General features: G+C 52.6%; 46 protein-coding genes and 1 tRNA gene (2 of these 47 only partly in view). 18 read left to right on the top strand and 29 right to left on the bottom strand.

The features are described from left to right. From ACO6S1_RS11925 to ACO6S1_RS11900, 6 genes are all read right to left on the bottom strand, one after another. A protein-coding gene (locus tag ACO6S1_RS11925; RefSeq protein ID WP_422342918.1) for a DUF6607 family protein crosses the window boundary here: on the bottom strand, positions 1 to 830 show its 5' portion. The gene continues 181 nt to the left of window position 1, outside the view; the window shows 830 of its 1,011 coding nt (coding positions 1–830); its start codon is at positions 828 to 830; the stop codon falls past the left edge of the window. Between the two features lie 26 nt (positions 831 to 856). After that, positions 857 to 3,109 carry a TonB-dependent hemoglobin/transferrin/lactoferrin family receptor gene (locus tag ACO6S1_RS11920; protein ID WP_422342917.1) on the bottom strand — a complete coding sequence of 751 codons (2,253 nt, stop codon included), beginning with the start codon at positions 3,107 to 3,109 and terminating at the stop codon, positions 857 to 859. A 336-nt stretch (positions 3,110 to 3,445) separates the two neighbouring features. Then, positions 3,446 to 6,346, bottom strand: coding sequence for a M16 family metallopeptidase (locus ACO6S1_RS11915; protein WP_422342916.1), 2,901 nt, complete (start codon positions 6,344 to 6,346; stop codon positions 3,446 to 3,448). 207 nt (positions 6,347 to 6,553) lie between these two features. Beyond that, positions 6,554 to 10,138 (bottom strand): TonB-dependent receptor, encoded by a 3,585-nt coding sequence (locus ACO6S1_RS11910; protein WP_422342915.1) that lies wholly within the window; start codon positions 10,136 to 10,138, stop codon positions 6,554 to 6,556. A gap of 177 nt (positions 10,139 to 10,315) precedes the next feature. Beyond that, positions 10,316 to 11,383, bottom strand: a complete 1,068-nt coding sequence (locus ACO6S1_RS11905; protein ID WP_422342914.1) for a FecR family protein — start codon at positions 11,381 to 11,383, stop codon at positions 10,316 to 10,318. Continuing rightward, positions 11,380 to 11,955: an RNA polymerase sigma factor gene (locus ACO6S1_RS11900; RefSeq protein ID WP_422342913.1), complete on the bottom strand. Its 576-nt coding sequence runs from the start codon at positions 11,953 to 11,955 to the stop codon at positions 11,380 to 11,382. The genes ACO6S1_RS11905 and ACO6S1_RS11900 overlap by 4 nt, the downstream gene beginning before the upstream one ends. 164 nt (positions 11,956 to 12,119) lie before the next feature. Here ACO6S1_RS11900 and ACO6S1_RS11895 point away from each other — a divergent pair, with 164 nt between their 5' ends. The 4 genes from ACO6S1_RS11895 (at position 12,120) to ACO6S1_RS11880 (ending at position 17,887) form a co-directional block, all read left to right on the top strand. After that, positions 12,120 to 14,144, top strand: a complete 2,025-nt coding sequence (locus ACO6S1_RS11895; RefSeq protein ID WP_422342912.1) for an FAD-dependent oxidoreductase — start codon at positions 12,120 to 12,122, stop codon at positions 14,142 to 14,144. Between the two features lie 127 nt (positions 14,145 to 14,271). Beyond that, entirely contained in the window at positions 14,272 to 15,237 is a 966-nt protein-coding gene (cysD, locus tag ACO6S1_RS11890) for a sulfate adenylyltransferase subunit CysD (protein WP_422342911.1), read from the top strand. After that, positions 15,237 to 17,162, top strand: a complete 1,926-nt coding sequence (cysN, locus tag ACO6S1_RS11885; protein ID WP_422342910.1) for a sulfate adenylyltransferase subunit CysN — start codon at positions 15,237 to 15,239, stop codon at positions 17,160 to 17,162. The genes cysD and cysN overlap by 1 nt, the downstream gene beginning before the upstream one ends. After that, a complete protein-coding gene (locus ACO6S1_RS11880) occupies positions 17,159 to 17,887 on the top strand; it encodes a 3'(2'),5'-bisphosphate nucleotidase CysQ (RefSeq protein ID WP_422342909.1) in 729 nt (242 codons plus the stop codon). The genes cysN and ACO6S1_RS11880 overlap by 4 nt, the downstream gene beginning before the upstream one ends. A 25-nt stretch (positions 17,888 to 17,912) precedes the next feature. Here ACO6S1_RS11880 and ACO6S1_RS11875 read toward each other — a convergent pair whose 3' ends face one another. Further along, positions 17,913 to 19,835 (bottom strand): polysaccharide biosynthesis protein, encoded by a 1,923-nt coding sequence (locus ACO6S1_RS11875; RefSeq protein ID WP_422342908.1) that lies wholly within the window; start codon positions 19,833 to 19,835, stop codon positions 17,913 to 17,915. A 311-nt stretch (positions 19,836 to 20,146) separates the two neighbouring features. Between ACO6S1_RS11875 and ACO6S1_RS11870 the strand changes: the two genes are divergently transcribed. Genes ACO6S1_RS11870 through ACO6S1_RS11860 form a run of 3 tightly spaced genes read left to right on the top strand, consistent with a single transcriptional unit; the run spans position 20,147 to position 23,349 of the window. Continuing rightward, positions 20,147 to 21,451: a UDP-glucose dehydrogenase family protein gene (locus ACO6S1_RS11870; RefSeq protein WP_422342907.1), complete on the top strand. Its 1,305-nt coding sequence runs from the start codon at positions 20,147 to 20,149 to the stop codon at positions 21,449 to 21,451. A gap of 16 nt (positions 21,452 to 21,467) precedes the next feature. Then, positions 21,468 to 22,271, top strand: a complete 804-nt coding sequence (locus tag ACO6S1_RS11865) for a class I mannose-6-phosphate isomerase (RefSeq protein ID WP_422342906.1) — start codon at positions 21,468 to 21,470, stop codon at positions 22,269 to 22,271. 10 nt (positions 22,272 to 22,281) lie between these two features. Continuing rightward, on the top strand, positions 22,282 to 23,349 hold the full coding sequence (locus ACO6S1_RS11860) for a mannose-1-phosphate guanylyltransferase/mannose-6-phosphate isomerase (protein ID WP_422342905.1): 1,068 nt from the start codon (positions 22,282 to 22,284) through the stop codon (positions 23,347 to 23,349). On the opposite strand, the gene ACO6S1_RS11855 is transcribed toward ACO6S1_RS11860, so the two are convergent. After that, a complete protein-coding gene (locus ACO6S1_RS11855) occupies positions 23,346 to 23,723 on the bottom strand; it encodes a hypothetical protein (protein WP_422342904.1) in 378 nt (125 codons plus the stop codon). The genes ACO6S1_RS11860 and ACO6S1_RS11855 overlap by 4 nt on opposite strands. Before the next feature lie 321 nt (positions 23,724 to 24,044). Between ACO6S1_RS11855 and ACO6S1_RS11850 the strand changes: the two genes are divergently transcribed. Continuing rightward, positions 24,045 to 25,601, top strand: coding sequence for a hypothetical protein (locus ACO6S1_RS11850; RefSeq protein ID WP_422342903.1), 1,557 nt, complete (start codon positions 24,045 to 24,047; stop codon positions 25,599 to 25,601). Further along, complete coding sequence (locus tag ACO6S1_RS11845) at positions 25,585 to 27,066, top strand: GNAT family N-acetyltransferase (RefSeq protein WP_422342902.1); 1,482 nt, start codon at positions 25,585 to 25,587, stop codon at positions 27,064 to 27,066. The genes ACO6S1_RS11850 and ACO6S1_RS11845 overlap by 17 nt, the downstream gene beginning before the upstream one ends. Positions 27,067 to 27,079: 13 nt before the next feature. On the opposite strand, the gene ACO6S1_RS11840 is transcribed toward ACO6S1_RS11845, so the two are convergent. The 4 genes from ACO6S1_RS11840 to ACO6S1_RS11825 are packed head-to-tail and all read right to left on the bottom strand — an operon-like array spanning position 27,080 to position 31,314. Then, positions 27,080 to 27,784: a cytidylyltransferase domain-containing protein gene (locus ACO6S1_RS11840; protein ID WP_422342901.1), complete on the bottom strand. Its 705-nt coding sequence runs from the start codon at positions 27,782 to 27,784 to the stop codon at positions 27,080 to 27,082. After that, positions 27,777 to 28,958, bottom strand: coding sequence for a UDP-4-amino-4,6-dideoxy-N-acetyl-beta-L-altrosamine transaminase (pseC, locus tag ACO6S1_RS11835; protein WP_422342900.1), 1,182 nt, complete (start codon positions 28,956 to 28,958; stop codon positions 27,777 to 27,779). Before pseC ends, ACO6S1_RS11840 begins: the two co-directional genes overlap by 8 nt. Positions 28,959 to 28,979: 21 nt before the next feature. Beyond that, the gene (gene pseB, locus ACO6S1_RS11830) at positions 28,980 to 29,990 is read right to left on the bottom strand and encodes a UDP-N-acetylglucosamine 4,6-dehydratase (inverting) (protein ID WP_422342899.1); all 1,011 of its coding nucleotides are present in this window, start codon (positions 29,988 to 29,990) and stop codon (positions 28,980 to 28,982) included. Then, positions 29,983 to 31,314 carry a lipopolysaccharide biosynthesis protein gene (locus tag ACO6S1_RS11825; RefSeq protein ID WP_422342898.1) on the bottom strand — a complete coding sequence of 444 codons (1,332 nt, stop codon included), beginning with the start codon at positions 31,312 to 31,314 and terminating at the stop codon, positions 29,983 to 29,985. The genes pseB and ACO6S1_RS11825 overlap by 8 nt, the downstream gene beginning before the upstream one ends. Positions 31,315 to 31,395: 81 nt before the next feature. On the opposite strand from ACO6S1_RS11825, the gene ACO6S1_RS11820 reads away from it, so the two are divergent. Beyond that, on the top strand, positions 31,396 to 32,865 hold the full coding sequence (locus ACO6S1_RS11820) for a hypothetical protein (protein ID WP_422342897.1): 1,470 nt from the start codon (positions 31,396 to 31,398) through the stop codon (positions 32,863 to 32,865). Here the strand turns inward: ACO6S1_RS11820 and pseI are convergent. Next, positions 32,840 to 33,892, bottom strand: a complete 1,053-nt coding sequence (pseI, locus tag ACO6S1_RS11815) for a pseudaminic acid synthase (RefSeq protein WP_422342896.1) — start codon at positions 33,890 to 33,892, stop codon at positions 32,840 to 32,842. The genes ACO6S1_RS11820 and pseI overlap by 26 nt on opposite strands. A 166-nt stretch (positions 33,893 to 34,058) precedes the next feature. Between pseI and ACO6S1_RS11810 the strand changes: the two genes are divergently transcribed. The 3 genes from ACO6S1_RS11810 to ACO6S1_RS11800 all read left to right on the top strand — a co-directional run bounded on the left by ACO6S1_RS11810 (position 34,059) and on the right by ACO6S1_RS11800 (position 37,670). Beyond that, positions 34,059 to 34,937, top strand: a complete 879-nt coding sequence (locus ACO6S1_RS11810) for an HpcH/HpaI aldolase/citrate lyase family protein (protein ID WP_422342895.1) — start codon at positions 34,059 to 34,061, stop codon at positions 34,935 to 34,937. A gap of 96 nt (positions 34,938 to 35,033) precedes the next feature. Beyond that, on the top strand, positions 35,034 to 36,488 hold the full coding sequence (locus tag ACO6S1_RS11805) for a coniferyl aldehyde dehydrogenase (RefSeq protein ID WP_422342894.1): 1,455 nt from the start codon (positions 35,034 to 35,036) through the stop codon (positions 36,486 to 36,488). 12 nt (positions 36,489 to 36,500) lie between these two features. Further along, entirely contained in the window at positions 36,501 to 37,670 is a 1,170-nt protein-coding gene (locus ACO6S1_RS11800) for a CaiB/BaiF CoA transferase family protein (protein ID WP_422342893.1), read from the top strand. Here the strand turns inward: ACO6S1_RS11800 and ACO6S1_RS11795 are convergent. Next, on the bottom strand, positions 37,667 to 39,043 hold the full coding sequence (locus ACO6S1_RS11795; protein ID WP_422342892.1) for a DEAD/DEAH box helicase: 1,377 nt from the start codon (positions 39,041 to 39,043) through the stop codon (positions 37,667 to 37,669). The genes ACO6S1_RS11800 and ACO6S1_RS11795 overlap by 4 nt on opposite strands. Positions 39,044 to 39,535: 492 nt before the next feature. On the opposite strand from ACO6S1_RS11795, the gene ggt reads away from it, so the two are divergent. Beyond that, positions 39,536 to 41,332 carry a gamma-glutamyltransferase gene (gene ggt / locus ACO6S1_RS11790; protein ID WP_422346184.1) on the top strand — a complete coding sequence of 599 codons (1,797 nt, stop codon included), beginning with the start codon at positions 39,536 to 39,538 and terminating at the stop codon, positions 41,330 to 41,332. A 3-nt stretch (positions 41,333 to 41,335) separates the two neighbouring features. On the opposite strand, the gene ACO6S1_RS11785 is transcribed toward ggt, so the two are convergent. The 7 genes from ACO6S1_RS11785 to ACO6S1_RS11755 form a co-directional block, all read right to left on the bottom strand. After that, positions 41,336 to 41,998: a cytochrome b/b6 domain-containing protein gene (locus ACO6S1_RS11785; RefSeq protein ID WP_422342891.1), complete on the bottom strand. Its 663-nt coding sequence runs from the start codon at positions 41,996 to 41,998 to the stop codon at positions 41,336 to 41,338. Positions 41,999 to 42,004: 6 nt separating this feature from the next. Beyond that, positions 42,005 to 42,532 (bottom strand): c-type cytochrome, encoded by a 528-nt coding sequence (locus ACO6S1_RS11780; RefSeq protein WP_422342890.1) that lies wholly within the window; start codon positions 42,530 to 42,532, stop codon positions 42,005 to 42,007. A 96-nt stretch (positions 42,533 to 42,628) separates the two neighbouring features. Then, positions 42,629 to 43,789 (bottom strand): acyl-CoA dehydrogenase family protein, encoded by a 1,161-nt coding sequence (locus tag ACO6S1_RS11775; RefSeq protein WP_422342889.1) that lies wholly within the window; start codon positions 43,787 to 43,789, stop codon positions 42,629 to 42,631. Further along, complete coding sequence (fghA, locus tag ACO6S1_RS11770; RefSeq protein ID WP_422342888.1) at positions 43,789 to 44,625, bottom strand: S-formylglutathione hydrolase; 837 nt, start codon at positions 44,623 to 44,625, stop codon at positions 43,789 to 43,791. Before fghA ends, ACO6S1_RS11775 begins: the two co-directional genes overlap by 1 nt. Beyond that, on the bottom strand, positions 44,622 to 45,014 hold the full coding sequence (locus ACO6S1_RS11765) for a VOC family protein (RefSeq protein WP_422342887.1): 393 nt from the start codon (positions 45,012 to 45,014) through the stop codon (positions 44,622 to 44,624). Before ACO6S1_RS11765 ends, fghA begins: the two co-directional genes overlap by 4 nt. A gap of 21 nt (positions 45,015 to 45,035) precedes the next feature. Then, on the bottom strand, positions 45,036 to 46,145 hold the full coding sequence (locus ACO6S1_RS11760) for an S-(hydroxymethyl)glutathione dehydrogenase/class III alcohol dehydrogenase (protein ID WP_422342886.1): 1,110 nt from the start codon (positions 46,143 to 46,145) through the stop codon (positions 45,036 to 45,038). A gap of 107 nt (positions 46,146 to 46,252) precedes the next feature. Then, positions 46,253 to 46,771, bottom strand: coding sequence for a DUF6456 domain-containing protein (locus ACO6S1_RS11755; protein WP_422342885.1), 519 nt, complete (start codon positions 46,769 to 46,771; stop codon positions 46,253 to 46,255). Positions 46,772 to 46,859: 88 nt separating this feature from the next. Here ACO6S1_RS11755 and ACO6S1_RS11750 point away from each other — a divergent pair, with 88 nt between their 5' ends. Next, complete coding sequence (locus tag ACO6S1_RS11750) at positions 46,860 to 47,423, top strand: helix-turn-helix domain-containing protein (protein WP_422342884.1); 564 nt, start codon at positions 46,860 to 46,862, stop codon at positions 47,421 to 47,423. A 23-nt stretch (positions 47,424 to 47,446) separates the two neighbouring features. Beyond that, complete coding sequence (locus tag ACO6S1_RS11745) at positions 47,447 to 48,622, top strand: glycosyltransferase (protein ID WP_422342883.1); 1,176 nt, start codon at positions 47,447 to 47,449, stop codon at positions 48,620 to 48,622. On the opposite strand, the gene ACO6S1_RS11740 is transcribed toward ACO6S1_RS11745, so the two are convergent. From ACO6S1_RS11740 to yajC, 4 genes are read right to left on the bottom strand one after another with little or no spacing between them, the layout of a single operon-like run. Next, entirely contained in the window at positions 48,623 to 49,003 is a 381-nt protein-coding gene (locus ACO6S1_RS11740) for an MTH938/NDUFAF3 family protein (RefSeq protein WP_422342882.1), read from the bottom strand. Between the two features lie 13 nt (positions 49,004 to 49,016). After that, positions 49,017 to 50,000 (bottom strand): protein translocase subunit SecF, encoded by a 984-nt coding sequence (gene secF / locus ACO6S1_RS11735; protein ID WP_422342881.1) that lies wholly within the window; start codon positions 49,998 to 50,000, stop codon positions 49,017 to 49,019. A 12-nt stretch (positions 50,001 to 50,012) separates the two neighbouring features. Next, complete coding sequence (gene secD / locus ACO6S1_RS11730; RefSeq protein WP_422342880.1) at positions 50,013 to 51,617, bottom strand: protein translocase subunit SecD; 1,605 nt, start codon at positions 51,615 to 51,617, stop codon at positions 50,013 to 50,015. Positions 51,618 to 51,645: 28 nt separating this feature from the next. Then, the gene (gene yajC, locus ACO6S1_RS11725) at positions 51,646 to 51,975 is read right to left on the bottom strand and encodes a preprotein translocase subunit YajC (RefSeq protein ID WP_422342879.1); all 330 of its coding nucleotides are present in this window, start codon (positions 51,973 to 51,975) and stop codon (positions 51,646 to 51,648) included. Positions 51,976 to 52,263: 288 nt separating this feature from the next. Here yajC and ACO6S1_RS11720 point away from each other — a divergent pair. Next, positions 52,264 to 52,340 (top strand) — tRNA-Pro (locus ACO6S1_RS11720). Positions 52,341 to 52,971: 631 nt separating this feature from the next. On the opposite strand, the gene ACO6S1_RS11715 is transcribed toward ACO6S1_RS11720, so the two are convergent. From ACO6S1_RS11715 to ACO6S1_RS11705, 3 genes are read right to left on the bottom strand one after another with little or no spacing between them, the layout of a single operon-like run. Beyond that, positions 52,972 to 53,451 carry a DUF4396 domain-containing protein gene (locus ACO6S1_RS11715; RefSeq protein ID WP_422342878.1) on the bottom strand — a complete coding sequence of 160 codons (480 nt, stop codon included), beginning with the start codon at positions 53,449 to 53,451 and terminating at the stop codon, positions 52,972 to 52,974. A 4-nt stretch (positions 53,452 to 53,455) separates the two neighbouring features. After that, complete coding sequence (locus ACO6S1_RS11710; protein ID WP_422342877.1) at positions 53,456 to 54,307, bottom strand: copper resistance protein B; 852 nt, start codon at positions 54,305 to 54,307, stop codon at positions 53,456 to 53,458. Then, positions 54,304 to 56,112, bottom strand: a complete 1,809-nt coding sequence (locus tag ACO6S1_RS11705; RefSeq protein ID WP_422346183.1) for a copper resistance system multicopper oxidase — start codon at positions 56,110 to 56,112, stop codon at positions 54,304 to 54,306. The genes ACO6S1_RS11710 and ACO6S1_RS11705 overlap by 4 nt, the downstream gene beginning before the upstream one ends. An 84-nt stretch (positions 56,113 to 56,196) precedes the next feature. Here ACO6S1_RS11705 and ACO6S1_RS11700 point away from each other — a divergent pair, with 84 nt between their 5' ends. Further along, entirely contained in the window at positions 56,197 to 56,475 is a 279-nt protein-coding gene (locus ACO6S1_RS11700) for a metal-sensitive transcriptional regulator (RefSeq protein WP_422342876.1), read from the top strand. A 632-nt stretch (positions 56,476 to 57,107) separates the two neighbouring features. Here the strand turns inward: ACO6S1_RS11700 and ACO6S1_RS11695 are convergent. After that, positions 57,108 to 57,671, bottom strand: the 3' portion of a protein-coding gene (locus ACO6S1_RS11695) for a TetR/AcrR family transcriptional regulator (protein WP_422342875.1). 108 nt of this gene lie beyond the right edge of the window; 564 of the gene's 672 nt are visible here — the last part of the coding sequence; the start codon falls outside the window, past its right edge; the stop codon is at positions 57,108 to 57,110.

Raw genomic sequence — 57,671 nt, 5'->3', positions numbered from 1 at the left:
ACGCCGCGATGGGAGGCAAAGGCCTTGTCCCATGATGCCCGGACCTCTGCCCAATAGTCCTTGGTCTTTGCCCAATAATCATCGGCCGCTTTGACATTATAATCATCAAATTTGGTGTAGGTGTTCAGCACATATTCCTGAACAATCGGCGTCAGCTTGCCATCGATCATGCCCATTTTTGTATTGTCCTGAAAATGGATCCAGCCATTCGGCATCGGGGAGTGCCGGTTGATCGCATAATAGCGATCGTAAACCGGATCACGTACCGCATCGCGCCGGGCGAGCGGACGCCAAGTCCAGTTGGAGCTCCAACGCCGAATACCGGCTTCGGTTTCCCATGCACCGATCCCAGCATAGCGCGGGCTGTCATCCACCTGATATACCGTTTGAGACCATTGTCCCTTGCGTTGCTGAGCCGGAACAGGTTCAAGTGACCAGCGATGACGGTCGGAGTATACGAGAATATGCTGCGGTTCATATTCCCAATCCTGACGCCAATGCTTCACAATGAAGTCTTTGCCGTCGCCCATATCAACCACCAGCAAATGCTGGAGAATGATTTTGGTGCCTGTATCTTCAATTACGCGCACCACTTCATTACCGCCTGAAATCTTGCGCTCGCGAGGCTCATAGTCTTCCTGCCATGCGGTTGATTCCTGCATATCAAACCGCACTTTATAGTTCCCGGCCATCGCCAGAATATCTGCGCGGTCTTGTTCAAAGGCTGCGTTCTTTGTGGTTTCGGTTTGAATGGTTGCGGGTTGGCTCGCCCATAGCGGCGTTGGAGCCATCGCTACAGCCAGCAGGCCAGCATAATATCTCAGTTTCATCGTTGGTTCTCCTCGTCTTAATAGCATTAAAAGCTGGCGCTGATGGAAATGCTCGCATTCCGTCCGGGCTGGGTGAAAGCGTCGGTAATGCTGGATGATGCGCTCAATCCGCGAACGTCGCTCCACAGCGCATATTTCTTGTCAGTAATGTTGAATATGCCGGCCCGGATCGTAAAATTGTCTGTGATCCGGTAAAATGCGGTCGCATCGATAATTGCCGACTCATCGGGACGGAAACAGACCTCATTGCACACGCCAATGGTTTCGTTGGCTTCCTTGCGCGCATTGTAAGAGATAATCATCTCGCCGCCGAACCGATTGCCGGGATCGCGATATCCCACGCCCAGAATCGCATTGAGCGGATCAATCGTCGATAAAGATATATCGGTCGTGTCGGGCGCTTCCACCGTTCCGTCCGCAAAGGCGATGGCAAACCGTGCGCGAAAACCATTTTCGGCTTCATAAGAAGCGCGGGCCTCAATCCCATATACATCGACACTGTTCAGATTGATAAACTGGAATACCGCCGGATCGGCAGGCGTGAAGGAACCCCCGATTACTTCCTGACTGATAAAGTCGTCATAGTTTGCCGAGAAGACTGTGAGGCCGAGATCAATTCCGTCTGCATTATACCGGATTCCGGCCTCAAAGCTTTCGCTCGTTTCCGGGTCCAGATCAGGATTTGGTGCCGATGTGTAGCCAAAGGCTAGATTCTCGAAGAAATTATTGACCTGACTGGGCGTAGGTGCACGAAAGCCGCGGGCATAATTGCCGAACATGCGGACATTACCACCCAATTTCCAGACCGCGCCGACTTTCGGCGAGATTTTTGATCCATCTTGTCCGGTTGGAACAAAACCCGGCAGCAGGGGGTCTTCTTCAGGATTGAGGTCGTAGAAGTCGAAGCGCAGAGCCGGGTAGAGCGTGAAGATGCCGTCGGCAAATTCCATTGCATTACCGATGAAAAAACCGCCCAGCGAAAAATCGGTTACAGGGAAAGCGCGGGACGGGAAAAATTCACCGGTTGGCGGAACCAAACCATCGCGCAGGCCGTCTTGCCGAGTAATGCTATAGTCACCGCCATAGGTGATATTGTGCCTGATTGGCCCGGTAGTGAAGCTTGACCGGAAGTCAGCAGCGACGCCATAGACGCGATTGTTGAATGTATTTAGGCGCTCGCGATCTGGCCGCGGCGTTGCTCCGGTTGCAATCCGCCCCTCGCTCGCGAACTGAACATCCTCGCCATCCTGCCAATAGGCAGCGACATGCGCGTAATCAATCAATCCGACACCATCTTCTTCAGTTTCATAAGTCCAGTCAATCGACGCACGCACCCGTTCAGTGCTGTCTTCGGCGGTCAAGCTATCGACGATCCAGCTCGGCGGTCCTGGAAACAGAAAAACCGGTCCTAATCCGGACAGCACATTGGACGAAACTTCCCGTTTCAGATATTCGCCGGTCAATCGGACACGGTGGCCACCGTTGTTCCAGACCAGCTTGCCCAGAAACGCGTCGGACTGGCCGTCTTGTGGATTTGGCGTCGTCCGTTCGGAACCTTCGACGTCATTTGTGCCCTGATTATCGAGTTCCTTGAAATCACGGCGTGAGTAAGCCAGCATGGCGGAAAAATCACCCGTCTGCCCGGCAATGGCGATTGTCTCGGAAAATTCTTCATCCGCGGAACTATATTGTGCCCGCGCAAAACCACCGACAGCATTACCGCCTGCAATAAAATCAACGGGGTCAGATGTCGTAAAACTGACAACACCGGACAGCCCATCGCTGCCGTAGAGCGCCGAGGCTGGACCGCGGAGGATCTCCACCGATTTGATAAGACCGACATCTGTTGCGTTGCCGCGGCCGACATCCTGCGCACCAAAACTAAATCCTTGTGGCGAGCGAATGCCGTCTACCTGGATGAGCACGCGGTTGCCGCCGATGCCTCGAATGTTGAAATCCTCATTCCCTGCCCTGCCCGTGGAGCCCAAAGCCGCGCCAAAACGCGCCGGTGCACGGCGTACGGAAATACCCGGTTCGAAACGGACAATGTCGCGAACGTCAGTTGCCAGTTCATCTGCGAGCCGCTCTGCATCAATGACCGTTACCGTTGCGGGCGCGTCCTCAATAGCAACAGGTGCGCGGGTTGCAGTGACGGTTATGCCTTCATTCGCATCGAACCCATCGTCAACATCATCCGCTGCATAAACCGCTTGAGAAAAGCATAGCGCAATCGTGCTGCACGCGAAGATAGGCCGCTTGCGGCATGAAAGCTGTTTCATAAGTTCACCTGGGTATTATTGATAATGATTATGATTCGCATTATCTTATAATGTTAAGGCTGAAAGGCTGTCAAACGGAAATAGAACAGGGCGTCACTTCCTGGTGATCGACATTGAAATTTCAGGATATTCCAAGGAAAAACCTGGCCTCAAGGTTTTAGGCCCGATGAAACAAAGCTGCGATGGCAGCTGCCTTGGAAATTTTGGGCAAGGAGTTTTTCCGTACGCTACGGAAAGGTTCTTTGCCAGATTCGTGCTGCCTGCTTGCTGGTCGCAATAGCGGGAAGCTTTGCGCACAACATTCCCTGCAATGACACAGAAACAATTAGTGAAGAATTATGGTCGCTGTACCATTTCCATCATGTCCTCTTGCTGCGTGATCGGCAAAACATAAGCAGCGACAGCATTTTTCCCGACAAAAACCTCGGCTGCCAAGGCGTTTATATCTTCAACTGCCATCATCTTGAGAACCGACTCGCGCTGTCGGTGCCTGACAATCCCGTGCCCCTCGGTCTGCGCATCGCCCAACACGGAAAGCCAATAGCTGTTGTTTTGCAGCGTGCTGTCAATATCATCGACAATAGGTTTCAACGCGCGCCCGAAAATATCCTGATCAATGGTTCCACCCGCAAGATCCTGTCCTACCTCCAATATGGCCTGACGCACGGCATCGACTTGATCCGGCGCTGCGATCACGCTGGCAAAAATATAGCCATAGCCCTCGAACAGATCGTTGACGAATAGACCTGCGCCTGGCGAGTAGGTCGCCCCCATTTCCTCCCTGAGGACCGTTGTCAGCTGGTTACGAAAAATGCTTCGCAACACTTGCATTTTAAAAATACTGGCGGGATCCGACGCATCGGGTGCTGGCCAGTAAACCCGGACGACGGCCTGGTCTGCATTGCCCTGATGATAATAAACAAACGGATCGGCTGGCGGCGCCGGGAAATCCAGCTTGCGCATATCGGTATATTTTTCCTTGCTGTCTGCTCTTTTGCTCAATGCACCAAAGGTCCGGGCAACTTCAGCAATTGTTGTTGCTCGGTCGACATCGCCAACGATTGTGATTTCGATCAAACCATTTTCGAGTTGCGGCCCCATCCAGTCGCGCACATCCTCGATCGTAGGCGCTAGAAAGCTCTCCAAATCGTCGTATCCATAACGACGATCACCGGACCTTATCATGCGCGGTAATTCCTTCTCTGCTACGGTCAGCGGCGTCGCATCATGTGTCGGATACCATGCTTTCATCTTGTCATGATAGCGCCTAACAGTTTGCTCCCGATAGGCTGGAGCCGTCACATGGGCAGTCATCAGATTGAGTTGATCGGACAGGTTCTCCCGGTTGGTTCCACCGATAATTTCTAGCGCATCGTTATCCGGACGCAGACGCACTCTTGTCCCGACACGTTTACCGGCAAAAAGCGTATGCAGCTCATCTGCGCTATGCTCTTGAACGCCGCTACCATTTAAAAGGTTTTCAGCCAGGCGTCGCAAGCTTTCATCCTTTTGTGGCATGGAGAGAAATCCACTGCCAATTCTTACTCGAATGCCAATGGTATCGGCATCAAAATCGGTCTGTTTGAAATTAAGCCGCACATTATTGGCAAATAGTATCGAGTAAGCATCCGCATCAGGCAAATAAGCTTCCTTCACCACGAGTCCCTTTTGGCCAAAATTGGTGTAGGCAAATTTTTTCGCCTGATCGCTCTCCAAAGGTGAAACCGCAATCTTACGTGATGCGTCTAGAGCAGATCGTATCTCCGCTTCGGGATTGTCCAGCTTTGCGCTAGTCGCAAGATAGACAAATGGTTTTTCAATTCCCGTCCAGCGTTCACGAAAGACCCTCTCGACATCGGCCAATGATATCTCTGCAGCAAATTTTTCGAACCGATCGAGATCATCTTCCGGCGCAGTGAAAACACGCTCATTGGCGAAGCTATCGACCAGTTCCTTGGCATAGTTATACTCCAATCCCGCATAGGTCTTGCGCGTAGCTTTTCGGTCAACTGCCACCTCCAGTCTTTTTCGCCACCGCGCCAGTGCTTCATCCAGTTCCGATTGGGAAAAACCATAGGTAAAGGCGCGGCGTATTTCCTGGTCTCCCCCAGCCAGCGCTGCGCGCCAGTTTTCCGGATTGCTGCGCATGCGGATGACCCATGCGTCCACCGTATCCTCCGGTGCATAGCGGGAGATTGACGCATCAAGATAGGGGGCGTCACCTGAATCGACTTTGCGATCCAGGCGGCGATTGACAATCTGTGCCCCCAGCGCACGCAGAAAGCCCTCTTTGCGTCGCGCCAGATTATCCGGACGCTTTTCATAGGGATGCTTGATACCAAGCGAAACAAAGGTCAATATCTCGTCGTTCTGATGATAGCCGACTTTTCCAGGAACGATATTTACCGGCGGGATTTGCGCCGCGGGCGCAGGGGCCGAAGGTGGTTGCCAGTTACCAAAATAGGTTTCGATCTTTTTGATTGCCAGATTGGTGTCCACATCCCCGATAAAGGCGATGAAGGTGTTTTCCGGATGGTAATAACCACGATAATATTTGACAAATTCTGAGCGCGGCATTGTCGCGATGGTTTCGTCTTTGCCAATGGGCAAGCGATCAACCAGTCCGCTGCCTTCGGTCAGGAAACCCATATTGGCAATCAATGCCTGAAAGTTGACCGAATCCCGGCTGCGTTTTTCCGAAGCAATAACGCCGCGTTCGCGCTCGATGGCATCTTTATCAAGCGTCAGGTTTTGCGCTGTTTCCCGCATGAGGAAAAAGGCTTCGTTCAGTATTTCTTCGCCGACAGTGGGCAGGTTTAGCTTGTACGTCGTTTGGCTGAAACCGGTACTGGCATTGGTGTCCGCGCCAAAGGACAGACCATAGCGCTCGAGCCGCTTGATCATTTCCCCTTCGGCAACATTTTTGGAACCGTTAAAAGCCATATGTTCAAGGAAATGAGCAATCCCCTGCTGCTCGTCCGTCTCGTTCAGCGAACCGGTGGCTATCCGCATCCGCAACGCTGCAACCCCGCTGGGCGTGCTGTTCTTCATCACCGCATAGCGCAGGCCATTGTCGAGTGTCCCGTAAATGACCCGGGAATCTGGTTTCAGGTCACTCCCGTCATGGGCGAAGCCGGCGTTTTGATTGCTCGCCTGTGTCAATGCAGGAGTTGCAACGAATAAGCAGGATATGACAACCAGCGCATTGAGAAATCGCAACCGGGATATCTGTCGCATTACTAGGTCTCCAGAGAATCAGGGGGGTTCATTCGGACTGGCTAACGGCTATTACTATATAAGACGCACCGGAACGCCAATCCCTCAACAAATGACTTGATATTTGCACCCCGTTCTAATCCACGACTTTGTGCTGCTTCCTGAGGCCGATGCGGGGTGTTGGGGTGGGAACGGCCTCAGGAAACAGATGGGGGAAACGGGTTCGTTCTAAAATTTCGCACGGATACCCATCGTGATGGTGCGACCGCCGTTAAATTGAAACGTGTCGGGGAAATTGAACGACGTATTTCCATCACCAAATTGCGAGCTGGTCGTTTGTCGTATGTCCGGCTTTTTGGAACCACGCAGTAAGTCGTCGCCTTCCAAAAACAGAGTGAACAGTCCCCCCGCTTTTTCAAAGCTATAGGAAAAACGCGCGTCGAGCGTGTCATAACCCGGAATAACCGTATTGATGTTAAATTCGTCGAAAGTTTCTACTGTCGCGGACTGGCTGGTGTAGATGACGCGCCCCTGGAAGCCATCCCGCTCATAATCGAGCGACAGGTTGTACACCCACCGCGCCTGATCACGTAACGGGCGATCAAGGCTGAGTTGAATGGTATTGCCATCATCGTCACGGGCCGAAACCAATGTCGGAAAATCGCCGTTAGTATAGGTCACGTTGGCGAGAACCCCGAAGTCACTTAGAAAACCGGGTAAGAAGTTCAGCCGCCGGATAAGCTCGCCCTCGATGCCCCAAATCGTGCCACCTTCACCGTTTTCAGGCCGATTGACGAGGAATACCGTGCCGGGGTCAAGGTCAAGGAGATCAGGCCGGGTCGCGGCGAGCGGCTGGTACCGATCCAAAAATCTCTGACGCACATCTGTGTTATCGACCGCCGTGAAGGACACATTAGTAAAATTGTTGCTGATCTTTTTATAGAAGAAGCCTGCGCGAACCAGGCCGGGGGAGTCATCGAAATAATAAGCAATATCCAGGTCGAAATTGTCGGTCGTCGACGGCTTCAGACTGGGATTGGCTTCCAATATCGTCACACGCGCAAATTGGGGGCGAAGGTCAACGCTGAAAGTGGTGGATCGGTTTAGCAACCGGAAATCCGGATTGATAGTGGAACGGAAATATCCGAGGCGTGCGGTGAAATTTTCAATCGGGCGATAGGTCAGCAGAAAGCTGGGCGTCCATGTATCCACCGAACCAGAAGTGCTGTCGAAACTGACCAGGCCTGCTTCCACAAATGTTTCACGGGGCTCGCTGCGCCTGCCTGGCTCGTTCAAAACGAAACTCTGCGAAGTAATGGTTACGCCGGACCGCTTCTCCCTCTCATAGCGAACGCCAGCAATAAGATCGAAATCACCAACGGTAAGCTTTGATTCCAGATAGCCGGAAAATCTTTCTTCAATGGTTTTGGTAGGTATTAGGGCAGCGCCCGTTACAAGCGGATCCAGCGCCGCGAAGTCCAAGAAAGTGAACCTTGCCTCATTGAAATCTGTAGCAGGGTCATCGGTTATGAAATCTGGCAGTTGATCAACAATATTGCTTGTATTTGAGGGACTTAGAAACGGAATGGAAAATTCTGATACACCTAATTTCGCAAGACCGTCCTGGTCAAATGTGCCGTTATTGAACAATGTTACAGGTGTGGGAAGGCTCGCAATCCTTGTGTATCGCTGACTTGCGATCGTCCGAGGATTGGACGGATTGTCATTGGTAGTACGAGTGTTGCGTTGGTATTTGCCGCCCAGTTCCATATATTCAAGAAAATCCAGAGGCGTGTTATATCGCGCCTGAAACTCCCCAGTATAAGTTTCAGTCACATTCTCGATCGGGTTAATGACAGCGTTGAAAAAATTGTAATTAGAAGGATCGTTTACAAAATCAATTCCGGCCTGCGTTAGCGATGGGATGATTAATCCGTTACCAGCCGTAACGAACCCGCCATTGACTACCCGCGGAGTTGCAGCGGCGTCATCATCAGGATTGATCACAATAGTTTCGGGATCAATAAGATCCGTCAGATTTGTTGCCACAGCGTTGAAATTAACGAAACTATTATCCCCCTTGAACTCGGACCGTCCATAACCGGCCTTATATTCAAATTCCCAACGCCCGACATCCGTGTCGCCCCGAAAACTGATACTATCGCTCGTGCGCTGTTCATCCGTCGATGTAAGTATGAGGCGCGGATTCAACGACCTTAACGTCACGCGCCGACGCACTTCATTGTCCAGCTCCGGAATGGGCATATCGGTAGAAAAAGACGAATATCCAATAGTAGAGGTAGATCTACTGCTAACTATATTCGACTCATTGCGCTGAAAGTCCAAACGGAAGCGGGTATGATCCGCGACATCCCATGCGAGGTTCACCGAACCCACTATGGCCTCTTCCGCGCGATCGGTACGGGCATATTGCGCGCTCGTAATAAGCCGTTGTTGATCGAGTTCCGGATCAAACGGAAATTCAAGACTTGCCGGCGTGTTAAAAAGAGAAGTCGCACCGACGGGAAAAACCGAAGGAATAACGTCGACCACCGATGCCGTATAATTCAACCGATCCGTTTTCCGATATTGTAGCGACGCCGCAATCCCGAAATTGTCGGTCAACTTCTTTGCGACCGTTCCATTGATCTGATACTCCTCACCAAAGGCGCGGTCGAAATTGGTTTCGCCCTCGACAGAAAGATTGAGCGAGAAATCCCCGTAATCGAGCCCCGACTTGGTCTCAATCTCGACCAGTCCACCAGAACCCGTCCCTTCATGGCTGGGCAACAAGGATTTGTGGATGGTAATTTCAGAAATATTGTCCGTCAGGAATCCGCTCAGATCGACGGTGCGTTCAAATCCTGTGCCTTGCACTTCCAGGCCGTTAAGTTGCACGTTAATCGCTTCCGAGCTGAACCCGCGAACTGTGATACGCGATCCTTCCCCGGTTTCATCATCCCGCCCAAAAGCAACGCCCGGCACACGCCGTAGCGCTTCGGAAACCGTCTCCGCTGGAAATCCGCCAAGCAAATCCGAGGACACAATCGTCGCATTGTTATCCGCATTTTTCTGTTTGTTCAGCGCTTGTTGGATAGAACTGCGATAGCCGAAGACGACAATATCCTGATTGGCGGCACCGAGCTCTATATTCGCTTGCTCACGTGATCCAGCGGTGACCGAAACGATTGCGGTTTGCGTCTGTTCACCCAGATATTCGACGCGCACAACACGCTGGCCGCGGGGAACTGCGGGAAAATAATATTGCCCGCGGTCATCAGTGACCGTTTCGAGATTTGTGCCATCGATACGCACCAGCGCCCCTTTTAACGCCGCTCCGGTGCTCCTGTTCACGACGGTACCGGAAACCACTCCGGTCGGGCCATCATCAATACCGGGATCGGCTTGCATTGCGCTAGTGGCCGAAGCGCTCTGTACGACCGCCGGAGAAACAGTCGCCGGGTTGGCCGCATTTTGGCGGAGCCGCGAATTGCCAATCACGGTGAGCGCTAGAACATTGCCCTCAAGCTCGCGAAAGGAAATAGACGTTCCTCTCAATAACAAACGCAAAGCCTGTTTTGGCGTATGACGACCGGACACAGCGTTGGCCCTTTTGTTCGCGACCATGCTGGGTGGATAGACCAGGTTTTTCCCGGTCTTGAGAGCATAATCCCTCAAAGCGGAGGACAAAGGCTGGCTGGGCATGTTGAAGGACATGGCTTGGTCCTGCGCCTGCGCCGACCCGACAATTGCGATATTGGCCGCACCGGTAAGCATCGCTGCCTGCAGCAGTTTAAACGAACGAGATTGCATTATGATCCCCTGTCTTATCTTTCCCTGCAGGCCGTCAGTCATCCGCTAACTGGCCCGATGTAAAGTAAGACGCGCGAGCATCTGCTTTCCTCATAATCTTTTCGGATTGAGAGAAAAAAATCGTATTATATTAAGTGATGTTGGTAGACAAAAGTCTTATTTTTCAGTGACTAAATGTCACTCTTTCCAATCGAGAACAATGTCGCCTTCATCCGCAGGAGCGCTGTTCTTTACCGGGAAAGAAGCCTCTAACGCAGCAGCGAAACTGTCTATTGAGCCGACCTGAAAAATACCGCTAACCCGCATGTCGGCCAATGCAGAATCACCCACCACAAGTTTGCGTGTGGAGTAGCGGTTCACTTCATCAACAATCATACCCAGCGGTTCATTGTCGAAAATCAACCTGCCGTCTTTCCAACTCGTAACCGTAGCGGTGTTGATGACATTGACCTTGAACGGCAAATCACCAGCTGCGACGAGCTGCTCTCCCGGCCGCATTTGTTTTGTGCTGACGGCATTGGCATCGTCACCGCTTTCTTTGTCGACCGTTACAATGCCTTCTATTAGTGTGACCCGTACTTCATCATCCGACCGCCTGACAGAAAAGGATGTTCCAATAGCGGTTATCAACTTGTCGTCTGCCTCAACCACAAAGGGACGGTTGACATCCTTTGCCACCTCAAAAAGCGCTTCACCGCGCAGCAAGATCACGTCTCGACCTGCTTCGCTGTAATTGACTTGGATCAGACTGTCCGTGTTCAGTTCAACCACGGATCCATCGGGCAGGTTCACCGTTGATCGCTGCCCAACGCCCGTTCGATAGATCGGAGATTCCTGAGCCCCTGCTTCAGCCAATTGATCTGCGGGAGCAGTGGACCCGGAACCATCCCAATTGGCGAATGGGTTTAGCATCACTACAGAAACGGCCAGGACCAGAAGTGTAGCAGCAATCGCGCCATATTTTAGCCAGACATTGTTATTTGCAGCGGACGGGTTTTGCGCCAAGGCATTTTGCCGCATCGCCATGATATCGTCGTCCACCGCGCAGTCCTGCATTGCCGTCCAGACTTCTTCCTGCAAAGCATATGCTTCGGCATGCTGTGGACACTCTTCCAACCAGCCCTTGAAGCGCCTCTGATCTCCCTTGCTGGCATTGTCCGCACGCAATCGCGCGAACCAATAGGCCGCTTGTTCCTCAACGCCATTGTTGCCGCCAGCGGGGCTCATGGGATCAGCATCTTTCATTCGGACGACCCCAACCGCTTCGTAAGATGTTTGATGGCATCCATCATATGCTTTTCAACTGAACTCATCGATATACCCAATTGTTGCGCAATCTCACGATATTTAAACTCCTCAAACCTGTGCAGCAGGAATACGGTCCGTGTGCGTTCAGGCAATTCGTTCAATGCGTTTTTCAGCGCCACTACTTTCTCTTTACCTAGCAAGACGCGCTCGGGAGAAATTTCCTCAAAAGCATTTTCATTTTGGTCAGATAATTGTTTCGTAAAAGCGCGTTTGGTGGCTTCGCGCCGAGCCTTGTCGCGTAACAAATTCGCCGCGATCTGGAAAATAAACGCCTCTGGCCGTTCCAGATCAGCATTGTCGGCGCGCGATGTCAGCCGAAAGAATACATCCTGAACAAGATCTTCGACTTCGTTCTGGTTATAAACTCTTTTGCGGAAATATTTCTCCAGTGGCAGTTTGAACTGGGCAAACAGCTCTGCAAGATCGTTGTCGGGCATGGCTTCATCAGGACTATTGCCGTCGCCAGCATCGCCCGATTTTCCAGAATTGTTGTGTTTTTCCGATGCCAAAACAAGCCCTATCGAATCCAAATTTGCGTCGCGATAAAGAGAGGGGAGTCGCAATTTGTCAATGCCAACACTGGAAGTTACCTACTATGTCAAACCCTGCAAAGTGCCCTGAACCTAACAGATAGGATAATAGGAGGGCGAAGAAAAATTATTATACCAGCATCATGAAATATCCATTATTGCTAGAACCGCTCGACCTTGGCTTCACCACCATAAAGAACCGCTCGATCATGGGCTCCATGCACACAGGCCTCGAAGAAATCGAAGGCGGGTTTGAACGCATGGCAGCCTATTTTGCCGAACGCGCAGCCAACAATATTGGCATGATCATTACGGGCGGGATCGCACCCAATGAGGAGTCGTCCAGCGGCGGTGCGATGATGTCGAGCGACGAAGAAGCCGAAAAGCATCGCTTGGTGACCGATGCGGTCCACAAGGCCGATCCGGAGGTTAAAATCTGCATGCAGATTTTGCATTCAGGGCCATTGGCGTACACGCCCAATGCGGTTGCGCCATCGCCGGTCAAATCACGTATCGCGAGATTTGTTCCGAACGAACTAGACAAGGACGGCGTCCAGAAACAGATTGATGACCATGTCCGCTGTGCCATGATGGCGAAAAAGGCGGGCTATGACGGGGTCGAGATTATTGGTTCGGCAGGCTATTTAATCTCCACTTTTCTGGTGAAAAAAACCAATTTACGCGAAGATGAATATGGTGGTTCCTATGAAAACCGGATGCGTTTTGCATTGGAAATTGTCGAGCAAACCCGCGCTGCTGTCGGTGATGATTTCATCCTGATTTTCCGCATTGCGGCGATGGATATGCTCGAAGACGGGATGAGTTGGGACGAAATTGTAACGCTTGGGAAAGCGCTTGAAGAGGCAGGCGTAACGATCATCTCGACGCACTTTACCTGGCACGAAAGTGCCGTTCCGACCATTGCGACCATGGTGCCCCGAGCCGCGTTCACATCGGTGACGGGTCGGTTGCGTAAGGAAGTCAATGTCCCGGTCATTACATCCAACCGGATCAACATGCCCGAGGTGGCAGAGCAGGTTTTGGAACGCGGCGATGCCGATTTGGTTTCGATGGCTCGACCACTCCTGGCTGATAGCGCATTCATGCGCAAAACCGTGGAAGGACGCGAGGATGAGATCAACACATGCATCGCCTGTAACCAGGCATGTCTCGATCATACATTTTCGGGAAAATTAACGTCCTGTCTGGTCAATCCCAGAGCGTGCCACGAGACGATGTTAAACTATCTGCCAACCACTGCACCAAAGAAAATCGCAGTGGTCGGTGGAGGGCCAGCTGGCCTTGCTTACGCCACTGTGTCTGCCGAACGCGGACACAAGGTCACTCTTTTCGAAGCGTCATCGGAAATAGGTGGTCAGTTCAACCTCGCAAAAACGATACCCGGAAAAGAGGAGTTTCATGAAACCGTGCGCTATTACAACCGCATGATTGCGGTTCATGGCATTGACCTGAGGCTCGACACGCGTGCCGACGCAGCGACTTTGAAGGCTGAGGGCTTCGACGAAATAATCATCGCAACCGGTATCAAGCCCCGTCAACCCGACATTGAAGGTATCGACCATCCCAAAGTCGCCAGTTACATCGATGTCATAACCGGCAGGAAACCGGTCGGAAAGAAAGTTGCCATTATCGGCGCCGGGGGCATCGGTTTCGATGTCTGCGAATTGATCAGTCATTCCGGGCCATCAGGCGCCGTAGACCGCGATGTTTTTGCAGCCGAATGGGGCGTTGATTTTGAAAATCACCCGCGCGGCGGCGTGACCGGTGTTGAACCGAAAGTCGCAAAATCCGATCGTGAGATCACGTTGCTGCAACGCAAGGAAAGCCGGGTTGGTGCTGGGCTTGGCAAGACAACCGGTTGGACACATCGACTAACCTTGGCACGGCGCGGCGTGAACATGATGAATGGCGTTGAATATGTGAAAATCGATGATGCCGGGCTGCATATCCTGCAAGGCGGGACGCCGGAGGTCCTGGACGCCGACACGATTATCATATGCGCTGGACAGGACCCGCTACGGGAGCTTTATGATAGTCTGATCGAAGATGGTCTAGCCCCTCAACTGGTAGGCGGAGCCTATGAAGCGAAGGAACTGGATGCGAAAGCGGCCATAAATCAAGCGAGCCATATGGCTGCTGCGGTCTGAACAGGCCAATCGTTCAAACCCGGCAATCGGGCAACTGCCCGAGAAACGCTCGTAAATAATAGACAAGCAATGTTTATCTGTAATTAGAAAATCTTGCCAGCCTTTGCGCGGTAACTTCGCTATATGGATGTCTCTTGATTATTGCCTTGAGCTCTTTAGGCATTCAAAATTGATATCGAACGAAAGCAAACGCGCAATGAGCCTCACCCACCTTCAGCGTCTCGAATCAGAAGCGATCCATATCATGCGTGAGGTTGCGGCCGAAACCGAGAAGCCGGTCATGCTTTATTCGGTGGGCAAAGACAGCGCGGTCATGCTCCATCTTGCCAAGAAGGCGTTTTTCCCCTCTCCCCCTCCCTTTCCCCTTCTCCATGTGGACACCACCTGGAAGTTTCAGGAAATGTACAATCTGCGGGAAAAATCTGCCAGAGATGCCGGCATGGAATTGCTCGTGCACCAAAATCCCGAAGCCAAGGAACGCGGTATCAACCCGTTCGACCATGGCGGCCTCCATACCGATATGTGGAAGACACAGGGCCTCAAACAGGCGCTGGACCATTATGGCTTTGATGCTGCTTTTGGCGGCGCTCGGCGGGACGAGGAAAAAAGCAGGGCGAAAGAACGCATCTTCTCCTTCCGGTCAGCCAATCACCGCTGGGATCCCAAAAACCAACGGCCAGAGCTTTGGAAACTTTACAATACGCGCAAAGCAAAAGGTGAAACCATCCGGGTCTTCCCGCTGTCCAATTGGACCGAGCTCGACATCTGGCAATATATCCATCTGGAAAATATCGAGATTGTTCCGCTTTATTTCTCGGCACCGCGTCCAACCGTAGAGCGCGATGGTATGCTGCTGATGGTTGATGATGATCGTTTTCGGTTTAAAGAGGGGGAAGAGCCGGTAGAACGCTCTATCCGTTTCCGGACACTTGGCTGCTACCCATTGACCGGTGCTGTCGAGAGCGAAGCGACCACCCTGCCCCAGATTATTCAGGAAATGCTGCTGACCACGACTTCGGAGCGGCAGGGACGGGCGATTGACCATGATCAGGCCGCCTCGATGGAGAAGAAAAAGCAGGAGGGATATTTCTGATGGATAGCCCCGAAACAATCTACAAGACCGATGCCCTGATAGCTGAAGACATCGATGCCTATCTGGAGACCCACCAGCACAAGACGATGTTGCGCTTCATTACCTGTGGTTCGGTTGACGACGGCAAATCAACGCTAATTGGGCGCTTGCTGTACGATTCAAAGATGATTTTCGAAGATCAGCTGGCATCTTTGGAAGCGGACAGCAAAAAGGTTGGCACGCAGGGTCAGGAAATTGACTTTGCGCTTCTCGTTGATGGACTGGCTGCCGAACGGGAGCAGGGGATAACCATTGATGTCGCCTATCGCTTCTTTGCGACGGAAAAACGCAAGTTCATCGTTGCGGACACCCCTGGTCACGAGCAATATACCCGCAACATGGTCACGGGCGCGTCCACGGCTGATCTCGCGGTAATATTGATCGACGCGCGGCAGGGTATTTTGACCCAGACACGCCGCCATAGCTATTTGGCGCATCTGATCGGGATCAAGCATCTCGTCGTTGCGGTAAACAAGATGGATCTGGTCGGCTATGATCAGGCTGTCTACGACAAGATTGTGGCTGACTATAGCGCTTTTGCTGAAGAGATCGGCATAAAGGCGTTCACACCCATGCCAATTTCCGGCCTGGCTGGAGACAATATCACCAGCAAGTCAGACAACACGCCCTGGTATGATGGCCCCGCTTTGGTGGAGCATCTGGAAAATGTCGAAGTCATGGTGACCGCCAATCAGGCGCGGCCCCTGCGCATGGCGGTACAATGGGTCAATCGGCCCAATCTCGATTTCCGCGGATTCAGCGGACAAATTTCCGGCGGAAGCGTCAAACCGGGTGACCAGGTCCGCATATTGCCCTCTGGCAAGACAACCACCGTCAAACGTATCGTAACCATGGATGGCGATCTTGATGAAGCGGTAGCCGGGCAATCGGTTACCTTGACATTGGCAGATGAAATTGACTGCTCGCGCGGAGATGTCATTGCCGCCACCGACGCGCCACCACAAACCGCAGACCAGTTCGAGGCGTCGCTTGTCTGGATGGACGAAACAGAATTATTGCCGGGTCGCAGCTATTGGATGAAGATCGGCACGCAATTTGTGAGCGCCACCGTGCAACAGCCGAAATATCAGATCAACGTCAACAATATGGAACAGCTGGCGGCGAAAACGCTGGAACTCAATGGGATTGGCGTGGCCGAAATTGCCACCGATCGCCCAATTATTTTCGAACCTTATGTAGACAATCGTGATCTCGGCGGTTTCATTCTGATCGATAAAATCAGCAACGCAACGGTAGCGGCTGGCATGCTGCACTTCTGCTTGCGGCGATCACAAAATGTGCACTGGCAGGATGTTGATATTGATCGGGCCGCGCATGCGCTGCAAAAACGCCAGGAACCCCGGGTAGTCTGGTTCACCGGCCTTTCCGGATCGGGCAAGTCGACCATCGCCAATATGGTGGAGAAGCGCCTGCATGCCCTCGGCAAACATAGCTTTCTGCTCGATGGCGACAATGTCAGACATGGATTGAACAAGGATCTCGGGTTTACAGACGCAGATCGGGTTGAGAATATCCGCCGAATTGGAGAGGTCGCAAAGCTAATGGCTGATGCAGGACTGATCGTGCTGACCGCTTTCATTTCCCCGTTTAGAGCCGAACGACAGCTTGTCCGGTCCATGCTGCCAGAGGGCGAATTTATCGAGATATTTGTCGATACACCGCTGGCCGTCGCCGAAGAACGCGATGTCAAAGGCCTCTACAAAAAGGCGCGGGCAGGCGAGCTTAAAAACTTCACTGGCATTGATAGCGATTATGAAATCCCCGAAAATGCCGAAATGCGCATCGACACCACCAAGATGAGCCCAGAAGAAGCTGCGGAAATTATCGTGGACAAAATCGTCGGCAGTTGGTCCTATACGATATGACAGATGCTGAATTGGCGGCGAAGCTCGCAACGGATGCTGGCACTTTGCTGGTGGAATTGCGCAACAGCGCGCACTTGACCGGCAAGGATTTGGGCAATGCGGGGGATAAGGCGGCGAATGACATGCTCGTCGCTGCACTGCGTGCACAGCGTCCTGATGACGGTCTGTTATCAGAAGAAAGCAAGGATACGGCAAGTCGATTGGACAAAGACCGCGTCTGGATCATCGATCCCGTAGATGGCACAAGGGAATATAGCGAAGGCAGAGATGATTGGGCCGTGCATGTTGCATTGGCGGTTAATAACAAGGCTGCGATTGGCGCTGTTGCGCTGCCCAGCTTGGGCCTGACGCTACGCAGCGATTTGCCGATTGCTCGACCAACACGCAGCGATAAACTGCGCATGGTGGTTAGTCGATCCCGACCAGCCAAAGAAGCCGTCGCGATTGCCGAGATGCTTGACGCAGAACTAATCCCGATGGGCTCTGCCGGCGCTAAAGCAATGGCTATTGTGCGCGGCGAGGCCGACATTTACCTGCATTCCGGCGGCCAATATGAGTGGGATAATTGTGCGCCGGCTGCCGTTGCTCAAGCCCACGGACTCCATTGTTCCCGCATTGATGGACAGCCGCTGCTTTACAACCAACGCGATACCTATTTGCCTGATCTTCTGATATGCCACCCACAAGATGTTCAAAGCATATTGGAACGGGTTGACGGGCTTTAAGAAGCCAAAGACCTTTGTATCGCGATCAAGATGCAATTTCTACCGTCTGATTGTCACGCTCATGATCAAATTCCGGAACCATTATTTTCAGCAATGCAATAGCTTCTGCCGAATCCCGCGATGCTCGAAAACCGTCCAACAGCTTATCCAGTTCAGCTTGATCCAAGTGGCTTTCCCGCGCCATCATGATTCTGTTATGGACCGTTGATCGCGGATCATTGCCAATAATCAATTCTTCATACAGTTTTTCGCCCGGGCGCATGCCGATTTCCAGAATTTCGATATCGCCGTCTGGGTTCGCGTCGCTCCGGACGGTTAGGCCGGACAGTTGAACCATGGTGTTGGCAAGATCCATGATCCGCACGGCTTTACCCATATCGAGTACGAAAACCTCCCCGCCTTTGGCCATACCGCCAGCCTGAATGACAAGCTGCGCTGCTTCCGGTATCGTCATAAAATAGCGGGTGACGTCTCGATGGGTCAGGGTGATCGGGCCGCCCATTTCTATTTGTTGCCGGAAAAGCGGAACCACAGAGCCGCTGGATCCAAGAACATTGCCGAACCGGACCATCGAAAACCTGGTTTCACTTTTCTCAGCAAATGCCTGAATGATCTGCTCGGCACCCCGTTTGGTAGCACCCATTATATTCGTCGGACGAACCGCTTTGTCGGTACTAATCAGGATAAAATCGCTGACCTTGGCCTCATGCGAGGCCTTCGCCAGCTCAAATGTGCCCAATATATTATTTCTGATACCCTCAACCGGATTAGCTTCCACCAGCGGGACGTGCTTGTAGGCAGCGGCATGAAAGATCGTATCCGGTTGCCAATGGGCCAATATTTCTTTCAGACGTTCGCTATCGGTGACAGAGCCTAGAATCGGTGTGATACCAATATTTTCGAGATTATGGCTTTGCGCGTATCTGCGTAGCTCGGTCTCAATCGCATAAAGTGAAAATTCAGAGAGTTCGAGCAGAAGCAGCTTATGGGCTCCCGATTGTAAAATTTGCCTGCAAAGCTCGCTGCCAATGGAACCGCCTGCTCCGGTAACCATGACAGTTTTGCCGACGATCGTCCGCCCCAGAAGCAATTCATTAGGTGCAACCGGCTCGCGCCCCAATAAATCCTCAATGTCCAGCTCGCGAATGTCGTTAAACGACACCTGACCGTCCATAATATCTTTCATGTTGGGTAGTGTCTGGACGTGAACCTTGAATTTTTGAATTTGATCGACAATAGCACGGCGCTTTTTGCGAGAAATCTTTGGCAATGCGAGCAATATATCGGTCACGGCATATTTGCTGATAACATCCGGTAAATCACCGCTCCAAAACACCCGGTCCCCGTCTAGTTTTTGCCCATTCAATCGGCGGTCGTCGTCAACGTAACCACGCAGCCGCATCGCCGGTTCCGAACGCATTGATGATGCGAGTTGCTGTCCGGCGCTGCCCGCACCGTAGATCAGAACCGTTTTAACCTGCCCGCCGAAAAGATTGCGGCCCAATATGTCAACCATGAGGTATCGCGCTGTCACGCGCGAAAAACCTACCATTATGAAGAAGATGATCGGTTGAATTACACCGATAGTGCGCGGCACACCCGCTATTCCTATCATTGAGAAAATGACAATCATAGGAGCCGTATAAATCATGAACGCCCGCGCAAGCGTCTTCATCATCCCGGAGCCCGCATAACGGAAGATCGCGTTATACACGCCGCTGAAATAGAAAACCGGCAGCAATATCAACACAGAAGCGAGGACTACTTTTTGGACAGCCAGATCCCAATAGATCCAGACACCAATCCGCAAAGAGTAAGCAATGATTATTGAAAATATGCAAAGCGATATATCAAGGCTCACAACCGTAAGCTGTTTCTTCCACCGTGTCATGTTGGCAATTTTGGCCAAGGCATTGGTGATCAAGGCGGTTATGGTCTCGATGGTCAAAGCTCCTGGATTGTTCAATACGAACAATATTAATTACTACGCATAATCCGGGTTACTAGCCGCTGCCGTAACATTTTTCCAACATTTTCCCCCGTTTTAGGGAAACTGCTAAATCTTTCAGAAACAGGGCTTAATTTCGATCGATGCTCTTTGTAGACATAAAATCTTTACTCCCCATCGCTAACAAGGGACAGAATGCACCTTAGAAACGCTGGAATTACTTACTCCGCTTGACCAGGAAAGTTGATCAGGCCAGAAGCGCGACCACACGTTCAAATTATCTATAAGCAATAAAATATCGAAGGATCACTATGAAAATTGCAATGATCGGATCCGGTTATGTCGGTTTGGTTTCTGGCGCATGCTTTGCAGATTTTGGCCATGAAGTTATTTGTGTCGACAAGGATCCCAGCAAGATTGACAAACTGAACCAGAATATCATGCCGATTTTTGAACCCGGTCTGGCAAGTTTGGTTGAACGCAATGTCGACAGCGATCGCCTGTCTTTCTCCGGTGATCTGGCACAATCTGTAAAAGACTGCGACGCCGTATTCATCGCTGTCGGCACACCTTCACGGCGCGGCGATGGCCATGCTGACCTCAGCTATGTCTACGCTGCCAGCGAAGAAATTGCTGACGCGATTACCAAGCCGACAGTTATCGTGACCAAATCAACTGTGCCGGTCGGTACAGGCGATGAAGTGGAACTGATAATGTCCAAAAAACTGGCGGCTGATCAATTTGCTGTCGTATCCAATCCCGAATTTCTTCGCGAGGGTGCAGCGATTGACGATTTCAAGCGTCCTGACCGGATTGTCATCGGAGCGGAAACCGAATGGGCCAAAGATGTCATGAGCGAAATATATCGGCCTCTGTTCTTGAACCAGTCGCCAATCCTGTTTACCGGCCGCCGGACGGCAGAATTGATCAAATATGCAGCCAATGCGTTTCTTGCGACAAAAATAACATTTATCAACGAAATAGCAGATTTATGCGAAAAAGTGGGTGCCGACGTTCAGGAAGTCTCGCGCGGCATAGGGCTCGATAACCGCATCGGCTCCAAATTTTTGCATGCAGGGCCTGGTTATGGAGGGAGTTGTTTTCCAAAGGACACTTTGGCGCTTTTGAAAACCGCACAGGACCATGAAAGCCCGGTTCGCATTGTAGAAGCCGTGGTGCAGGTTAATGACCAACGCAAGCGGGCAATGGGCCGTAAAGTCATTCAAGCTCTTGGCGGTGAGGCAAGAGACAAGAAAATTGCGCTGCTTGGGCTCACGTTCAAGCCGAATACTGATGATATGCGGGACGCGCCCGCCATTGCTATTGCTCAAACATTGTTGGATGCTGGCGCGAACGTCAGTGCCTATGATCCGGAGGGGATGGACGCAGCTGCTGAAATCATGCCGAATGTTACAATGACTAAAAATAGCTATGAAGCCGCTTTGGATGCCGATGCAGTTGTGATTGTCACGGAGTGGAATGCGTTCCGTGCGCTGGATCTGGAAAAACTGTCCGCTGCAATGGCAGGCAAAACGCTTGTTGATTTGAGAAATATCTACAATCCGGCCGATGTTATCAAAAGCGGTCTGGAATATAGCAGTATCGGGCGTAGCTGATCATCAGCGGGCAAATATGAAACTAAGACAGAAATCCGTTCCAAAACCTTGGGGGCAAGTGAACCTCCCCAAAATCTTTGGCAGTAAGCAAGACAAGAAAATAGGTGAAATCTGGTTTCAACCTCCAAAGGGGATAAGGCCAAAACTATTGTCTAAATATCTGTTTACAAGCGAAAAACTCTCAATTCAAGTACATCCCAACGACCGACAAGCACGCCGAAAAGGCTTGGCAAGCGGCAAGGAAGAGTGCTGGTATATATTGGCAGCTGAGCCGGATGCCGTTTTGGGAATTGGACTGAAAAAGGAGGTGAGTGCAGCCAAACTGCATGCTGCAGTAGCCTGTAGCCAAATTGAACAACTAATGGACTGGAAATCAGTAAAGCCAGGAGATGTATTCTACATACCTGCTGGTACAATCCATGCGATTGGCCCCGGCATTCAGTTGATCGAAGTCCAACAAAATGCTGACATAACATACCGCCTCTATGATTATGGTCGGGATCGTGAGTTGCATTTGGAGGATGCGCTGGCAGTGGCCGCATTGACGCCCTATGATATGAAAAACTTTCAGGAAGCGGTCGCTGACCAATCTGCCAAGCTCATCAACGGGCCGCATTTCAAGCTTTTCCAAGTCATTGGCAACGACCCGGATATATTGATGGGGACCACAGCCGGAGAATGGCAAGTTCTGCCTCTCAAGGGCAAAGTTACGACCAGAGGTAAAACTGTTTCTGCAGGCCAATGCGGGCTTTGTACCAGGGCTTCAGAGATCGATTTGTCTGCAAATGGTAAGTCCTTAATTGCGTGCAGCATGGATTAAGGCGAATGTTATGAGCGAAAACGATCTGATTACACCGGTCATTCTGTCAGGTGGTTCTGGGACCCGTTTGTGGCCTTTGTCGACAGACGACCATCCCAAACAATTTTTGAACCTGACGGGCCCGTTGAGTATGTTCCAGCTTACTTTCGAGCGCTGTCAGCAAAGCGACCTCTTTGATCTACCCCTCATTGTCGGTGGCAAAAAACACGCAAAGCTCGCCGAAGAGCAATTGAAAGAGATCGGGAGCAGCGTGCAAGCCCACATATTGGAGCCATGTGCCAGAAACACAGCTCCCGCTATTGCGTTAGCAGCTCTCGCCTGCAAAAACCCACAAAGCCTGATGCTGGTCATGCCCAGCGACCATGTCATCAAAGATGTGCAGGCTTTTCAACAAGCAGTGCGACAATCGCAATCTTTGGCAAAGGCGCGCTGGCTGGTGACATTCGGCATTGAACCGCAACGAGCAGAGACCGGTTATGGTTACATCCAGCAGGGTGAGCCCGTGATCGGCAGTGCCAACAGCTTTGCCGCGCAACGTTTTGTCGAAAAGCCAAATCGCGACAATGCCGAAAACATGCTTGCTGAAGGCGGCTACTATTGGAATGCTGGCATATTCTTGTTCCGGGCAGATGCCTATTTGAATGCCCTGGAGGCGCATGCGCCGGAAATGCTTGAAGCTGCCAAAAGAGCAATGGACAAAGCCGATCATGATGATCTGCGAATAATGCCGCATGAAGAGAGCTTTGCCAGCGCACCATCAGATTCGATTGATTATGCTATTATGGAAAAGGCCGAAAAAGTTGCCGTCACCCCCGTCGACCCCGGCTGGTCTGACGTCGGCAGTTGGGATTCCCTATTCGAAATCACGCCGCCTGACGATCAATCCAATGTCACCTTTGGAAATGTTATAGCCATGGAATCGCACAATAATCTCGTTCATTCGGACGGACTTGAAATCACAACTTTTGGCGTGGATGATTTAATCATCATTGCCACTGGTAATCAGGTTGTCGTTCTGCCGAGAGGACAGTCACAAAATGTAAGAAAGATTGTGTCGGAACGAAATAAAACGGTTTAAGCTGCTTTTTCGTCGCTAGGGCTGAGGCCAACCGACTTGCTATGCTCTTTCGATTTGCCGGTCATCCACGTGGGCCAGAGCCGCGCGACCAATAACAAAAATGTTGGTATCAACATAGTATTCCACATGTCTTTATAGCCTTCAGCCTGAAAGACAGCTTGCGACGCTGGGCTGTTTCCAACACGTTGATAGTCCAGATATTCGTTTGCAAGAGCAATCATGAACACGGCCAGCCAGGGCCATATGCTGGCCAGTGATCGCCGGCAAAACAGCGCTAGTCCAAATTGAATAAAGACAGCACCGTAAATGTGCAGTGCATCCCGATCAAAGCCTGTTACGGCTTCCAGCCATATTTTAATTTCTATCCATTGCATAAGCGCCGCTTGGCTGAGTGATCCCTAACCGTCAATGAACAAATCGAGAGGCAATCCAATTATCAGGGATTTTATAGAAAGGGGATGGATGGCTCAATCTAAACACTGTTCCAAAATCTGAAATTTGCAGGGCTTTAGTCTAAAGTGATACAGTCGCTGCCGTCTGACATGCCACTTGGCAATCCGACGCCAACAGAGTATCTCTTGCGATTAGGGAGTTTATGTCAAAACTAGCGCTTGTTCCGGGCCACCAATTCTTGGCGGTTCAGGATGCGATCAGTCTGACTTAATCAGTGAACCGCCTTTGTGAGTCAGATTAGCATGATGGATGAAAAAATGCCGTTAGGGCGGCGGGATATTGTCAAACCATACACATGGTCGACGGCTTCGAGTTTACAATTATTCGGTCTCACTACGCTTTGTATCTTCACTGGCACCCTACTGTTTTATGGATTTTTCTATTCTCCGCACCAAGACTTGGCAGGCAGCGCTCTCTCGGGGCGATTGGCAGTTACGCTCGGCGAATCCTTTGGTAACTACAGTATCTATTTTCCGCCGGTTGAAAAATTCTGGTTCTCGCTGGCCGCTCACCTTAGTGAATTGACTGGTTTGCGGCTAGACATAGTGGTTGTTGCGATGACCAACATAATGGTGCTCGTCGGAGCGGGACTCGGGTACCGGATTCGATGTGCAACCGTTGGTGCCTCGCCGCTCTTTCTCATTTTGTCGGTACTCTTCTTTGTTATTCTGCCAATCCTGTTCAAAAATGTTTTCGGACTGCGCGAACATCTTGTTGCTTTAGGGCTCTGGCCATATCTCGTTCTCCGGCTTTCAAACCCGGACGTTGAAAAGGTTGGTTGGCGGCTAAGGACGCTATTGGGCCTATGGATGGGCACGATGCTTCTTTTCAAATATGTCTACAGCCTCGTCGTTCTCCTGGTGGAGCTTGTCGACACTCTGATGAAACGCCACCCCCTCCTGCTCTTACGGACCGAGAACCTCATCGCAGGCACAATAGTCTTCCTCTATCTGTTCTTCTGGCTTGGCATAGACCCAGCTCAGCGGGAGGCAATTGGCGCCATGAGAAGCGCCATTGACGCGAACCTTCTTGAACGGAGCGAAAGCTTGTCAAAGATGGTTGCGAACTTAATGCCTGCAATCCTCCTTCTCGTCGCTTCGTGGTATTTTAGAGTTTCGAAACGATTGACCGCAATCGCCCTTGCCATTGTAATCGCAACAGTTTTTGCTGCCTGGTCACAGGGACGTTGGTACACTCATCACCTGCTTCCTGTCACTATGGCCTATTTTCTATGGTGGTGGATCGCAGCACAGCAATTTCGTTGGCATGTCAATATAGCTGTTGCGCTTCTCGTAATTTTGCCAGTAGCAGCCCAATTTCTGAGTACCCAAGTCTATCAGCAGCAAACCTCAGAATTGGAACAGGCGCTTGAAGCTGACGGACGATCAGTGACGGGCGAGCGGGTGGCGATCTTGACCATGCACCCCTCGCCATACAATCAGTATCTTGCTTCTCACAATGCGCTGCGCTGGAATCCGATGATGAACAATGCTTATGTAAGTGCAGAGCTTAAACCGTTCGACAATAAGGAAATGGCACGGACCCCACCTCCCGTAAAACTAGATGATCAAGGTCGAAGGATGCTGCACGACCAAATGCTGCGGCTTTGGGAAGACATGCCGCCCGATGTGCTAATTCTGGATCGGACCCATCGCTGGCCGTTGCGTTACATCAACGTTGATTGGCAGCAGGTGTTTTCAGAAGATCCCAGATTTCTGGCCATCCTCAAAAATTACCGCCCCGTGACAACCTATGACGGGAAGCGGATCAGATTTACCTATTATGTCCGAACCGATTAAAGTAGCGATCCGAGCCGATGCGGGCCCATTAGTCGGGACTGGTCACTTTGCCCGTACTGCTGCGGTTGCCGATATATTGTCGACTGGCGGTGACACCGAGATGGTGCTGCTAACCAATGCAGAGGGCGCTGCGCTTGCTGACCGTTACTTCCCAGCAGACACAAGGGTGGTATCGCTGGCGCAGAATGAATGCCGTCCTGAGGAAGCGATGCGCGCGCTGAACAAATATGAGTGGGTGCCGGATGTGGTCATTCTCGACCAATATGGATCGGTTCAGGAGTGGGAAACATTAGCGGCCAGCACCGGCACACGGCTAATGGTGTTCGACGATTTCGATATAGCGACACGAGCGGATATTATCGTTCGTCCACATCGCGGGCGCGTATCTGGGCGAGAAACAAACGTTCTTCGCGGCCCTGCTTATCTACCCTTGTCCCGCCATATCACCAAATTGGCCCAAAGCCCCTCGCAAAATAGGAGTTCGCGCCTAAGGCTAAATATCTGCTTCGGCGGCAGTGATCCTACCGGCGAGACGGAAAAGGCGCTTGAGGCCATTGCTGATCTGGAAGCGCTTGACGTTGACGTAGTCATTGGACCGGGCGCAAAGATAGCTCCACTTCTCATCGAGGCAGCGGAGCAAATGCCGCATGTTACTCTGTACCGCGCTCCAAACCAAAAACAGCTGGCGGAGCTGATATTTGCGGCCGACCTCGCACTTGGGGCGGGGGGAGTGATGCTTTGGGAGAGACTTTGTCTCGGCGTCCCCTCTCTGGTGATCTCAATTGCCCAGAACCAGCAGGCGCAGATTGACGCGATGATCAATGCTGGTGCGATCCGGTTTCTAGGTGAACATGACCGAGTGACGCCGGCGACAATCGCGTGCGCTGTCAATGCGCTGGCCACTGACAAAGCCGGGTGCAAAGCGATTGCAGAAGCTGGGCGGAATCTGGTCGATGGTCGGGGTGCATCCCGTCTTGTATCGTGGATACGAGCGCTGGCTCTCGCTATCCGCGAAGTAAAAACGGACGACGCTAGTGATTTGCTGAATTGGCGCACAGACGACCGTAATTGGCAACATAATTTTGCGAATTCCGAGAAACCCGACTTCGATGCGCATATGGGCTGGTTCTCCAAGAAGCTTGCCGATCCTAACTGCGTCTTTCGCATAGCAATGCGCGGAACCAATCCGGTTGGTGTGGTCCGGTTCGATATCAACAGCGACGACAATTCAGCCTATCTTTCCATTTATCTGGTGCCGGAATGGCACGGACGCAAAATGGGTTTGCCGGTATATTTAGCCGCCGAACGCGAGCTCCGCCGCTGCCGCCCCAACGTCGACAAGATCATCAGCCGGATACACAGTGCCAACACAGCCTCTGAACGCTTGCATCGCGATGCCGGCTTCGAAGTTTCTGTATCAAGAGATCGGGCGGATTGGCTTGATGCATGGAAGCTGCTGGATTGACGCTTCGTCCTGTTCAGGAAGCAACGTCATCAAGTTGCTCAAAATATTTTGCCGCGATGCCAATAACGTCCGCTTTCGGATCAGCAAGTTCGGGATGCGTATTAAACAATGCAACTAACCTGTCATAATCCTCTGCAGTGTCCAATGTGATACGCAAATGCGCCAGCGGCGATGCACAGCTGTATCCAGCAAGCCGGAACTGGTCGGGGTTACGATAGAAATGCGCCGTGACATGCTCTCGGTCATAGGGATCAGTCGCGCTTTCTGCGATGCCGAGCAGACTATCCGCTCGCATAACCTCACAATCCAGCCCTACTGGAAATGTCCGATCGGGCCAGTTGGTGGACATATAGTCCATATTTGCCGGATCAAATGCGCCCAGCATGTCATCAAGGATGTGGGGAGAGAAAAGAGGGCAATCGCTAGTTACCCGTACAACAATTTCAGCGTCAGAGGCACGAGCAGCGGAGGCGTAGCGTGACAAGACATCGGTTTCGGATCCTCGAATGCACATCCATCCGCGTGACTCGCAGTGGCTTGCGATGGGATCGTCCCCCGGCAAATCCGAGGTAGCAACAACCACGTCATCAATCCGGCTTGCTGCTTTAACCCGGGTAACCACGTGGTCGAGCACAGGCTGCCCAGCGAGGGTCTTCAGAACTTTACCCGGTAGGCGCGATGAGCCCATACGCGCCTGCACGATGGCAATGCTACGCATATGCAAGCGTGTCCGAAATTGCGGTAGACACGAAATCCTGCTCTTCATCGGTCATGACAGGATAGATCGGCAAGCTGAGGCAGGTATCATAGTAATCCTCTGCCTCCGGAAAATCTCCGGCAGTGAAGCCTAATGATCGGTAATAAGGCTGAGTGTGAATAGGGATATAGTGCACATGCGCCTCAATCCCGCGTTCACGTAGCGCATCGAACATCGCCTTGCGAGTGACATTGGTGCGAGCCCGATCAAGCCGGACAACATAGAGGTGCCAAGACGATCTGTCAGTCGCCAGCGGCAAATGCAGCGGCAGGCCTGAGAGCAACTCCTCGTATCGCTTTGCGCGGTTGCGACGCGCCGTCATAAGCGTATCAATTTTGCGCATCTGGCTAAGGCCGAGCGCTGCCTGAATATCAGAAATACGATAATTGAAGCCAAGTTCATGCTGCTCATAATACCAACCGCCGTCGTCTGGACGGGCATCAGTCATCAAGGCTGGGTCCTTGGTAACACCATGGCTTCGCAAAATTGCTAGCTTGTTGGCGATATCTTCGGAATTGGTTGTGATCATACCGCCCTCACCCGTCGTAATCGACTTGAGCGGGTGAAAGCTGAACGTAGCCGCCGCACTCAGCGGATGACTGCCCACCATCTGGTTTGGTCTATCTTCATATGCAGCGCCAAACGCATGGGCTGCGTCCTCTACCAATGTGACGCCATGTTCTACGCAAAGCGCAGCAACTCGGTCAAAGCCATGGGTGTGTCCGGCAAAATGAACAGCAATCAGAATATCGGGTTTGCGCCCCGATGCTGAAGCTGCAAGTAATTTGCTTTCCAACACATCCGGGTCAATTGAACCGGTCTGCGGATCGATATCGACAAAGTCTACATCCGCGCCAAGATAGCGTCCGGCATTAGCCGATGCGACGAAACTATTGGGCGATGTCCAGAGAAGGTCCCCAGCCCCAAGCCCCAGAGCTATACAGACAAGGTGCAATGCCGCAGTGCCATTCGACACCGCCACTGCATGCCCGGTACCAAGATAAGCCGACGCGGCTTCCTCAAAAGCAAGTGTTTGCGGCCCTTGCGTCAAGAAATCAGATCGCAGGCATTCGGATACCGCCGCAATATCATCTTCGTCGATTGTCTGGCAGCTATAGGGGATGCGGCTTCGCATGCGTCCTCCAAAAAATTTAGATCAGGCGTTAAATGGCATTGCGCTTTCGATTAACTTGCGCAGCTCCTCTGCAGAGAGATAATCGTCATTATGGTAGGAATCATAGCTGAAATCACCTTCGACCAGCTTGCCTTTCTCGCCGTTCGCCGCCGTCAAATAATCAACATCGATACGGTTGAATTTGAAAGAGGGCTTAATGACATAATGATTTTCATACTCGACCGTTTGCCAAGCCGTGTCAGGAAGGCATAACACCTCGTGCAACTTTTCGCCTGGACGGATACCCACCACCTTTTGCGGCATATCGGGTGCGATGGCCTCTGCCATGGTACCGATGGTTGCAGAAGGAATACGCGGAATGAAGGTTTCCCCGCCCCACATCCGAGCAGCGCAATCAATCACAAATTCGACGCTTTGCTGCAGCGTTAGCAAGAACCGGGTCATCGCCAGATCGGTGATGGGAAATTCTGTTGCCCCTTCGGCTAGCAGTCTTTGAAACAGCGGAATAACCGAACCGCGCGAACCGATCACGTTGCCGTATCGCACAACCGACAGGCGTGTATCACGGCTACCAGCAGTATTGTTGGCTGAAATCGCTATTTTTTCAGCCGTCAATTTCGTTGCGCCATAAAGGTTCACCGGTGCCGCGGCCTTGTCGGTGGAAAGGGCAATGACCTTCTCGACATTATTAGCCAGGGCTGCTTCGACCACATTTTCGGTACCAAGAATATTGGTCTTGATCGCTTCGGCAGGGTTATATTCGAGCGCAGGTACCTGCTTCAATGCCGCAGCATGAACGACAATATCCACGTCTTCCATCGCTTGCATCATCCGATTGCGATCACGGATATCGCCAAGGAAATAGCGCAGCGCAGGATCGTCATAATTCTCCTGCATCACCGATTGTTTAAACTCGTCGCGAGAAAAAACAATTACGCGGCGCGCATTATAACGCTCAAGGATCGTCTCGATAAAGCGACGCCCAAAAGATCCGGTCCCGCCCGTAACGAGAATACTTTTATTATCAAACAACAGACTTAACTCCCTCTTGAGGTTTAATGTGGCGTACAATTACGATCATTCCACTGATCAGGAAAACTGCGCCGAAAGAAACTACTGTGCCGAGCATAATGCCCCGGATACCCATGGCCGGAGCCCATAGAATACTTAGCCAAATATTCAAAGCGATAGTCAACATGCTGCAGAGCGACATGACCCTGATATCTTTGTCGAAATGCAGGAATTTCATGTTGTGCATAAAGAAGCCCTGCAGGACAATTGCGACCATGATATATTGCAAGAGTGGGATCGCGCTATGGAATGCCTCGCCCAGCAAAACTGGAGCGACGTACAATGAGATGAGATAGAAACAGAAGGCTGCGATCGATGCCAACAGAAAATACAGCAATGAAACCGAAATGACCTCGCGCAGACCATCAGAAGGCGCCGCTTTAAGTTTCCGGAAAAGCCAGGGAGTCCAAGCCAAGACAAAGCTGTGATTAATGACCCAGAAAGCCGATGCGAATAGAGCAGCTACGCCGTACATGGCGCTGGCAGAGACCCCGAGATAATGAGCTGCCACCACTTTGTCGGTCATCGCAACCGCCATGATCACCATCCCCGATGGCCAATATACCACCCCAAATTTCGCTATATCGCGATAGAAAGACCGTTGCGGCAATCGAAAGAAAAATGACGGACCATAGCCCAATGCCCGGAGCGAAATTAGAATCGCAGCCGTCATTCCAAGAATTCTCCCAAGGATTACGCCGCGCCAATCCCAGCCACCAAGCAGGAACGCCGAAATCAAAGCAATGCTCAGTACCGCCTGCACGACCTGCGTAATAAGAAACGCCTTACGACGGTTGTGAAACTGATGCAGCGCAAGAGCCGTATAAAAAACTTCGAAAAGCAGCGCCGCGACCACGACAGTGACAAGCCAATTGGCAGGAAACTTTGCCAATGCCGACAGGACATCCCGGAAGATAAATGTCAATCCGGAAACCCCAACGGCCATCATGATCATGACAAACAGCGCAGTATGCGTAAACTGGTCGAGCTGCTTCTGATCAAAATCGTAGAATCGCATGCGAATAGCATCCTGCGTAGTTAACCCGACTATCGGGCGCAGGAAGGTCGCGTAGGTGATGAAGAGCACCCAAATCCCATATTCAGAAGGCGCCAATATCCGCGTGAGAATAGGAGCAAGCAATAGTGGCACGAGGGCTTCTATGCTGTTGGCGATTGCGTAGAAAAGCGACTGCAGCGCCAGAAAGCTCTTTCCGGTCAAATCCGACAGTCTTTGTTTGATCTGCATCATCCCGCTTATTCGCTCATCATTCTTAACCCGGTCCATGGTTAACAGCCCCTAAACCCAATTTATTAACAATTACCTGCAATATGTCGTTCAGTCCGCAAAATTAGGAATGCGGCGTGAATGTTAGAAACAATTGCAGGGAACAAGATGGAACGACCCGACACATTTGGTTTGGCACTGAACGAGACAGCATATAATACCGATGTCGAGGACGATATTGCTGCCGCTGTTCAGGCGGTAGTTGACGCCGATTTCAAAGTCGATCCTGAAACAAATGTCCCAAAACCGCGCGATAACTACAATCTCTCCGTAGCGTTGGGTATCATTCGCCGGATGGAAACATCTGAGGCACGCAGTAACGTCTTTGCGGAAATAAAGAATAAAAACCCGGTCTATCGGATGATTGATGCGCTTTATGCCGCAGCCGGTTCTCGCGTGATGCAGCCGCTAGTCTTGTTTGCCTATATGCTCAAATGTGTCCTTTCGATTGGGCCATTTGACTATGATGATCAGGAAGCCGTTGCCATCTCCAATTTTCACAATGAAACCAACGCGATCGCTCGGCTGGTGTCATTGCTACCCGGTGCAAGCATTATGCAGCTGTCCTTAAAACGGGATCATATGTTCCGGCGCGACCAATTCCGCACCACCCTAAGCATGATTGGTGCTGCAACACGGCTGTTTCCGTATTTGTCCCGCCTCGCGCGGTCCTATGGATTTATGCCTTCAGCCCGTATCGCCAGCGGTCTTGCATTTTACATGCGCTTTTCTGAACTTTTCGCGCGCCATCCCAAATTGGGCACAGCCATTGTCGCCAGCAACTACAGTCCAGAGGCGCTGGGTATGGCCGCCGCTGCACACGAGATGGGCCGCAAGGTAATTTACATCAACCACGCTCCGGTACCGGCAAACGGTGCGACTGTACCCCCGGTACTAGCCGACTGCGCTGTTTTTTATGGTGATGCCATTCGGAAAACCTATGAAAGCGCCAGCCGCTGCAATGCAGACATCGCGCTGATCGGTCAGCCAGGAACCACTCGCCCGATGATTTGGCGCGACAAGATCAATAAAATCGGAATTTTTCTGACAGCACTGACTTCTGCCGATGAGGTTGAAAATCTGGTGTCCGCCATAAATGATAGCAACCCTGATGTGCGGATTCTGATCCGCAATCATCCGGTCGCGCTATTAAAGTCAGACTTTTCAAGCCTGGCAACAAAGCACAAAAATGTCGAAATCACTATCGGCACTCCGCTTGACGACGAGATCGAGGCCTGCGACCTGATCATTTGCGGCAATAGCGGTGTGGCAATGAACGTACTGCGTGGCGGCCGGCCCGTGGCCTATATCGACTCACTCGATCGGCTCAACCATGACTATTGCGGGTTTGTTCAGGACAGGCTCGTCTGCGAAGTGAAGAACTGGAGCGATGATCTTTATCCGATGCTAAAGGCCTTCTACACTAGCCCTGTCTGGCGGAATGTGATGCAGAGCTACGACGCATCATATAATGCTGATGCCACAGAGCTGAAACAAAAAGCGGCCCAGAAAATCCGGCGTTACATTAGCCCCCAACAAGCTCAAGGCTGAGCGGGGTCCCGCGCTCTATTGTGCGCGCAGCGGTTTTTCCGAGAACCGAAGAAAAATGCTCTGTCTGCAGGCCCAATCCAGGGCGGATGCATCTGATATTTTCACGGGTAAAGGTTTCACCTTCGGCAATATCCGCCACGACATATATTGAGCGCCGAAATTGCAACGATTGGGCCTCGTTATCGCTAGCCGCACCAAATTTCGCTTCACCCAGTGCATCCCAGGCATCATTGATCGCGTCGACATAATCGCGCAATCCCTCTGGCGTGACAGAAAATGCCGCATCAACCGAAGTCTCGTCGCCAGACAACTTAAAGTGCTTTTCAAAGACGCAGGCCCCCAAGGCCACGGCAGCAATCGCGGCAGTGCTGCCGATAGTATGGTCTGACAGGCCAATTTGACAGTTGGGAAAAGCTTCTTTCAGGGCTGGAATTCGCCTTAGATTACTGTCAGCCACAGAAGCCGGATAGCTGCTGGTGCATGCGAGCAGACATATGGGGCCAGATTCAGCTTTGGTCAGGGTCTGAACGGATTTCTGGATTTCATCCATGGATGCCAATCCGCAAGATACAATCACGGGCTTTTTTGTATCGGCGACTTTCTCAAGCAACGGAATAAATGTGTGTTCGAACGATGCGACCTTATAACAAGGCGGGTCCAGCGTCTCGAGAAAATCTATCGCAGATTCATCAAACCCGCTTGAAAAAGCATGGATGCCGCGCCGCTGCGCCTCTTCGAACAATGGGGCATGCCAATCCCAAGGGGTGTGGGCTTCATCGTAAAGATCATAAAGCGTGCGCCCGTTCCACAAGCTTTCGGCGTTATCGATGCGAAATTCTGGCCTGTCGCACTCGATAGTCATGGTATCGGCAGTATAGGTCTGAAACTTGACCGCGCTAGCGCCGGCATCTGCAGCGGCAGCAACCAGATCCATTGCCTGGTTCAATTCCCCACCATGATTGGCCGATACTTCAGCGATGATATAGGGCCGCTCGGCTGGCGAGATGGTTTGGTCTAAAATCTTCATCGAATGCCTCGGCGTCGGTGGTGGATTGAAGCTGTGGCTCTACACCAGAAAGCTTGCAATTCAATAAACATCTACATTTGGGTAAAGCCGGATTGTTGGCGAGATAATATCAAGGCGGGTTGGTTTTCGATTGTCCAGATCAAGTCTGTTCCGATATAGGCGTCCTATGACTGACACCAAATTCCACCCCCGCCGTTCTTGTCTTTACATGCCCGCATCCAATGCGCGGGCGTTGGAGAAAGCTAAAACGCTGGCCGCTGACACGATCATACTTGATCTCGAAGACGCCGTTGCACCCGATGCGAAGATCGGCGCGCGCGATGCGGCCTGCGTAGCGCTGGCTGAAGGCGGTTATGGGCAGCGGGAAATGGTTGTGCGCGTAAACGCCATGGATACGTCCTGGTTCACTGATGACATAAAGAGCATCTGCGCCAGCAAAGCGGACGGGATTCTGGTTCCCAAAATTCAAAACGCCGCCGACATTGTTAAAATATCCGAGATTATCGACCGCGAGGGCGCGCATGGCGACTTGCAACTATGGGCCATGATAGAAATGCCGATTGCCGTGCTGAATATTGCCCGAATTGCAGAGACCGCTTCTGCAACCCGGCTTACCACGTTCGTCATGGGCTTTAACGATCTCGCCAAGGAAATGCGCGCAGAGCAGGATCGCACCCTGTTTACGCCAGCAATCGCGCAAACAATCATGGCCGGACGCGCCTTTGGCGTGAACATCCTGGACAGTGTCTATAATGATTTCAAGGACCCCGAAGGTTTTGAACAGGAATGCCGGCAGGCCAAGGCCTTTGGTTTTGATGGAAAAACGCTCATCCACCCAGCACAAATTGACATCGCAAATCGCGAATTTGCGCCCCATGAGGATAAAATCACAGAGGCAATGGCCATCATTGCTGCCTTTAAAGACCCGGCCAATGCGGGCAAAGGCGTCATTACCGTCAACGGCAAAATGACGGAACTCTTGCATCTCCAGCAAGCGGAAGAGACCATAGCTTTGGCGGACGCCATTGCAGCCGCTTCCCAATAAAGCGTTCAGCCTCGACAAACTGCAAAAATATGGTTTAAGTGGTCAATTGAAACCAAAGATGATGGGCGCAAGAAAGCGCTTTGCAGGAGATGAGACATGGAAGCATTGGAAGCAGCAGCAGGCGAAGTGAGCAAAGACGAAATCATGGCAGCGTTTCAGGCGCAGCGTGATGCCTTTCATGCAGAGCTGCCGGTCAGCTATGAAGCCCGGATGGATCGGATCAACCGGACAGCGCAAATGATCATCGATAACAAGGATGCGCTTTGCGAAGCCGTATCCAATGATTTCGGACATCGCAGCAGCGTGCAAACAGTCATGACCGACCTGATGTCGGTCGTCGGCCATGCCAAGGACCACAAGAAAAACCTGAAAAAATGGATGCGGCCGGAGCGGCGGAAAATGGATTTCCCGCTTGGCCTACTCGGTGCCAGTGGTCAGGTCGAATATCAGCCCAAGGGCGTCGTCGGTGTAATTGCGCCCTGGAATTTCCCGATCAATCTTGCTTTTGATCCCGCCATTGGTGCTTTTGGCGCCGGTAATCGGGTCATTATCAAATTTTCTGAATTTTGCCCTGAAACGGGTGAACTGGTCAAAAAACTGGTGGCGGAATATTTTGCGCCAGAAGAAATGGTCGTGATTACCGGCGGTCCGGAAACCGGAAAGGCTTTTTCCGAAATTCCATGGGATCACCTGATCTTCACGGGCGGTGGCGGGATTGCCAAACATGTCATGGCAGCGGCGGCACAAAACCTTACGCCCGTTACACTGGAGCTCGGCGGCAAATCGCCTACTATCATTGGCCCCGATGCCGATGTGCAAAAATCAACCCAGCGCATCGCTATGGGCAAGATGATGAATGCCGGGCAAATCTGCCTTGCCCCCGACTATCTGCTGGTTCCACAGGACAAGGAAGAGGCGGTCGTCGAAGGTATCGCGAGCAATGTGGCTGAACAATATCCAACCATGATCTCGAATGACGACTATACATCGGTCATCAACGCACGGCACAAGGAACGCTTGCAGGGCCTGATTGACGACGCAGTGGCCAAAGGCGCCAAGCAGACAGTGGTCAATCCGGGCGATGAAGATTTCTCCAACACCAACAGCAACAAGATGCCGCTTACCGTGCTGCAAAATGTCAACGAGGACATGCGCGTCATGCAGGAAGAGATTTTTGGTCCGGTGCTGCCGGTGAAAACCTATCGCAACCTCGATGAAGTGATCGACTATGTGAATGATCATGACCGTCCGCTGGGTCTTTACTATTTCGGAGAAACGGAATCGGACAAGCGCAAGGTGCTGGATCGTACCATTTCAGGAGGTGTCACCGTCAACGATGTGATTTTCCATATCGCTCAGCACGACTTGCCCTTTGGCGGCGTTGGCCCTTCCGGCATGGGCGCCTATACGGGACCGGATGGCTTCAAAGAATTCAGCCATGCCAAAGCCGTCTATCGCCAACCCAAAGTGAACATCGCCAAAATTGCCGGCTTCCTGCCGCCCTATGGAGCGGCGACGGAAAAGACCATGAAACAGCAGATGAAGCTGTAAAGTCGGGCGGATATGGCAGATTTCCCTTTAGCAGGACTGAAAGTCCTGGATTTCTCGCGCGTGGTCGCGGGTCCTTATGCCACGCGGATGCTGTCCGATCTGGGCGCCGAAGTATTGAAGGTCGAACCTCCAGAAGGTGATGTCACACGCAAACTCGCCAAGCGGGATAGCGGTGTCAGTGGAAACTATCTGCAGCTCAATATCGGCAAGCAGAATATCTGCCTCGACCTCAAAGCCGACGGTGCGGCGGAACTGGTCAGAAAACTGGCCGCAGAGGCTGATATCGTGGTTGAAAATTTCCGTCCGGGTATCATGGACAAATTTGGCATCGGCTGGAACGATCTCTCCAAGGTCAATCCGCGGCTCGTGATGCTGTCCATCTCCGGCTATGGCCAGAACGGGCCGGAACGGGAAAAAGCCGCCTATGCGCCGGTTCTTCATGCAGAGACTGGTCTGATCGCCCGGCAAGCCGAGATGAGCCGCGGTCATCCGACCGATATCCAGTTTGCCATGGCAGACAGCTATAGCTCTTTGCATGGTATCATCGCGATCCTGTCTGCATTGCGCACGCTCGACCAAACCGGCGAAGGACAGCATATTGATCTCGCGATGCTCAATGTCCTGCATTCGGCCGATGATTATGCCCATTTTGCGTTGGACGATATCTGGCCGAAACCGCCGGAAACGTTAGTCTGGGAAGCACCTGAGGATCGTCAGATCCTGATTGTGGGTGATATGAAATGGTTGTGGATCATGTTCTCAACCAAAGACGGCCTTGAAGATCCGACACCAGAGGGAGCAGATATCCCTACCAAGGTAAGGCTGCGGCGCGAAGCAATGGAGCAGCATATCCGGGCGCACGATAGTTTCGGCGCTCTGACTGCTACGCTCGACCGGCTCAATCTGGCCTGGGGTGAAGTGCATCCCTTTGGCCCCGAGGTCTATGACCAGCCCAGCATCGAGCATCTCGGCACTATTGTCGATGTCACCGATGACGACGGCAATGCCCGCCGTACGGTCCAGTCACCCTATCGCTTTTCCAAATCCAAAAGCGGCATCGACAGCAGCGCCAAAACGGCGAAACGCGGCGAACATAATGTCACCGCGCTTCAAAATTGGCTGGGACTAACGGATGAGGAAATTTCCCATCTGTCAGAGACTAAGGCTTTGCGTAGCGACTAAGCGTCAGCCTTGCGTGCCTGACGACGCTTGAATGATTTCGCGCCGTTGTTCCAATGTTTTGGACCATCGCTTTTTGGTTTTGAACCCGGGCCACCGCGGCCGCTGCCGCCGCCGCCGGCTGGACGACCTTTGCGCGCGCTATGCTTGTTCTTGGACGGGCCGCCGCGTGTTGGCTTGGCGCCGTATTTCTTGGGCTTTTGGCCGTAGATACGTGGTGCCACTTCTTCGCGTGCGGGTTCATCATAACCGTCCGGCAGCGCGATTACTTCGGGTTTCACGCCGGTAAGCTTGACCACGTCACGCAGGAACTGGCGCTCATCTGGAGCGACCAGCGAGTAGGAAATGCCTGAGGCCCCTGCCCGTGCGGTCCGGCCGATACGGTGAACATATTGCTCGGACACATTGGGCATGTCGAAGTTGATGACATGGGTGATGCCGTCGACATCAATTCCGCGCGCGGCAATGTCGGTAGCAACAAGAATGTTGATCTTACCCTTTTTAAAGTCGCCCAAAGCGCGTTCACGCTGTGGCTGGCTTTTATTGCCGTGAATGGCTGCGGAGTGGATACCAACTGCCATCAGATTTTTCACAACTTTATCCGCACCATGTTTGGTCTGGGTAAAGACGAGCATGTGATCAGGATTTTCCTTGTTGATAAAGTCTTTCAACAGACGCTGTTTATCGTCCTGATTAATATAGGTAACCTTCTGGTCAACGCGCTCGGCTGTGGTCGATTGCGGCGCAACCGAAACCTGAACCGGGTTGGTCAGAAACTGGTCCGCCAGTTGAGAAATAGTCTTAGGCATGGTCGCCGAAAAGAACAGGCTCTGGCGCTGGCGTGGCAGCATCGGAACGATCTTCTTAAGCGGCACGATGAAACCCAGGTCCAGCATTTGGTCGGCTTCGTCGAGCACAAGAATTTCGACTTTGTCGAGCGTCAGAAAACGCCGGTCGATCAGATCAAGCAAGCGTCCCGGTGTCGCAACGAGGACATCGACGCCCCGTTCCAATACGCGTTTCTGTTTGTTGATCGGGACGCCGCCAAAAGCGGAGGTCACAAACATGCCAAGGCCTTTGGAATAACCGGTCATGCTGTCGGCAATCTGCCGCGCGAGTTCGCGCGTCGGTGCCAGCACCAGCATCCGGCATTCAAAACGGCCGGCGCGTTTCTTGTTATTCAGCAGGTGGTGGATAGAGGGCAAAGAGAAAGCAGCGGTCTTGCCGGTGCCGGTTTGGGCGATGCCCAATATGTCTTTGCCTTCCAAAGCTGGCGGGATTGCCTGCTGCTGGATTGGGGATGGTGTGGTGTAACCGCCATCGGCCACACGTTTTTGAATTGGTTCCGCAAGAGCGAAATCAGAAAATTTAGTCAAGAATAATACCTTAAAATAAGCAGCCAGTGGGCGCAGCACGAGAAAACTCATGCGCGCGTTCGCCGTCGGTTAAGACGACCCGCGTGATCAGGCTGCCGGAAAATGAGAAGCAATGAAGGCGATAGGTTCGAGATACATTGTGCATCTCTCACGCAGAACTTTCGCCAGACAGTATCTGCCTTTGCTATGATGCTAAATAGGATCAAAAGCTATGAAGTCAAGTTTTTTGTGCGCCGCAGCATAACTGCACCTTGCCTAAACAGGCTATGAAGGCTCCTGCAAATAGCGCTTTCCTACATTGATGGCATGCGTATAGATTGTCTGTGACGCTGTTCGTTCCTCCAGGAGCCTGATTTTGACTTTTCCGGCCAGACATGTCGCGAATTTTCGGTCGATTCTGTGTCGAAGCTGTATAAACTGTCAGGAATTTTGGCTCTAATATGAACGAATCAATTTGTGCCAAAGAATAAGGGTTAGGGGTTGCAGGATATGATGAAACGGTTTTTGGCTTTTACCGCGGCGGCGGCTTTGTCCTTTACCCCGGCAGCGGCTGAGCAGACAGCCACAGAAAGCGATGTTCAGGAACCCGTCCTTGAAATTGGCGGTGGTGGGCGTCCGGTTGGTGAAGCCTGGGCGCGCAGTCCCGTATACGCAGCAAACGGGATGGCTGCGACCGCTCATCCACTGGCCAGCCAGATCGCGATTGATATCCTCAAGAAAGGTGGCACCGCGGTTGATGCCGCGATTGCCGCCAATGCGGCGCTTGGGCTGATGGAACCGACCGGAAACGGCATCGGCGGCGATCTGTTCGCAATTATTTGGGACCCCAAGACCCAAAAGCTTTATGGTCTGAACGCGTCTGGCAAAAGTCCGATGGGTACGTCCTATGAAGAGTTTATCAAACAGTTGGATGGCCGCGAAACCATCCCGCCCTTCGGTCCGCTACCGGTCACTGTGCCCGGAACGGTGGACGGATGGTTTGAGATGCACGAGCGGTTTGGCAAGCTGAGCATGGCCGACATCCTCGCGCCCACAATTGATTATGCCAATGACGGCCATCCGATTGCGCCAGTGATCGGCTATTATTTCGGCCGCAATCTCAAGCGTTTTGAAGAAAATCTTGATATGATCGGCGAGTTTGACAATGCCCGCGCGACCTATTTTGCGGATGGCCCGCCTGAGGAAGGCAAGATTTTCAAGAATCCCGATCTGGCCAGCACCTTGACCAAGATTGGCCAAGGCGGGCGTGATGTGTTTTACAAGGGCGAGATCGCCCGGACGATGGACGCCTATTTCAAGCGCATTGGCGGCAATTTGCGCTATGAAGATTTTGCAGCACATAGCAGCAAATGGGTAGAGCCCGGCTGTGTGACCTATCGCAAGGGCTATGAATTGTGTGAACTTCCACCGAACAGCCAGGGCTTTGCAGCGCTGCAAATGGCCAATATTCTTAAGAATGTTGATCTCGCCCAATATCCGCGCGGTAGTGCAGAGGTGCTGCATTATATCACCGAAGCCAAACGGCTGGCTTTTGAGGATGTCGCGCGCTTCTATGCCGATCCCGACATGTCCCCTGCTCCGCTCGACTGGCTGCTATCGGATGAATATGGCAAAGAGCGGTTCGCGCTGATTGATCCGGCGAAGGCATCACCGGAATTTGGTCCCGGCGAGCCTAAGCTGGAGGGTGAAGGCGACACGACCTATCTGACGGTTGCTGACAAGGACGGCATGATGGTCTCGCTGATCCAGTCCAACTATCGCGGGATGGGTAGCGGTCTGGTTGCCGATGGACTGGGCTTCATGTTCCAGGATCGCGGCGAACTCTACTCGCTCGACCCGAACCATCCCAATGTCTATGCACCGGGCAAACGTCCGTTCCAGACGATTATCCCGGCTTTCATGAAAAAAGACGGCCAGCCCTATATGTCCTTTGGCCTGATGGGCGGCGGCATGCAGCCGCAGGGCCATGTTCAGGTGATGATCAACATGGTCGACTATGGCATGAACCTGCAGGAAGCAGGCGATGCGGCGCGGCTCAACCATGATGGCGGGCGGCAACCGACCCAGGATCTGGCCGGTACCGGCGCTGACCTGCTCGGCACGCTGAACGTGGAACCGGGCATCTCGGACGCGACGGTCGAACGGCTCAAGGCAATGGGCCACAAAGTCAAGCGTGTGGATAATGGTGTGATGTTCGGTGGCTATCAGGCAATCGTCCGCGATCCGGAAACCGGCGTCTATCATGGCGCCACCGAGATGCGCAAAGACGGACAGGCGCTGGGTTATTAAGGTCTAACCGGCGTTGATCACCGCGTATAGGCTGGCAGCGACGATGATCACGCTGGCAATGAGGGCGACGGGGCGTACAGTTACGGTCGATACCGCATCGACATCGCCGCGGCGGCCGGTGACCATCGGGCGAACCAAGTCGTCTTTCAGGACAAACCGGTAGATGGCGACGGCGATAATATGCAGCGCAATCAGCGCCACCAATATGTTGAAGTTGAGCTCATGGAAATCGGCTATCTCCCGGCCAGTTTTGAAACTGACAAGAATGGCCAGGGGCCCAGATTCAAGCCCGTCGACATCCACGGAAAACAGACCGGTTCCCACCTGAATGGACAAAGCCGCCAACAGGGCAAAAACGGCTAACGAACCAATCGGGCTATGACCGAAAGACGGACCATTCCGGCGCGCAATCAGGCCGCGAATATAGGTAGGGAGAGCCCCCAACCGCCGGATCATCGGCACGAAGCGCGCCGTCCAGCTGCCGACAATGCCCCAGACCAGCCGGAACAGAACCAGAGCAAACATGGTCAGGCCCAGCCGCCGATGCCAGTCCATCATCCCTTCTTCACCCGTCCACCACATCAGCGGGATGAGCAGGACGATCAGCCAGTGAAACAGGCGGATCGTCCAGTCCCAGACCAGTGTCTGCGCGGAATCTGAGGTCATCGCAGGTTAGTCGTCCAGGCGATAATCATCATGACAGGCTTTGCAGGTGCCGCCCGTCGTTTTGAACGCCTCACCAATGGCGGCCATGTCACCGCCTTGTGCGACGGTATTCAGGTTCGCCGCCGCTTCCTGCATGTTGCCGACCTTCTCTTGAAAATCTGCCATATTTTCCCAGATGGCGGGCAGCGCATCAGTATCAATACCGGATTCAGGGCCACTGCCTTCCGGCCACCAATCGGCCATGCCTTGGGTCGCTTCCGGGACCGCAGCTGCTGCTTCCTGGATAATCGCGATGTCCGGGGTGCTGGCTTTCAACTGGTCGCTGATCGCTTTGAACGCGTCGCCAACCTTTTCAAGCTGACCCTGGCGCGCTTCAATCTGCTCCTTGATCGTCATCCCGTTGGGCAATTGCGCGCTGGCCGCTTCACTGGAAGCTTCCGGAGCCGCCTCTGATCCACCACTATCTCCGCATGCGCTGAGCATCATCACGGCGGCAACGGCCGGAACTGCAAGCTTTACCCTAAGAGTTTTCATCAAGGTCTCCATCTCTGTTTTGATCCCCAAGGGATGTTGGGGTGTTTGGTAAATATAGGAAAATCCTTGATTCGGCCAGTCCGGACAAAATCAAAGTCAGTATGAGCGCGGCAATTTCAGGACATGCTCTGCCAGATAGGACAATATCAGGTTCGTGGAAATCGGCGCGATTTGATAGAGCCGCGTCTCCCGCCATTTGCGTTCGATGTCATAATCCTCGGCAAAAGCGAAGCCGCCGTGTGTTTGCATGCAGGACTCCCCAGCTGCCCAAGACGCCTCCGACGCGAGCATCTTCGCCATATTGGCTTCCGCTGCCATCGCTTCACCGGCATCAAACATGGCCGCCGCCTTGCGAACCATCAGGTCCGCTGCTTCGGTTTGGGCGTAGCTGCGGGCGATTGGAAACTGCACACCTTGATTTTGACCGATGGGCCGGTCAAATACCTCACGCTCGCTGGCATAATCCGACGCCTTCTTAGTGAACCAGCGCGCATCGCCGATACATTCGGCTGCGATTAATACTCGCTCGGCATTCATGCCGTTGAGAATATAGCGCAACCCCTTGCCCTCTTCACCAATCAGATTTTCCGCTGGCACACGCAGGTCGTCAAAATAAACTTCCGTCGTGCTGTGATTGATCATCGTGCGGATCGGCTTGATCGTCAGGCCATTCCCAACCGCCTCACGCATATCGACGATGAAGACAGACAATCCGTCTGTGCGCTTTTTCACTTGGTCCTGCGGCGTCGTGCGGGCCAGCAAAACCATAAGGTCGCTATATTCCGCGCGGCTGGTCCAGACCTTTTGACCGTTGATGACATAATCATCGCCATCACGAGCAGCAGTGGTTTTCAAACCCAGTGTGTTGGTTCCGCTGCCTGGCTCCGTGACCCCAAAGGCTTGCAGACGCAGCTCCCCCGTCGCGATTTTGGGAAGATATTGCTGCTTCTGCGCCTCGCTGCCATCCCGCAGGATCGTCCCCATGATATACATTTGCGCGTGACAGGCGCTCGCATTGCAACCGCTGCTGTGGATTTCCTCAAGGATCGCGGCTGCAGCCGATAGACCCAATCCGCTCCCGCCATATTCTTCCGGTATCAGCGCCGCCAGAAATCCGGCTTTCGTCAACGCATCAACAAACTCGCCAGGATAGGCGCGTTCGCGGTCTTTCTCCCGCCAATAGCTGCCGGGAAAATCGCCGCACAGAGCACGGACTGCTTCGCGCATCTGCGCTATTTCGGGCGTATCACTCCACATCAGAGCCGCTCCGCATGCCAGCGCAAATGATCGTCCATGAAAGTCGAGATGGTGAAATAGCTATGGTCATATCCTTCGCGCATGTTGAGCGTCAGAGGGATAGCGGCGCGTTCGCATGCTTCCACTAACAAATTTGGTTTGAGCTGTTCGTCGAGAAACTGATCTGCCGTCCCCTGATCCACAAGAATATCGGTAACCCGCGCACCGTCTTCGATTAAGGCGCAAGCATCATAATCGCGCCAAGTCGATTGATCTGTACCAAGATAACCGCCCAGAGCCTTGTGTCCCCAAGAACAATTGAGCGGGGAGACAATCGGCGCAAAAGCCGAAACACTTTTGAACCGATCGGGATTGCGTAGCCCAATGGTCAGCGCGCCGTGGCCGCCCATGCTGTGACCGAAAATGCTTTGCCGTTCTGTGTCAGCAGGGAATTGCTGCGCGACAAGCGCAAGAAGCTCAAGTTCGATATAGCTGCGCATGCGGAAGTTGGTAGCCCAAGGTTCTTCCGTCGCATCAACATAAAAGCCGGCTCCCTGACCCATATCATAGCCGTCATCATCGGGAACGCCTTCACCGCGCGGCGATGTGTCTGGACAGACGATGATCAATCCCAGCTCACTGGCCAGCCGGCGATATTCGCCCTTGTCCATCACGTTGGCGTGCGTGCAGGTCAGGCCGGACAGAAACCAGAGCACCGGCAGTTTCTCCCCAACCGGATGATCGGGCACAAAAACAGCGAACATCATATCGGTTTTGGTTTCGGCGGAGGCGTGGGAATAAACCCCTTGCACTCCGCCAAAAGCCCGATTTTCAGAAACTATATTCAGTGCACTCATCCGGGGCGATACATGGCACACAGTTTATGGCCGTCGGGGTCGCGAACATAGGACAAGTGCATTTGACCCATGGTCGAGTCTCTTGGGCCCGGGGGATCTTCAATCGACTGCGCACCATTGTCGACGGCGACATCGTGAAACTCTTTCACTTGCTCTGGCGAGGCGCACGCGAAACCAATGGTTGCACCATTGGCGACAGTTGCTGGCTCACCGTCAATCGGCTGACTGACGCTAAATATATTGCCGTTGTGAATATAGAATAGCCGGGTGATGCCGTCTTCTTTGACATCCACCATCGGTTCACCTGCACCCAGCGTGGCAAGCACGGCGTTATAAAATGACTTTGATCTCTCGATGTCGTTCGAACCGACCATGACGTGACTGAACATAACTCTCTCCTATATTGAACATTAAAAAACGACGACGCTGCGGATGCTTTCGCCCGCATGCATCAAATCAAAACCCTTGTTGATTTCTTCGAGGGTCAGCGTGTGCGTGATCATTGGATCAATTTCGATCTTGCCGTTCACATACCAGTCGACAATTTTCGGGACATCGGTCCGGCCTCTTGCACCGCCAAAGGCTGTGCCTTTCCAAACCCGCCCCGTGACCAGCTGAAAAGGCCGGGTCGCAATTTCCTTGCCGGCTTCTGCGACGCCGATGATAATGCTCTCGCCCCATCCGCGGTGGCAGGATTCCAGAGCTTGACGCATCACGTCGGTATTGCCGGTGCAATCGAACGTATAGTCTGCGCCGCCATCGGTCAGTGCGACCAGATGCTCGACAATATCACCGTCAATTTTTGCTGGATTGACGAATTGGGTCATGCCAAATTTGCGGCCCCATGCTTCCTTGTCGTCGTTCAGATCGACACCAATAATCTTATCCGCACCCACCATACGGGCGCCCTGAATGACGTTGAGACCAATACCACCGAGACCGAAAACAATGACATTGGCACCGGGTTCCACCTTAGCGGTGTTGGTCACCGCACCAACACCGGTGGTCACGCCGCAACCAATATAACAACTCTTGTCAAACGGCGCATCGGTGCGGATTTTCGCCACCGCAATTTCCGGCAGCACAATGAAGTTGGAGAAGGTCGAGCATCCCATATAATGATAAATTGCTTCGCCCTTATAGGACATGCGGCTGGTGCCATCAGGCATCAGCCCCTGCCCTTGCGTCGCCCGGATCGCGGTGCACAAGTTGGTTTTGCCGCTGAGACAGGATTTACACTGCCGACATTCGGGTGTGTATAGAGGGATCACATGATCATCGGGTGCAACAGACGTAACGCCCGCGCCTACTTCGCGGACAATTCCGGCCCCCTCATGACCCAAAACGCTGGGAAATTTGCCTTCGCTGTCAAGACCATCCAGCGTGTAGGCATCGGTATGACAGATACCGGTCGCCATAATCTCCACCAATACTTCGCCCGCTTTCGGACCTTCCAGATCCAGTTCGACAATTTCCAAGGGCTTCTTGGCTTCAAAGGCAACAGCAGCGCGGGTTTTCATGAGGCAGTATTTCCTGACAGGTGGATCCGTTGATCACCTTATCCTATCGCTGCGCGCAATCAACCGGATTTCAGCTTTCATTCCCATTTTTGGAAACGTCCGACGGGTCAGGGCAGACGATAAAAATCATCCAATCGATCCAATGCTATTTTCAATACCAATTTCCCCGATCGTGCCGGCCAGCCGAGCCCCTTCTCTGCAGCGGGTACAGCTTCGCCTGCGCAGATAATCCGCCATGCAATGTCAGACAAATCACTACCGAGATAGGCAATAGCATTATCAAAGCGCTGCTTGGCAGCCACCTGTGCCTCGGTCGGATTGAGCCCGTCGGGAGCGCCGCGCCGACCGCCGCTCGGTGGCGTGATATTCCAATGCATGGTCACGCTGGGTGACAGATTGGCGCGCTCCCAATCGGTACGCAATTTTTCTCCGCTATCGAGCTGGCGATCCGTCAAATGCCCTCGTGCATGGAGCCAACCCAAAGGCGACTCCGAAAGATTGACTTTAACGCTGCGGGCCAGACGCTTCTTTCGCCGCGCCTTGCTCCGATCCCTGCCATCCTGGGGCAGTGGCCGCTCAGCCAATATGCGGGGGTCTCTAAATTTATCCTCTCCAGTTGACGACATAAGTGCTCCGTTTCAATTAGTCCGAATCACTCTTGCCATTTTGGCAAAGATGTAGGAAAGAAAAAACCATATAGGTTGGAGAATAATCATGATCAGTCGTATAAGGGATGTCCGAAAAGCCAAGGGAATGACGTTGGATGACGTCGCAAAGCGATGTGAACCGCCAACCACGGCCCAGACGATTGGAAGACTTGAAACAGGGATGCGCACGCTTTCGCTGGATTGGCTGAACCGGATAGCCGATGCGCTGGGCGTGGATAGCGCGGCGTTGCTCGCCTTGCCCGATCAGGATGAATTGCCGGTCGCTGCAATTCTTGATCATAAAGGCGCGCATGCACTCAAAAAAGTGGAAACTATCTCCCAACCGACGATAGAGACCGATATGGTCGCATTGCGCGTCAAAAGCAGCTTGGGAGATTATCGCGCCGGAGATGACGTTTGGCTGTCTCGCCGGACACCCGATCAGTTTAGCGCCGCGTTGAACCGTGACATTCTGGTGCCGCGTCCTGCCGGGCGGTTTCTGTTCGGCCGTCTGATCGGGCGGGAAAGTGACATGATACAAGTTCTACCGCTGGGCAGCGGAGCCCGACAGCAGGTGGTCAAGGACCCTGAATGGATTGGTGTGGCGGTGCGATTGGTAAGGGCACTTTAAGCGCTTTGCGCTAAGCCATTCCCATGACCCGCCCACTCAACATATTGACGCTATCGACGCTCTTCCCCAATTCTGCAGCACCCAATTTCGGTATTTTTGTTGAGCGGCAAACCGCCGCGCTCGCCGACAGAGTGGAAGCCAATGTGACGGTTATCAATCCCATCGGGATGCCGCCGCAGCCGCTCAGAGGACTGGCGCCCTATCGCGCGCTTACCGGGCTGCCCCTTCATCAACATTGGGGCAAGCTCAGCGTCCATCGTCCCCGCTTTCCCATCGTTCCGAAATTCGGTGGAGCGAAAAACCCCGAACGGATTGCGTCTGCCATCCTGCCACTGGTTCGGCGATTGCATGAAGAGAATCCGTTTGACCTAATTGATGCGGAATTTTTCTATCCTGATGGTCCCGCGGCGATGCGCTTGTCAGAAGCGCTGGATATTCCCTTCACGATCAAGGCGCGCGGCGCGGACATTCATCATTGGGGCAGCGATCCCAAATGCCTGCCACACATATTGTCTGCGGCTGACAAAGCATCCGGTCTGTTGGCGGTATCCAAGGCTTTGAAGCAGGATATGATAGAGCTCGGTATGGATGGCGACAAGATCACGGTGCATTATACCGGTCTTGATCAAAGCAAATTTCAGCCCGTCGATCGCGCTGTTGTCAAGAGAGAGTTAGGCGTCGAGGGGCCGCTATTCATCAGCGTTGGCGCGCTTATCAAGCGCAAGAACCAAGCGTTGGTGATTGAAGCCGTGGCATCTCTTACCGACGCCACCCTGATGCTTGCCGGCACGGGTCAGGAAGAAAAGGCTTACCGGACGTTGGCGGACAAATTGGGCATCAAGGATCGCGTCCGTTTCCTTGGTAATGTCCCGCATGACCAGCTACCAAAGCTGGTCGCCGCAGCTGATATTTCGATATTGCCTTCGCGGTCAGAAGGTCTGGCCAATGCCTGGGTGGAGGCGCTCTCCTGTGGCACGCCTATCATCGTCAGCGAGGCCGGCGGGGCCCGGGAGCTGGTTCGCTCCGATATTGCCGGGCGGATTGTAGAGCAGGACAGTATCGCGATTGCTGACGCTGCCAAAGCCATATTGGCGAACCCGCCAGAGCAAGAGGATGTGCGCGCAACTGTCAGCCATTTTAGTTGGAAAAATAATGGCGATGCGTTGATCAAGCTCTTCGCGGACATCACGCAGCGCTGATTAGCGCAGCGGCATAAACGCGCCGATTATCCAGCGCTCCTCTGCCCTCAAGATGCCCCAGGCCCGTGCCGCCGCGCGGCTATCCATGACCTCGATACCCAGTTTTAAGGCATCTGCCGCCCGGCGAAAGGCTACCGGTGGCTGCTCCATTTTCGGGCCACTGCCAAACAGCAGAAATTCTGGGGCTGGAGACAGATTCAGGGTAGCCATAATGTCCGCCAAATCCAGATTTTCGCGCGCGGGCGTGTCCCAGGGCAAGGCTTGTTCCGGCGACAGCAACAGGCCGTCGTCAAACCGCTGATCACCGACCTTATAGCCTTTGGGCGTAAAGCCGGTGACAACCGGACCTACAAATTCGACATCGCGTCTGAGTTCAACCATCCGTTTTCAACAATCAGCCGATTTCCTCGGGCCCACCGATTTTTTCCGCTCTGTCGCCTGCCGTCGCTGGCGGCACGAAACTGTCCGGACCGACTTTCAGCCAGATCAATATCGGCGCGGCCATATAGACAGAGGAATAGGTACCGATGAAAACGCCGAGGAACATCGCAGCGGAGAAACCGAAAATAACATCGGGTCCCCAGACCATCAAGGCAATCAAGGCAATGAGCATGGTCAAGCTGGTCATCACCGTACGCGACAGCGTTTCATTGACGGACAGGTCAAGCAGCGCAACAATATCCATCTTGCGATATTTCTTCAGATTTTCCCTGATCCGGTCATAAACGACAATCGTATCATTCAGCGAGTAACCGATAATGGTTAGCAAGGCTGCGACGATATTGAGGTTAAACTCCAGCTGCGTCAGCGCGAAAAACCCGAAGGTCAATGCGACATCGTGGAACAGGGCAAACAAAGCTCCGGCTCCGAATTGCCACTCGAATCGTATCCAGATGTAGAGCGAAATCGCGATCATCGCACCCACAAGGGACCAGATACCCTTGGATAACAATTCCTCCGAAACCTTGCCAGAGACGGAATCCACGCCATCAATGCGGACATCGGGATAATCGGCCTTTAACATCAGCGTAATTTCATCCGCCATCGCGTTCGCCAGCTCTGGCGCTTGGTCAGCTCCGTCGGGCAGCTTCATGCGGATCGATACCTCATTCGGTTCGCCGAAACGTTGAATGGTTGGCTCTCCATAGCCCAGCGCGCCAACTTTTTCGCGCAATTCGGTGATCGGCGCATCCGCGGTTTGGGTGAAGGTCGTGCGGATCATCTGACCGCCCACAAAATCAACGCCGAAATTTAAGCCACGCTGCGCAACAAGCGCCATCGAACCAATGATCATCAATATGCTGATAGCCATCGCAATATTCCGCCACTTCAGGAAAGCGATATTGGTGTCGTCGGGAACAAGTTTGAGAAGTTTCATGACCATTCCCTCCTATATAACCAGCTCTTGCGGGCGGGTCCGGCGCAACCATAGTGCAGCCAGCATCCGCGTCACCACAACAGCGGTAAAGACCGATGTGACAATCCCGATAATCAGGACCACGGCAAAGCCGCGAACCGGACCGGAACCAAAGATAAACAAAAGCAAGCCTGCGATGACGTTGGTAATATTCGCATCGAAAATAGCGCGCGAGGCTTCTTTATAGCCCACTTCCACCGCCTGGACGACACGTCTGCCGCGCCGCCTTTCCTCGCGTATTCGCTCGTTAATCAGTACGTTGGCATCCACCGCCGAACCGACCGTCAAAATGAAACCGGCAATACCCGGCAGCGTCAGTGTCGCGTTGAATATCGCCATGACCCCGAGGATAAGGAAAAGGTTCAGCGTCAGCGCGAAGTTCGCATAAAAACCGAAACGCCCATAAGTCACGACCATGAAGGCCAGCACAGCGGCCGTGCCGATAATGGCGGCGATCATACCCTTGCGGATGGAATCCGCGCCAAGGTCGGGCCCGACGGTGCGTTCTTCGACGACCTGCAGTTCGACCGGCAGCGCGCCAGACCGCAAGGCGATCGAAAGCTGGTTGGCACCCTCCACGGTGAAGTTACCGGAAATCTGAGCGGAACCGCCCAAAATGGGCTCGTTGATATTGGGCGCAGACAGAACGACGCCGTCCAATATGATGGCGAAGGGGCGACCGACATTATTCTGGGTCAGGCGCGCAAATTTTGCCCCGCCTTCTGTGTCGAAGGTAATGTTGACAACGGGGGCATTGGTTTCCTGATCAAAGCCCTGACCAGCGTCGGTCAGCTTGTCACCTGAAATACCGCCGAGACGCTTCACCGCAATATTGGGTAAACCAGCCGGGTTGTCGGGATATGGAAATATCTGGCTACCAACCGGCGGCCGTCCTTCAGCCACAGCATTGGGATCGGCTTCAAAATCAACTAGCTTGAATTCGAGTTTGGCGGTTTTACCCAATAACTCTTTCAGGGCTTCCGGATCTTCCAGGCCGGGGACCTGCACAACAATCCGGGTGTCGCCTTGCCGGATAATTGTCGGCTCCCGTGTACCCATTTCATCAATCCGGCGGCGGATAACGTCCGTTGCCGTATCCATCGCGTTATCAACGGCATTGTCGAGGCCCGCCGATGTCGGAGAAACAACGAAACGTGTATCGTCGCGTACTTCGATATCCCAATCCCGCTGGCCGGTTAAACCGGCACCTGTCGTAAGCGGTAATAGCGCTTCCCGGGCTGCATCCACCTGCGTGGAATCACGCACCATGAAGGACAGAACGCCATCTTTGCGAGAGATATCGCCAATATTGATCCGCGGGTTCGCACGGCGCATTTCGGCGCGCACGGACTCTTCCATCGTCTGCAAACGGGTTTCGGCCACATCCGCAGGATCAGCTTCCAAAAGGATATGGCTACCGCCGGACAAATCGAGACCCAGATTGATCGTCTCATCGGGCAGGAACGTTGGCCAATATTTGTGGCTTTCGCCAAAAAACAGGCTGGGAAGCGACATCAAAACGCCGAAAGCCAGTAGCAAAGATATGGAAATGACTTTCCAGCGCGGGAAATCTAACATCGTAAAACTATCCGTTCCCTAAACAGGTTTAATCGTTAGCCGGTTTGCCGCTGCCACGTGGCATGACGTCTGATAACGTAGCCTTAACCGCTTTCACGCGGATTCCCTTGGCGATCTCGACTTCGACATATTCATCGTCGACTTTCATCGCCTTGCCGACCAGACCACCGCCGGTGACCACTTCATCATTTTTCTGCACAGCGGCGATTTTGCCCTGATGCTCTTTCATCTTCTTTTGCTGCGGACGGATCAGCAGAAAATAGAATACGGCAAAGATCAGTACCAGCGGCATGATCGAAATCAGGAAACCGCCGGCTCCGCCGGAAGCTGCCTGTGCTGTGATCAATAGTGAAGTCATTTCAATATCCCCATTTAAACAGCCCGTTTTCCAGGCCCTTTGACCGCCAATATTGCTTGCGCAAAACGCCGGACATCAATGCTGCGCGCGCCTATCATGCACCCCGAATGAAAGCAATCGAATAGAAGACTGCAGCAATTCATCAAGAGACGCGCCTGGCGCTGCTTGGTAAATGGGAGAGAGCGGCCCCAAGATCAAGTGCTGCAAATTATGCTCGGTAAAGCGCTTGCCAAGCCCGTCCGACCACCATATATCCGCGTCCTCGGTCGGCAATGCCGCGCCGAAGGTCGGGACGTAGCGCAGCCTGGTAGCGCATCACACTGGGGGTGTGGGGGTCGGAGGTTCGAATCCTCTCGTCCCGACCAGTTTTCAGCCATTTTTCAAATTGCTGAAATTCTATAACATCGCTGTAAGTGCAATGTAAGTGCAGATTTTCTGTTTTTGTTCTCATGAAATGCTAGAATTTTGAAATGATGATCGTGGATTGCAATCTCGAGTGCGAACCAAATCGGTGAACTTTTTCAAACAAGAACCTGTTTGTGAGAAAACTAACTTTTAATCAGTAGGTCGCTGGTTCGAACCCAGCAGGGCTCACCATTATATCAATAACTTATATCACATTGTTCAAATGTTAGCGATAAATGGATGTTCAAAGGATTCACACAGGATTCACCGTTATCAAAGAGCGACAGATTGAATTCGCTTTTTGAATCCTCTGCCTGATCTGCAATCATCGAAGTTGAAGATTTGGCACACGGATGACTTGATGCCCTTCGATGGAAACATAGTCGAAAGATGGAGTGTTAAAGGTCTCTTTGGGTTCGGCTACGCCAACTCGAAAGAATGTACCTTAACGACCGTAATTTGGGCGGTTGCTGCCGGACTGCTTTTATTTCAACAAGGGCGCAGCCTTATGTCGCAAACTGGGTGGTAAGCTGCCATTAAAAATCGGGTGAACAAATGGTATCTGAATTCCAAAAAGCGGACATAAGAAATTCAGTGACACGCCTTCAAATCCCGGCTCAGCAGCCACCAATTGACGGGCCAAGCTGCAATAAAACCTGCTGGGATAGCTAATAACATGGCAATCCAAAATTGCGGCGCGAGTAAGCTCCCTGCCGTCATGCCGCCCATATAGTAATCGGTCGCATTCATGGCGATTTCCATGACACCGATGGAGACAACTTCCCCGATCCAGATAAGCTTCAAGGCCTGCATGAAGGTTTTTCCTTGATCGCGCATGACAGGAAGCAACCCAAGGGTGAAGCCAGATAGATAGGCAAGTGATGTTGCCAATATGATTGTCGACCAGACGCTCAATCCGATTGCCATTGCGATGATAAGTCCCGCGACCTCTCCGATCACACAGCCTGTTAGGCAATGTAGTGTTGCCTTGGCGGATGTCACAAAGGGATTAGCGCTATGTGCGGAGTGTCCTTCTGTGTGACACGTTACTTGATCTTTCATCTCATCCATATCCTTAAAACCAGAACCTCACGCCAACCACATAGTTGGTGACGCTTGGGTCTTCGCCATCAGCAATTGCAAAATCACGACTTCCGCCCAGTTTCCATTCTTGTTCGATGCCAACATAAGGTCCAAATTCCGGAGTGATCTCATAGCGAAGGCGTAGGCCAGCTTCGATGCTATCGATACCAGAACCAATTTCCAGTCCGGGAATATCCTGCGCAGATAAATTGATTTCAGCACGTGGTTGCAAGATTAGTTTTTGCGTCACGCGGTGATCATATTCGCCTTCAATGCGCGCAGTTAGATCACCCCTGTTAGATAGGAATGTCGCTATGTCTATTTCCAGAAAATAGGGAGCAACTCCCTGCACACCAACCACCAGATGCGTCCTGTCCGGACCATGAAAGTCCTGCCGGATACCTGTTTGAAAATCGAAAAATGGCCCAATCGCATGGCTCCATAGAGCCTGCACTTCTGCTTGCTCTATCGCTTCACCAAAGCTGCCTTCGCCTTCGCTCTTGAACCAGAGTTTATTGCTATCACCGCCATAATATCCTTGCGCATCCCAAAGATAGCCATCATTTCCTTGGCGGGCACGATACTCGGCTCGGTCTCCTTGAAACCAGAACAGCTTCATACCGCCATGTGTATTGTAGAGAGCCTTACGTGACGCCCGCATCGCTTCCTTGCCCCAAATACTATCCGCTGCATTGGGATATCCAGAGCCAGTACTCTCCGGCGGCGCGCTGGATTTCGGCGGCATATCGTGGCCAGAATGATCCATCTGGCTACGGTCTTCCTGTGCCATCACAGGCGAAGAAAGCGCACAAATCGCAGCAAAGATAAGGATGGACTTCCTCATGCGTCCTCTGGAAAGGTGACGCTGACCGTCTGCATCATCCCTGCGTGCATGTGATAGAGCAGATGACAGTGAAACGCCCAATCACCCGGCTCATCAGTCGTAACATCAAAAGTGGCACTGCTGCCCGGTTGAACGATCACGGTATGCTTCTTGGGCTGATGATGGCCTTGTCCGTTGACCAGTTCAAAGAAAACACCGTGCAAATGGATCGGATGCGCCATCATGGTATCATTGACCAGCTTGACGCGAACACGCTCATTATAGGCAAAACGGAGCGGGCTATCGCCAACAGAGCTATATTTCTTACCGTCAAAGGACCACATATAGCGTTCCATATTACCAGTCAGGTGGAGTTCCATCTCGCGGTCGGGTGGCCGTTTATCATGATCCATGTCCAGTGATTTGAGCATCTTGTAATTGAGAACACGGTGCGGAACATTGTCTAAGCCCAGCCCCGGATAGCCCATTCGATCTTGCGGGTTCATAGCCACCATATCAATGCCCGGTCCAACCTCTACGGTTTCCGGTAGCCGAGACACATCGCGCATCCTCATGCCGCCCATGTCATGATCCATTGTAGCAGGCTCAGGTTCCTCCATTGCACCATGGTCCATTTTTGAGTGATCCATCTTACTATGGTCCACAGGCTTCTCAACCTCCGCACCATGCCCGGAATGACCGCCTCCGCCATGACCATCATGTCCGCCTTCCATCATGCCGCCATGTCCCATATCAACCATGGAAAGCAGCGGTGGATCGCGTAGTTCCGGGAAGTTAGCACGCTGTCCCGGTCTCGATGTCAAAGTGGCTTGCGCCATACCTGAGCGATCCATGCTCTCTGCGACCAAAGCGAATGCATCGTTTGCCTTGGGTGTAACAATCACATCATAAGTTTCGGCAATACCAATCTGAAACTCATCCACCTCGGTGGGTTGAACATTCTGTCCATCTGCCTGCACAATGGTTAGAGGCAGTCCCGGTATGCGGATATTGAAGAAGGTCATCGCGCTGCCGTTGATAAAGCGCAGCCGGACACGCTCACCCGGTTCATAGGGAAGTTCCAGCCCATCCGCTGCTCCATGACCGTTGATCATATAAGTATAAGTAGGCGCGGAAACATCGGCGATGTCAGTCGGCATCATCCGCATACCGCCCCACATCAAACGCTCTTCAGCATTCATGTCATAATTATCAGACGAGGATTTTAGCCTATTGTTGAAATAACCTTCGGCCACTTTCAACTTCTTCATGATTTTATGCGGATGCATAGGCGTAAATTCTGAAAGCAGGATCACATGCTCTCGGTCATATTCGATCGGGTCTTTGCCTTCAGGATCAATGATGATCGGGCCATAGTGACCCATCTGTTCCTGCAATCCTGAATGGCTGTGATACCAATATGTGCCGGACTGGCGAACATCAAACTCGGCTTGGAAATGGCCGCCGGGTTTTATACCGGGGAAACTCAAACCGGGCACACCGTCAAACTGGAAGGGCAAGAGAAGCCCGTGCCAATGAACGCTGCTGTCTTGGTCCAGCATGTTGTGAACCATCAGCTTGGCGTTCGTGCCTTCCTGCAAGCGGATGATAGGACCGGGGATGGAACCGTTTAGGCCCATAGCATGTCCAGAGCGACCGGATGTGCTGAAACTGCCTTCACCCACATTCAAGTGCACCGTTGGGCCGGTTAAAACTTCGGAACCCTGCTTGAAAGCTCCATGGCTGGAATGGTTCATTTTGCCTCTAGACCAAGCTGGCATAGACAAACCGCTTGTTGCGGAAAGTGCTGCCAGACTGCCGATCATCTGACGACGGTTTAAAGAGAATTTGCTTTCATCCATGGGCCGCGATATATACCCCTAGTAGGTATATGGCAAGGACGACGAAAAATGGCAGAAACGACGAAACATGCGGACAAGCTCAATCGCTTGAACCGGATCGAAGGCCAAGTGCGCGGGATCGCCGGGATGATCGAGCAAGACCGCTACTGCATGGATATTCTAACGCAAATGCAGGCGGTGAAATCCGCGCTGGCCAAAGTCGAAAGCCAGATACTGAAGGACCATGCTGCTTGCTGCGTTGCCGAAGCAATATCATCGGGGGATGAGACAGAGCAGAAACAAAAGTTCGATGAATTGATCGAGCTTTTTGAAAAAGTGAAGCGTTGATATGATGTCTGCTTTTACGCGGCTTGGCAGATACTAGCGCCTGCCAATCTGAACGACGGCTTTTGGGGCGTGAGCAGAAGATCTGCTTTTATCTGATGAATGGGGTTAGCTGACAATCTGCTTTTGGCAAGATGCCACACGTTGCTCAACGACCGACATTGGGTGGCTAGCTGCCTGTCCGCTTGTGGAATGCTAATTAGCGGAAGCTGACATTCAAACGCGCTGGCGGACATGACAGCAATGCGCCCTCATTTCGAGCGTTCACGTGCATTTCCTAATTTGCTGAAAGCGGACGTACCAACCACCGCGGATGTGTGCGTTTGGACAAACCGAGTGTAGGGACGTTTCGGCCATTCCGGCCAAAGGAGATGGGATATGGGAATATCGCAATATGATCCTCGAGCTGGCAAGAAGCCACCTTGGAACGCTGGCGCGAAAGTTGGGCCAAAGCGGCCTTTTACGCAGAAACAGATCTGGGCTATGTGAAAGCACGGAAATGCGGAGGCTGGCGATCAGAATCGAAAAACGGTCGCCGATCGTCCGGATATTAGCTCAATTTGAAATGGAGAAGCAGGCAAAAAAGTCCAAATCAAGTTTGTGACCGCTGTGATGGTCCCGTTTTGCTAGCGCAGCTATTCCAAAACTTTTCCAATGGTCTTGCCCATCGCTTCACTCTCAACTTCCATCCGGTCAATGAACCGTCGTAGCCGGAGCACCGTTTCTGGCAGCAGGCGATATTCGAACAAAGTCAGATGCCGGAGCAATGTATTGCGTATAGCGCCGCCGCCCTCCTGAATTGGATCGCCCATCTCACGGAAATATTCAAGACCGTAGCGCAGGATGATGGTCACGTTGATAGCGAGGTCGGCCAATCGGTCCTTGGGCCAATCGAGCAGGCCGGCCGCGACAAATCCTGCTAGATAGGTTTGAAACTGCCGATGGGTCCGCTCGGTCCAGCCGCGCACGCCCTGCTGCACGATCTCATCATGCTCGCCGTAATCCGCTTGGTCGCGGTAAAGAAAACGATATTCGTGAAGCTCGTCAATAATAGCCTGTAACAGGGCGGTATATTCATCAACGATATCCGCTTCGCCGGTCGGCGCGCGCGACAGGCGTTTTTCGATATCCTGCGCGAACTTCTCGCTGATAGCGCGGAGGATCGCACGCTTGGCTTTGAAATGATACCAGAGATTGCC

Source organism: Parasphingorhabdus sp., from assembly GCF_965233695.1.
GTDB lineage: Bacteria > Pseudomonadota > Alphaproteobacteria > Sphingomonadales > Sphingomonadaceae > Parasphingorhabdus.
Note: the sequence above shows the minus strand (reverse complement) of the source record. Positions and strands in the feature narration are given on the sequence as shown.

Excerpts from the sequence above, each read along its gene's own strand:
- ACO6S1_RS11920 (WP_422342917.1), bottom strand. The coding sequence starts at position 3,109 with ATGAAACAGCTTTCATGCCGCAAGCGGCCTATCTTCGCGTGCAGCACG.
- ACO6S1_RS11915 (WP_422342916.1), bottom strand. The coding sequence starts at position 6,346 with ATGCGACAGATATCCCGGTTGCGATTTCTCAATGCGCTGGTTGTCATA.
- ACO6S1_RS11910 (WP_422342915.1), bottom strand. The coding sequence starts at position 10,138 with ATGCAATCTCGTTCGTTTAAACTGCTGCAGGCAGCGATGCTTACCGGT.
- ACO6S1_RS11905 (WP_422342914.1), bottom strand. The coding sequence starts at position 11,383 with ATGAAAGATGCTGATCCCATGAGCCCCGCTGGCGGCAACAATGGCGTT.
- ACO6S1_RS11895 (WP_422342912.1), top strand. The coding sequence starts at position 12,120 with ATGAAATATCCATTATTGCTAGAACCGCTCGACCTTGGCTTCACCACC.
- cysD (WP_422342911.1), top strand. The coding sequence starts at position 14,272 with ATGTCTCTTGATTATTGCCTTGAGCTCTTTAGGCATTCAAAATTGATA.
- cysN (WP_422342910.1), top strand. The coding sequence starts at position 15,237 with ATGGATAGCCCCGAAACAATCTACAAGACCGATGCCCTGATAGCTGAA.
- ACO6S1_RS11880 (WP_422342909.1), top strand. The coding sequence starts at position 17,159 with ATGACAGATGCTGAATTGGCGGCGAAGCTCGCAACGGATGCTGGCACT.
- ACO6S1_RS11870 (WP_422342907.1), top strand. The coding sequence starts at position 20,147 with ATGAAAATTGCAATGATCGGATCCGGTTATGTCGGTTTGGTTTCTGGC.
- ACO6S1_RS11865 (WP_422342906.1), top strand. The coding sequence starts at position 21,468 with ATGAAACTAAGACAGAAATCCGTTCCAAAACCTTGGGGGCAAGTGAAC.
- ACO6S1_RS11860 (WP_422342905.1), top strand. The coding sequence starts at position 22,282 with ATGAGCGAAAACGATCTGATTACACCGGTCATTCTGTCAGGTGGTTCT.
- ACO6S1_RS11855 (WP_422342904.1), bottom strand. The coding sequence starts at position 23,723 with ATGCAATGGATAGAAATTAAAATATGGCTGGAAGCCGTAACAGGCTTT.
- ACO6S1_RS11850 (WP_422342903.1), top strand. The coding sequence starts at position 24,045 with ATGATGGATGAAAAAATGCCGTTAGGGCGGCGGGATATTGTCAAACCA.
- ACO6S1_RS11845 (WP_422342902.1), top strand. The coding sequence starts at position 25,585 with ATGTCCGAACCGATTAAAGTAGCGATCCGAGCCGATGCGGGCCCATTA.
- ACO6S1_RS11840 (WP_422342901.1), bottom strand. The coding sequence starts at position 27,784 with ATGCGTAGCATTGCCATCGTGCAGGCGCGTATGGGCTCATCGCGCCTA.
- pseC (WP_422342900.1), bottom strand. The coding sequence starts at position 28,958 with ATGCGAAGCCGCATCCCCTATAGCTGCCAGACAATCGACGAAGATGAT.
- ACO6S1_RS11825 (WP_422342898.1), bottom strand. The coding sequence starts at position 31,314 with ATGGACCGGGTTAAGAATGATGAGCGAATAAGCGGGATGATGCAGATC.
- ACO6S1_RS11820 (WP_422342897.1), top strand. The coding sequence starts at position 31,396 with ATGTTAGAAACAATTGCAGGGAACAAGATGGAACGACCCGACACATTT.
- pseI (WP_422342896.1), bottom strand. The coding sequence starts at position 33,892 with ATGAAGATTTTAGACCAAACCATCTCGCCAGCCGAGCGGCCCTATATC.
- ACO6S1_RS11810 (WP_422342895.1), top strand. The coding sequence starts at position 34,059 with ATGACTGACACCAAATTCCACCCCCGCCGTTCTTGTCTTTACATGCCC.
- ACO6S1_RS11805 (WP_422342894.1), top strand. The coding sequence starts at position 35,034 with ATGGAAGCATTGGAAGCAGCAGCAGGCGAAGTGAGCAAAGACGAAATC.
- ACO6S1_RS11800 (WP_422342893.1), top strand. The coding sequence starts at position 36,501 with ATGGCAGATTTCCCTTTAGCAGGACTGAAAGTCCTGGATTTCTCGCGC.
- ggt (WP_422346184.1), top strand. The coding sequence starts at position 39,536 with ATGAAACGGTTTTTGGCTTTTACCGCGGCGGCGGCTTTGTCCTTTACC.
- ACO6S1_RS11785 (WP_422342891.1), bottom strand. The coding sequence starts at position 41,998 with ATGACCTCAGATTCCGCGCAGACACTGGTCTGGGACTGGACGATCCGC.
- ACO6S1_RS11780 (WP_422342890.1), bottom strand. The coding sequence starts at position 42,532 with ATGAAAACTCTTAGGGTAAAGCTTGCAGTTCCGGCCGTTGCCGCCGTG.
- ACO6S1_RS11775 (WP_422342889.1), bottom strand. The coding sequence starts at position 43,789 with ATGTGGAGTGATACGCCCGAAATAGCGCAGATGCGCGAAGCAGTCCGT.
- fghA (WP_422342888.1), bottom strand. The coding sequence starts at position 44,625 with ATGAGTGCACTGAATATAGTTTCTGAAAATCGGGCTTTTGGCGGAGTG.
- ACO6S1_RS11765 (WP_422342887.1), bottom strand. The coding sequence starts at position 45,014 with ATGTTCAGTCACGTCATGGTCGGTTCGAACGACATCGAGAGATCAAAG.
- ACO6S1_RS11760 (WP_422342886.1), bottom strand. The coding sequence starts at position 46,145 with ATGAAAACCCGCGCTGCTGTTGCCTTTGAAGCCAAGAAGCCCTTGGAA.
- ACO6S1_RS11755 (WP_422342885.1), bottom strand. The coding sequence starts at position 46,771 with ATGTCGTCAACTGGAGAGGATAAATTTAGAGACCCCCGCATATTGGCT.
- ACO6S1_RS11750 (WP_422342884.1), top strand. The coding sequence starts at position 46,860 with ATGATCAGTCGTATAAGGGATGTCCGAAAAGCCAAGGGAATGACGTTG.
- ACO6S1_RS11745 (WP_422342883.1), top strand. The coding sequence starts at position 47,447 with ATGACCCGCCCACTCAACATATTGACGCTATCGACGCTCTTCCCCAAT.
- ACO6S1_RS11740 (WP_422342882.1), bottom strand. The coding sequence starts at position 49,003 with ATGGTTGAACTCAGACGCGATGTCGAATTTGTAGGTCCGGTTGTCACC.
- secF (WP_422342881.1), bottom strand. The coding sequence starts at position 50,000 with ATGAAACTTCTCAAACTTGTTCCCGACGACACCAATATCGCTTTCCTG.
- secD (WP_422342880.1), bottom strand. The coding sequence starts at position 51,617 with ATGTTAGATTTCCCGCGCTGGAAAGTCATTTCCATATCTTTGCTACTG.
- yajC (WP_422342879.1), bottom strand. The coding sequence starts at position 51,975 with ATGACTTCACTATTGATCACAGCACAGGCAGCTTCCGGCGGAGCCGGC.
- ACO6S1_RS11715 (WP_422342878.1), bottom strand. The coding sequence starts at position 53,451 with ATGGATGAGATGAAAGATCAAGTAACGTGTCACACAGAAGGACACTCC.
- ACO6S1_RS11710 (WP_422342877.1), bottom strand. The coding sequence starts at position 54,307 with ATGAGGAAGTCCATCCTTATCTTTGCTGCGATTTGTGCGCTTTCTTCG.
- ACO6S1_RS11705 (WP_422346183.1), bottom strand. The coding sequence starts at position 56,112 with ATGATCGGCAGTCTGGCAGCACTTTCCGCAACAAGCGGTTTGTCTATG.
- ACO6S1_RS11700 (WP_422342876.1), top strand. The coding sequence starts at position 56,197 with ATGGCAGAAACGACGAAACATGCGGACAAGCTCAATCGCTTGAACCGG.